The organism is Nereida sp. (genome assembly GCF_965655635.1).
Taxonomy (GTDB): Bacteria; Pseudomonadota; Alphaproteobacteria; order Rhodobacterales; family Rhodobacteraceae; genus Nereida.
The window spans coordinates 1-41,880 of record NZ_CBFHHE010000016.1; the positions used below are offsets into that span (position 1 = coordinate 1).

General features: G+C 54.2%; 42 protein-coding genes and 1 pseudogene. 11 read left to right on the top strand and 32 right to left on the bottom strand.

All coding sequences use genetic code 11. From position 1 onward, the window contains the following. Positions 1 to 434 (top strand): protein-L-isoaspartate O-methyltransferase family protein (locus tag ACTF5M_RS06760; protein ID WP_438960279.1); only part of this gene is annotated, 434 nt, incomplete at its 5' end. Between the two features lie 97 nt (positions 435 to 531). Next, positions 532 to 1,719 (top strand): peptidoglycan DD-metalloendopeptidase family protein, encoded by a 1,188-nt coding sequence (locus tag ACTF5M_RS06765; RefSeq protein WP_438960280.1) that lies wholly within the window; start codon positions 532 to 534, stop codon positions 1,717 to 1,719. A gap of 32 nt (positions 1,720 to 1,751) precedes the next feature. Here the strand turns inward: ACTF5M_RS06765 and ACTF5M_RS06770 are convergent, their stop codons facing one another. Genes ACTF5M_RS06770 through ACTF5M_RS06785 form a run of 4 tightly spaced genes read right to left on the bottom strand, consistent with a single transcriptional unit; the run spans position 1,752 to position 4,246 of the window. Next, the gene (locus ACTF5M_RS06770; protein ID WP_438960281.1) at positions 1,752 to 2,612 is read right to left on the bottom strand and encodes an ATP-binding protein; all 861 of its coding nucleotides are present in this window, start codon (positions 2,610 to 2,612) and stop codon (positions 1,752 to 1,754) included. Continuing rightward, positions 2,612 to 3,508 carry a twin-arginine translocase subunit TatC gene (gene tatC / locus ACTF5M_RS06775; protein WP_438960282.1) on the bottom strand — a complete coding sequence of 299 codons (897 nt, stop codon included), beginning with the start codon at positions 3,506 to 3,508 and terminating at the stop codon, positions 2,612 to 2,614. Before tatC ends, ACTF5M_RS06770 begins: the two co-directional genes overlap by 1 nt. Beyond that, the gene (tatB, locus tag ACTF5M_RS06780) at positions 3,505 to 3,993 is read right to left on the bottom strand and encodes a Sec-independent protein translocase protein TatB (protein WP_438960283.1); all 489 of its coding nucleotides are present in this window, start codon (positions 3,991 to 3,993) and stop codon (positions 3,505 to 3,507) included. The genes tatC and tatB overlap by 4 nt, the downstream gene beginning before the upstream one ends. 37 nt (positions 3,994 to 4,030) lie before the next feature. Continuing rightward, the gene (locus tag ACTF5M_RS06785; protein ID WP_048597959.1) at positions 4,031 to 4,246 is read right to left on the bottom strand and encodes a twin-arginine translocase TatA/TatE family subunit; all 216 of its coding nucleotides are present in this window, start codon (positions 4,244 to 4,246) and stop codon (positions 4,031 to 4,033) included. A 206-nt stretch (positions 4,247 to 4,452) separates the two neighbouring features. Between ACTF5M_RS06785 and ACTF5M_RS06790 the strand changes: the two genes are divergently transcribed. After that, positions 4,453 to 5,118 (top strand): helix-turn-helix transcriptional regulator, encoded by a 666-nt coding sequence (locus ACTF5M_RS06790; RefSeq protein ID WP_438960314.1) that lies wholly within the window; start codon positions 4,453 to 4,455, stop codon positions 5,116 to 5,118. A 15-nt stretch (positions 5,119 to 5,133) separates the two neighbouring features. On the opposite strand, the gene ACTF5M_RS06795 is transcribed toward ACTF5M_RS06790, so the two are convergent. Beyond that, complete coding sequence (locus ACTF5M_RS06795) at positions 5,134 to 6,225, bottom strand: ABC transporter ATP-binding protein (protein WP_438960284.1); 1,092 nt, start codon at positions 6,223 to 6,225, stop codon at positions 5,134 to 5,136. Positions 6,226 to 6,422: 197 nt separating this feature from the next. Further along, positions 6,423 to 7,202, bottom strand: coding sequence for an SDR family oxidoreductase (locus ACTF5M_RS06800; RefSeq protein ID WP_438960285.1), 780 nt, complete (start codon positions 7,200 to 7,202; stop codon positions 6,423 to 6,425). 285 nt (positions 7,203 to 7,487) lie between these two features. Here ACTF5M_RS06800 and ACTF5M_RS06805 point away from each other — a divergent pair, with 285 nt between their 5' ends. From ACTF5M_RS06805 to ACTF5M_RS06820, 4 genes and pseudogenes are all read left to right on the top strand, one after another. Beyond that, positions 7,488 to 7,712 carry a hypothetical protein gene (locus ACTF5M_RS06805; protein ID WP_438960286.1) on the top strand — a complete coding sequence of 75 codons (225 nt, stop codon included), beginning with the start codon at positions 7,488 to 7,490 and terminating at the stop codon, positions 7,710 to 7,712. A 5-nt stretch (positions 7,713 to 7,717) separates the two neighbouring features. Beyond that, positions 7,718 to 8,461, top strand: a pseudogene (locus ACTF5M_RS06810) (Hint domain-containing protein). A 63-nt stretch (positions 8,462 to 8,524) separates the two neighbouring features. Next, complete coding sequence (locus tag ACTF5M_RS06815) at positions 8,525 to 10,135, top strand: peptide chain release factor 3 (protein WP_438960287.1); 1,611 nt, start codon at positions 8,525 to 8,527, stop codon at positions 10,133 to 10,135. A 297-nt stretch (positions 10,136 to 10,432) separates the two neighbouring features. Next, the gene (locus ACTF5M_RS06820) at positions 10,433 to 12,040 is read left to right on the top strand and encodes a DEAD/DEAH box helicase (RefSeq protein WP_438960288.1); all 1,608 of its coding nucleotides are present in this window, start codon (positions 10,433 to 10,435) and stop codon (positions 12,038 to 12,040) included. A 99-nt stretch (positions 12,041 to 12,139) separates the two neighbouring features. Here the strand turns inward: ACTF5M_RS06820 and ACTF5M_RS06825 are convergent, their stop codons facing one another. From ACTF5M_RS06825 to ACTF5M_RS06940, 24 genes are all read right to left on the bottom strand, one after another. Then, positions 12,140 to 13,801 (bottom strand): ribonuclease J, encoded by a 1,662-nt coding sequence (locus ACTF5M_RS06825; protein WP_438960289.1) that lies wholly within the window; start codon positions 13,799 to 13,801, stop codon positions 12,140 to 12,142. Further along, positions 13,798 to 14,577, bottom strand: a complete 780-nt coding sequence (locus ACTF5M_RS06830; protein ID WP_438960290.1) for a type III pantothenate kinase — start codon at positions 14,575 to 14,577, stop codon at positions 13,798 to 13,800. Before ACTF5M_RS06830 ends, ACTF5M_RS06825 begins: the two co-directional genes overlap by 4 nt. A gap of 12 nt (positions 14,578 to 14,589) precedes the next feature. Next, positions 14,590 to 15,336, bottom strand: a complete 747-nt coding sequence (locus ACTF5M_RS06835; protein ID WP_438960291.1) for a biotin--[acetyl-CoA-carboxylase] ligase — start codon at positions 15,334 to 15,336, stop codon at positions 14,590 to 14,592. Next, on the bottom strand, positions 15,326 to 16,762 hold the full coding sequence (gene nuoN, locus ACTF5M_RS06840) for an NADH-quinone oxidoreductase subunit NuoN (protein ID WP_438960292.1): 1,437 nt from the start codon (positions 16,760 to 16,762) through the stop codon (positions 15,326 to 15,328). The genes ACTF5M_RS06835 and nuoN overlap by 11 nt, the downstream gene beginning before the upstream one ends. A gap of 12 nt (positions 16,763 to 16,774) precedes the next feature. Beyond that, positions 16,775 to 18,325 (bottom strand): NADH-quinone oxidoreductase subunit M, encoded by a 1,551-nt coding sequence (locus ACTF5M_RS06845; protein ID WP_438960293.1) that lies wholly within the window; start codon positions 18,323 to 18,325, stop codon positions 16,775 to 16,777. A 6-nt stretch (positions 18,326 to 18,331) separates the two neighbouring features. Beyond that, positions 18,332 to 20,428, bottom strand: a complete 2,097-nt coding sequence (gene nuoL, locus ACTF5M_RS06850) for an NADH-quinone oxidoreductase subunit L (protein ID WP_438960294.1) — start codon at positions 20,426 to 20,428, stop codon at positions 18,332 to 18,334. 4 nt (positions 20,429 to 20,432) lie between these two features. Continuing rightward, positions 20,433 to 20,738, bottom strand: coding sequence for an NADH-quinone oxidoreductase subunit NuoK (gene nuoK, locus ACTF5M_RS06855; RefSeq protein ID WP_048597936.1), 306 nt, complete (start codon positions 20,736 to 20,738; stop codon positions 20,433 to 20,435). Between the two features lie 3 nt (positions 20,739 to 20,741). Further along, positions 20,742 to 21,347, bottom strand: coding sequence for an NADH-quinone oxidoreductase subunit J (locus tag ACTF5M_RS06860; RefSeq protein WP_048597934.1), 606 nt, complete (start codon positions 21,345 to 21,347; stop codon positions 20,742 to 20,744). Continuing rightward, positions 21,344 to 21,778, bottom strand: coding sequence for a carboxymuconolactone decarboxylase family protein (locus ACTF5M_RS06865; RefSeq protein ID WP_438960295.1), 435 nt, complete (start codon positions 21,776 to 21,778; stop codon positions 21,344 to 21,346). The genes ACTF5M_RS06860 and ACTF5M_RS06865 overlap by 4 nt, the downstream gene beginning before the upstream one ends. Next, positions 21,775 to 22,269 carry an NADH-quinone oxidoreductase subunit NuoI gene (nuoI, locus tag ACTF5M_RS06870; RefSeq protein WP_048597932.1) on the bottom strand — a complete coding sequence of 165 codons (495 nt, stop codon included), beginning with the start codon at positions 22,267 to 22,269 and terminating at the stop codon, positions 21,775 to 21,777. The genes ACTF5M_RS06865 and nuoI overlap by 4 nt, the downstream gene beginning before the upstream one ends. Positions 22,270 to 22,279: 10 nt before the next feature. Continuing rightward, entirely contained in the window at positions 22,280 to 23,317 is a 1,038-nt protein-coding gene (nuoH, locus tag ACTF5M_RS06875) for an NADH-quinone oxidoreductase subunit NuoH (RefSeq protein ID WP_438960296.1), read from the bottom strand. Positions 23,318 to 23,323: 6 nt separating this feature from the next. Beyond that, on the bottom strand, positions 23,324 to 23,707 hold the full coding sequence (locus ACTF5M_RS06880) for a hypothetical protein (RefSeq protein ID WP_438960297.1): 384 nt from the start codon (positions 23,705 to 23,707) through the stop codon (positions 23,324 to 23,326). Between the two features lie 7 nt (positions 23,708 to 23,714). Beyond that, positions 23,715 to 25,733, bottom strand: a complete 2,019-nt coding sequence (gene nuoG / locus ACTF5M_RS06885) for an NADH-quinone oxidoreductase subunit NuoG (RefSeq protein WP_438960315.1) — start codon at positions 25,731 to 25,733, stop codon at positions 23,715 to 23,717. Between the two features lie 135 nt (positions 25,734 to 25,868). Further along, a complete protein-coding gene (locus ACTF5M_RS06890) occupies positions 25,869 to 26,270 on the bottom strand; it encodes a DUF5333 domain-containing protein (RefSeq protein WP_438960298.1) in 402 nt (133 codons plus the stop codon). 159 nt (positions 26,271 to 26,429) lie between these two features. Continuing rightward, positions 26,430 to 27,725, bottom strand: a complete 1,296-nt coding sequence (nuoF, locus tag ACTF5M_RS06895; RefSeq protein WP_341246527.1) for an NADH-quinone oxidoreductase subunit NuoF — start codon at positions 27,723 to 27,725, stop codon at positions 26,430 to 26,432. A 44-nt stretch (positions 27,726 to 27,769) separates the two neighbouring features. Further along, positions 27,770 to 27,979, bottom strand: a complete 210-nt coding sequence (locus ACTF5M_RS06900) for a DUF5337 family protein (RefSeq protein WP_438960299.1) — start codon at positions 27,977 to 27,979, stop codon at positions 27,770 to 27,772. A 90-nt stretch (positions 27,980 to 28,069) separates the two neighbouring features. Continuing rightward, entirely contained in the window at positions 28,070 to 28,840 is a 771-nt protein-coding gene (locus ACTF5M_RS06905) for an NADH:quinone oxidoreductase (protein WP_438960300.1), read from the bottom strand. Between the two features lie 77 nt (positions 28,841 to 28,917). After that, complete coding sequence (gene nuoE, locus ACTF5M_RS06910; RefSeq protein WP_438960301.1) at positions 28,918 to 29,997, bottom strand: NADH-quinone oxidoreductase subunit NuoE; 1,080 nt, start codon at positions 29,995 to 29,997, stop codon at positions 28,918 to 28,920. 75 nt (positions 29,998 to 30,072) lie between these two features. Then, on the bottom strand, positions 30,073 to 31,284 hold the full coding sequence (locus ACTF5M_RS06915; protein WP_438960302.1) for an NADH-quinone oxidoreductase subunit D: 1,212 nt from the start codon (positions 31,282 to 31,284) through the stop codon (positions 30,073 to 30,075). After that, a complete protein-coding gene (locus ACTF5M_RS06920) occupies positions 31,284 to 31,913 on the bottom strand; it encodes an NADH-quinone oxidoreductase subunit C (RefSeq protein WP_438960303.1) in 630 nt (209 codons plus the stop codon). Before ACTF5M_RS06920 ends, ACTF5M_RS06915 begins: the two co-directional genes overlap by 1 nt. 44 nt (positions 31,914 to 31,957) lie before the next feature. Beyond that, positions 31,958 to 32,491, bottom strand: coding sequence for a NuoB/complex I 20 kDa subunit family protein (locus ACTF5M_RS06925; RefSeq protein ID WP_438960304.1), 534 nt, complete (start codon positions 32,489 to 32,491; stop codon positions 31,958 to 31,960). After that, a complete protein-coding gene (locus ACTF5M_RS06930) occupies positions 32,482 to 32,871 on the bottom strand; it encodes an NADH-quinone oxidoreductase subunit A (protein ID WP_438960305.1) in 390 nt (129 codons plus the stop codon). Before ACTF5M_RS06930 ends, ACTF5M_RS06925 begins: the two co-directional genes overlap by 10 nt. A 219-nt stretch (positions 32,872 to 33,090) precedes the next feature. Then, positions 33,091 to 34,302 carry a DegT/DnrJ/EryC1/StrS family aminotransferase gene (locus tag ACTF5M_RS06935; RefSeq protein ID WP_438960306.1) on the bottom strand — a complete coding sequence of 404 codons (1,212 nt, stop codon included), beginning with the start codon at positions 34,300 to 34,302 and terminating at the stop codon, positions 33,091 to 33,093. 53 nt (positions 34,303 to 34,355) lie between these two features. Further along, positions 34,356 to 35,027, bottom strand: coding sequence for an HAD-IA family hydrolase (locus ACTF5M_RS06940; protein ID WP_438960307.1), 672 nt, complete (start codon positions 35,025 to 35,027; stop codon positions 34,356 to 34,358). Positions 35,028 to 35,159: 132 nt separating this feature from the next. Here ACTF5M_RS06940 and glmU point away from each other — a divergent pair, with 132 nt between their 5' ends. From glmU to ACTF5M_RS06955, 3 genes are read left to right on the top strand one after another with little or no spacing between them, the layout of a single operon-like run. Continuing rightward, positions 35,160 to 36,512, top strand: a complete 1,353-nt coding sequence (gene glmU / locus ACTF5M_RS06945) for a bifunctional UDP-N-acetylglucosamine diphosphorylase/glucosamine-1-phosphate N-acetyltransferase GlmU (RefSeq protein WP_438960308.1) — start codon at positions 35,160 to 35,162, stop codon at positions 36,510 to 36,512. 2 nt (positions 36,513 to 36,514) lie between these two features. Then, complete coding sequence (gene glmS / locus ACTF5M_RS06950) at positions 36,515 to 38,329, top strand: glutamine--fructose-6-phosphate transaminase (isomerizing) (protein WP_438960309.1); 1,815 nt, start codon at positions 36,515 to 36,517, stop codon at positions 38,327 to 38,329. A gap of 2 nt (positions 38,330 to 38,331) precedes the next feature. Then, the gene (locus ACTF5M_RS06955) at positions 38,332 to 39,042 is read left to right on the top strand and encodes a DNA alkylation repair protein (protein ID WP_438960310.1); all 711 of its coding nucleotides are present in this window, start codon (positions 38,332 to 38,334) and stop codon (positions 39,040 to 39,042) included. A 7-nt stretch (positions 39,043 to 39,049) separates the two neighbouring features. Here ACTF5M_RS06955 and ACTF5M_RS06960 read toward each other — a convergent pair whose 3' ends face one another. Next, the gene (locus ACTF5M_RS06960; protein ID WP_438960311.1) at positions 39,050 to 39,523 is read right to left on the bottom strand and encodes a hypothetical protein; all 474 of its coding nucleotides are present in this window, start codon (positions 39,521 to 39,523) and stop codon (positions 39,050 to 39,052) included. A 105-nt stretch (positions 39,524 to 39,628) separates the two neighbouring features. On the opposite strand from ACTF5M_RS06960, the gene moaA reads away from it, so the two are divergent. After that, positions 39,629 to 40,633, top strand: a complete 1,005-nt coding sequence (moaA, locus tag ACTF5M_RS06965) for a GTP 3',8-cyclase MoaA (RefSeq protein ID WP_438960312.1) — start codon at positions 39,629 to 39,631, stop codon at positions 40,631 to 40,633. Positions 40,634 to 40,636: 3 nt separating this feature from the next. Here moaA and ACTF5M_RS06970 read toward each other — a convergent pair whose 3' ends face one another. Beyond that, entirely contained in the window at positions 40,637 to 41,800 is a 1,164-nt protein-coding gene (locus ACTF5M_RS06970; protein ID WP_438960313.1) for a M20 aminoacylase family protein, read from the bottom strand. Between the last annotated feature and the right edge of the window lie 80 nt (positions 41,801 to 41,880).

Below are 41,880 nucleotides of genomic sequence, written 5' to 3' on the forward strand. Positions count from 1 at the left end.
CCCAAGCACTTGACGTAGGTCCACGCCATCACGTTCTCGAAATTGGTACTGGCTCTGGCTATCAAGGCGCAATTCTATCTCATCTGGCGCGCCGGGTGTTCACCGTTGATCGTCACAAGCGCCTTGTCGATGATGCACGCGCCACTTTTGAGGCGCTGGACCTTCGCAACATTACCGCTGTCACCGCGGACGGCAGCCGTGGTTTGCCCGACCAAGCGCCCTTTGATCGCATCATTGTCACCGCCGCCGCCGAAGACCCCCCAGGCCCCCTCTTGGCGCAATTGAAAATCGGGGGTATCATGGTTGTACCCTGCGGACAGGCCGAGACGGTTCAGACCCTCGTGAAGGTTATTCGCGGCGAAGACGGATTTGACTATACCGAACTGCGCGACGTGCGGTTCGTACCTCTACTTGAAGGGGTCAGTCGCGACTAAATTAGCGCGGCACACCAAAACAGAGGCCAAAAGGCCCGTAAATTGAGCAGTTACGCTATGGGAAACGACCATAGCACAGCATATTGAGGAACAGGCCATGTACGCCACGAAATTTTCAATGCCAGCAAAAGCAGTTGTCTTATGTTCGGCCCTTGCCCTTGTTGCAGGTTGCGAGCAGGTCAAACAGTTGGATTTTGACTTGCGCGGCCTTACTGGCAACGGCGCTGACACATCATCCGCCGCGCGCGGTGCCTCAGCATCCCGTCCCGAGCCTGATAACCGTGGCATCATCAGTTATCCCAACTATCAAGTTGCTGTCGCACGTGATGGCGACACACTTCAGGCCGTCGCGGACCGAATTGGCGTTAATGCTAATGAGCTGGCGCGCTTTAACGGCATTCGCCCTAGCGACCCCTTGCGCAGTGGTGAGGTTGTGGCCCTGTCCAATCGCGTGGCAGAGCCTTCAGCCGCCACAGGTGCATCAGCCACCGGGCCAATACGTGCACCATCATCGGTTGACGTAACAACACTTGCCAGCAGCGCAATCGACAAAGCAGAGGCCCAAGCAGGCGCTGCACCAACGGCATCTGCATTGCCTCAAACGGGCGTGGAGCCTATCCGCCACCGTGTTGAGCGTGGCGAAACTGCGTTTTCGGTCGCGCGCCTTTACGGCGTCAACGTCCGCTCACTTGCAGATTGGAACAGCCTTGGATCGGACTTGGCCGTGCGTGAGGGGCAGTTTTTGTTGATCCCCGTAGCACCCCCTGCCCCAGTAGCCGCAAATGCCACCAAACCAGGTGCGGGTTCAAACGCCCCGACGCCGCCATCGGCGGCGACCCCCCTGCCAAGTGATGTGCCCAGCGCCGCTAACGCACAAGACGCAACAACCCAAGCGCCAGATTTGGGCACCAGCACAACACCGGCTGCCGCAACGGCGCGCTTTTTGTACCCCGTGCGCGGCTCAATCATTCGCGAGTACAAAAAGAACGTAAACGAAGGCATCGACATCGGTGCGCCAGCGGGCACAAATGTTACGGCAGCCGACGCAGGTCAGGTGATCTTGATCAGCAAAGACACAGACCAAATCCCGATTATCATCATGCGCCACAGCGATGGTCTAATCACTGTTTACGCAAATGTGGACGGTTTGCGGGTCAAAAAAGGTGACAAGGTAAAGCGCGGCGAGACCATCGCAAAAGTGCGTGCAACAAGTCCAAGCTTTTTGCACTTTGAAGTCCGCAAAGGCTTCGGTAGCGTTAATCCCGCGCCGTATCTGCCAAAGTAAATCGGCCTAATCAGGTGCGCTGTTAACCACCTTTAGCCTGCAAGCGAGACGCCTTTGCGTCCTGCGAGATCGGTAAAATACTGCCAAGCAACGCGTCCAGATCTACTGCCACGCGTTGCTTGCCATTCAATAGCTTCAGCACGTAACTCTGCATCACCCATCTCAACACCGAAGGCATCACAGTATCCGCGGATCATCGCGAGAAACTGATCTTGGCCGCAAGCGTGAAAGCCCAACCACAGTCCAAAACGGTCCGACAGGCTGACTTTTTCTTCCACGGCCTCAGCTGGATTAATCGCACCGCCACGCTCGTTCTCGATCATGTCACGCGGCATCAGATGGCGACGGTTTGACGTCGCATACAGCACCACATTATCAGGGCGGCCTTGCACCCCGCCGTCCAACACCGCCTTGAGCGATTTGTAATGGGCATCATCGTGGCCAAAGCTGAGATCATCGCAAAACAGAATAAACCTACACTCGGGAGCATCGCGCAGCAGCTCAAGCAACCGCCCGATTGTCGGAAGGTCTTCGCGCTGAATCTCGACTAGCTTACACAAAGTATTTTCAGCATGAACAGCGCCGTGTACGGCTTTGACAAGGCTGGATTTCCCCATGCCCCGCGCGCCCCACAACAACGCATTATTTGCTGGCATGTCGTCCGCGAACTGCTTTGTGTTGGCCAACAAAGTGTCCCGCGCCCGATCCACCCCAAGCAGGAGTTCTAACGGCACCCGCGCGACATCTGCGACGGGGACCAAGCAATCAGGCTCGGTCGACCAGACAAAGGCGCTTGCAGCATCTAAATCAGGTTTTGCAACAGGCGGGGGCGACATACGCTCAAGCGCCTGCGCAATCCGTTCAAGCGCATCGGTGGGTAAAGTCGTCGTCATCACCGGTTCTCTTTTTCGTCCGTCCCGCCTTCACCGTGCAGCTCTTCGTCCCAGAGACCTTCGTCTTTCATCTTCTGAATACGGCGCTTTTCTACACCTTGGACCAGCCAGATAGAAATCTCGTAAAGACCATAGACCACCACGAACAGGATAACTTGCGTCACAACATCAGGGGGCGTGACCAAAGCCGCCAGCACCAGAATGCCCACAACAGCGTATTTGCGCACAGCCCGCAGACCGGCGGCGCTGACCAAGCCTGCCTTGCCCATTAAGGTTAATAAAACAGGCAACTGGAAACACAGACCGAATGCGAAAATAAATTTCAGAGATACATCCAAGCTTTCACGCACAGAGCCCAGAAAGACTGTGCTTAACTCATTGTTAGCCTGTGGCGCCTCACCAGTGACTAATCCTGCGAGGGACGGGATGACATCAGAAAAGCCGATAAAGAAGTTCATCGCCAGCGGCGTCACAACGTAGTGCGCAAACGAAGCCCCCAACATGAAAAGCGCAGGGCTTGCGATGATGAATGGCAAAAACGCGTTTTGCTCGGTCTTGTACAAACCCGGCGCAACAAAGCGCCAAAGTTGGAATGCAATGACTGGGAAGCTAAAGGCAAAGCCCGCGATGACCGAAATCCGGATCAAGACAAAGAACTTCTCCTGCGGTGCTGTGAAAATCAACCGCGGGTCTTCACCGCGCGAACGTAGAATGTCCGCAATCGGTTCAGCGAGGAATTCCAAGATCGGCTCGGCGATCGTAAAACATGCGACCATCGCCACCAAAAAAGCCACCACACTACGAATGAGCCGTGTTCGCAGCTCAGTCAGGTGTTCAATCAAAGGTGCCGCACTGTCATCAATTTCGGCTTCGGTGGCTTGGGATGTATCGCTCATGCGTCACCTTCGGATTTACTTTGTGCGCTTGGCGTCACAGTGGTCGCAGGTTTTGCTGCAGCCACTTCTGCCTCGGCCTCAGCTAGCGCAGCCCGCGCGGCCTCTGCACGTTTTTCGGCTTCTTTAATTTTAGTAGCGGCGTGAATTTTTGCAGCCGCATCACTGCGCTCGGGCGACAGTGACGGCTCGCCCTCGTCTCCGTCTTTCAGCGGGTCCCATGCCTCAAACGCGCGAGAGGCTTGATCAAGCTTGTCCAGACCAAGCGCCTTCTTACTTGTCATGTCCTGAAAGTCGCGGGCCACATCCCCAACGCCTGTTGAATTTGCCGCTTGGTTCATCGCTGATGTGAACTCGCGCGCCATGCCTTTGGCCTTGCCGGAGAACCGCCCCAATGTACGGAACATCTGCGGCAGATCCTTAGGCCCTACAACGATCAACGCCACCACACCCACGACGATCATTTCGCCCCAGCCAAGTCCAAACATCTACAAATCCTTTACAAGCATTACCCGCACGCGCGGATCAGGCTTTGTCTTTTTCAGTCTCAGGTGTGACGTCTTTTGCTGCGTCCGCCTGCTCTTGCTCAAGCTCTTCGGTGCCGTCTTTGACGCCTTTTTTGAACGCGGTGATGCCTTTGCCTACTTCGCCCATCAATGACGATACTTTGCCGCGGCCAAACAAAACCAACACGACGACTGCAATCAGCAAGAAACCCATGGGGCCAATGTTGTTCAACATGTCTAAACTCCTTCGCGCTTGGTTGCGCATCTATCTATGTCCGGCCTCAAGAAGTACGCGCATTTACGCGCCCTCGCCAGCGATAAACTAGCCATTAAATTGCCTTTTTGGTGTTTCTCATGACAAAAACCTGTCAACTGTCAGATAAATGGCAGGAATGCAGATTTCATTCCTAAAATTACGAACCACTGAGGAAGAAAGTACGAATCATGCGTAAGGACCGTCTCTACCGATTGATTACCCATTTGCGTGATGGGAAATTACACCGTGCCGCTGATTTGGCCCGCGCGATGGATGTCTCCGAGCGCACTATCTACCGCGATATGGAAACGCTTGCCGCCAGTGGTGTGCCCGTTCAGGGGGAGCGCGGTGTAGGGTATTGGGTGACGGCGGCCATTACGCTTCCCCCGCTGAACCTGTCTTTGACCGAGCTTGAGGCGCTGCACGTCGGCCTTCAGGTTGTGGGTGAGGCTGCGGACGATGATCTGTCCGAAGCAGCACGAACGTTGTCCGCCAAGATCGACGCAGTGTTGCCCGAAGAACGTACCAGCGCGCCGGCCTCTTGGGGCTTTGCCATTTATCCGTTCGCAGATGCCGCCCGTGGATTTCAGCATTTACCGCAGCTACGCCAGGCAATTCGTGCCCGTCAAAAACTGAAGCTACATTACGACGGCACAGACATTGTGGTCCGCCCGCTACAGCTAGATTATTGGGGGCGCGTTTGGACGTGCGTCGTGTGGAACGAAACTTCCCATGAATTCAACGAGTTGCGCGCCGACCTTATTACAGAATGTTCAATTCTTCCTGGGCTTTTCGTGGAAGAACAAGGCAAAACCCTTGCGGATTACGCAGAACGCAAAATTACCCTTTAGAGGCAAAACACGTCGTTACTTAGGAAATACAAAGCACCGGTCACGGCGCAGCATCAGCCACAAAGGCACACCCTTTTTGGGCAAAAACACCGAAGGCACGGACGCCTTTAGGATTGAACCGTCAAAATCCATCCGGAATTCGACGAGTGAATCCTTGCCCATAAATCGTGCCCGCTCAACCACGCCGCGCGCAGGGACACCAGTTTGGGGTGTCGGGTTCGGCCCAGCACCTTGCCGGTCAAAATCAATTTTGATGTGCTGTGGGCGAATAACAATCTCGACCTCACCACCCTCAGGCACTGCAGGGGCCAGAAACTGCCCAAAGGCAGTCTCGACCAATCCGCCATGAACGCGCCCTGGCACGATGTTAAGATCACTGAAAAAAGCAGCTGCGTCTTTGTCCACGGGACGCATGTGCACGTTATAAGGCGCACCGCGCTGCACGATCACGCCATCGCGCATGAGAGCAATTTCATCGGCCATGCGCATCGCCTCATCAGGTTCGTGTGTGACCAACAAAACGGCGGTGCCTTCTTCCTTAAGTACCTCAAGGGTTTCATCGCGGATGTCATCACGCAGGCGGTTATCAAGGCCGGAGAACGGCTCATCCATCAGCATAATTTTCGGCTGTGGTGCCAACGCACGGGCCAAAGCGATGCGCTGTTGCTCGCCGCCAGACAGTTGATGCGGATAGGCATCCGCATAGTGGGGCAAGCCAATGCGTTTAAGCAAATGATTAACCCGCTCGGCCTTTTGCGCGCGCGATCCCCGCAGGCCAAAGGCGATGTTGCCAGCAACCGTGAGGTGCGGAAATAAAGCAAAGTCCTGAAACATCAGCCCGATAGAGCGGGCCTCGGCCGGAACACGCGTGACGGTGTCGCACACAAGCTCACCATCGACCATAATTTTGCCACTGTCTTGCATCTCAACGCCGGCAATCATGCGCAGGGTCGTGGATTTCCCGCAGCCAGACGGCCCCAAAAGGCACGTCACCTGCCCTGCCGCGACACTAAGGGATACGTCGTCCACAACCTTACGACCGCCAAAGCTGCGGTTCAGGTTTGTCACTTCGAGACGCGGCGCATCTGTGGCTGCGGATGTGGGCATGAATGCGATGTATCCTATTTCCGAGCAAAACAATCAGGCTCGGCTTCGCACATAGCAACCGCACCGCACCTTGCCAAGACATTGCGGCTTTTCAACATGTCGCACGCAGTCGAATGAAAACCTGTGCAATAAATGCAAAAGGCGGGATGCCTTGTTTGACACCCCGCCCTTCTCAAAATTCGTACCAGATCAAATGATCAGAGGGTCGCGTTCACCGCGCCACCATCAAGCAAGATGTTTTGCCCCACCATGAAGCCCGCGTGTTGCGAACACATAAATGCACAAGCAGCGCCAAACTCCTGTCGCGTGCCGTAGCGGCCAGCTGGAATAGTCGCCGCGCGTTGCGCTTTAGCCTCATCCATGGATATGCCCTGCGCGTTCATCACGCCAGTATCAAGGGCGATCGCACGATCTGTGGCATGGATACCAGGCATAAGGTTATTGATGGTCACACCGTGGCCAGCCACCTGACGTGCCGTACCGGCCACATACCCCGTCAAACCCGCGCGTGCAGAGTTGGACAGACCCAAGACGGCGATCGGTGCTTTGACAGATACGGATGTAATGTTGACCACGCGGCCCCAGCCTTTTTCCATCATGGAGGGTAGCAGTGCTTTCATCAACGCAATCGGCGCCAGCATATTTGCATCAAGTGCTGCAATGAAGTCATCGCGCTCCCAATCGGTCCACATACCAGGAGGGGGACCACCGGCGTTCGTGACCAAAATATCGACACCTTCAGAGGCCGCCAAAACATCAGCCTGGCCGTTTTGCGTAGTCACATCGGCCACGACTGTTGTCACACTCACACAAAAACGCGCACGAATATCGGCGGCAGCGGCTTCCAAAGCCTCTTCACCCCGTGCGTTCATTACCAAATCGACACCAGCCTCAGCCAAACTCTCGGCGCATCCAAGCCCCAGCCCTTTGGAGGAGGCACATACGAGCGCGCGCTTTCCGCGTAGTCCTAAATCCATGTCATCTCTGCCTTTAGATTTGTGTTGCCGTGGCCAGCAACTTCTCACTTGAGCGCGCTGCGCACCAGTGGGTTTTGCACCGAATTGAACATTATTTCCCTGCACGCGTTCAATTTATAACTGCGCGTCACAAAATATGCCTTTGCATTGTCCTAAAGCTGACAAAATCTTAACCAAGACACTGTAGTTAGTAATACGGCGCGTCGGTGAACCATCATCCGCGCCCAACAGTCTAATGAGTGAGAGCCCACCCAAATGCCTTCCCGCGTTCAATCTTTTTCGGTCATGAAAGCAGCTGCGTTGCGCGTGACTTCCGGCGTTAACCACGGCGAAGAAATGGGCTTGGCCGAAGATGTGCTGCTGAAAGATGTCTATGAACTTAGCGGCATTGCAGCACTGCACAAACTTACGGTGAACAACACACACGCGGTCGGACAAAGCACCTTTAGCATCCATGCAATGTCAAAACTGGGACATGCGGGTCAACCCTTGCCGTCGACAGCGCCATGACGCTGATGGCACCTGACGGTCACACCCTTGAGTTGATTGTTCTGGTCGAGGTCATCGGCGGCGGGCTTGAACAAATACTGCTGCTGCCGCTCGGCATAATTGAACGTAAAATCCCCTACACGTTAGTAGGCACCACCCGTACAGATCTAGATCAACGCCTTAACCGCGTGATAGCAGCTGCTTTTTTCAGCGGCACACGTATCACAATGGCCTCAGGCGAACAGCGCGCGGTTGAAAAGCTGGCGGTTGGCGACCGTGTTTTAACGCGAGATGGCGGTGCGCAAGAAATCCGCTAGACCGGCCAGCGTACGGAACGCGCAAACAGCACAATGGCGCCCGTATTAATAAAAAAGGGTGTGCTGAATAACTCAGCCGATCTGCGGATCAGCCCCCATCACCGCCTATTCATCTATCAACGCCATGACGAAATTGGCACAGGGCGCGCCGAAGTGATGGTCCAAGCACGCCACCTCATCAACGGTACATCCGTTGTTCAAGAGGCGGGGGGCTTTGCAGATTATTATCAACTACTCTTGGATCAGCACCACATCATCTATGCAGAAGGTATCGCGGCGGAATCCATGCAAATGGATGCCAGCGCCTGCAGTATGATCCCGAAACCTTTGGCCAAAACACTGATGCAGCGGCATATAACCGATGGGCCTGCAACAGACCTAAGCTTTGAAATTCCAGAAGGGATGCTCACGGGAAATGCTGTTGAGTTACTGCGCCGCGCTTCGGGCAGCTAGCGGCCAAACGCGCGCCGCAATATCCCACTTTCCCAAGCCCCCCAGGGGCGCTATAGCGGGCCTATGTTAGATACACCGCTTGTCCTTGCGCCCGAAATTGCGCGCCGCCGCACCTTCGCGATCATCAGCCACCCCGATGCAGGTAAGACCACACTTACCGAGAAGTTTTTGCTTTATGGTGGTGCGATCCAGATGGCGGGACAAGTACGGGCAAAAGGTGAAGCGCGCCGCACCCGCTCGGACTTTATGCAGATGGAAAAAGATCGCGGCATTTCGGTTTCCGCATCGGCCATGTCGTTCGATTTCACCACAGGCGAGGACAGCTACCGGTTCAACCTTGTCGACACGCCCGGTCACTCGGACTTTTCCGAGGACACCTACCGCACCCTAACCGCTGTCGACGCGGCCGTGATGGTGATCGACGGGGCAAAAGGCGTTGAAAGCCAAACCCAAAAGCTGTTTGAAGTATGCCGCCTTCGTGATCTGCCCATTTTGACATTTTGTAACAAAATGGATCGCGAAAGCCGCGATACTTTCGAGATTATTGACGAAATTCAAGAAAACCTCGCGATTGATGTCACCCCTGCATCGTGGCCCATTGGGCGCGGTCGGGACTTTATCGGATGTTATGACATTTTGCGCGACGAGCTACAGTTGATGGACCGCGCAGACCGAAACACAGTCGCCTCAGCCGTAAAGATCAAAGGCCTCGACGATCCAAAACTGGCCGAACTGGTCCCCGCTGACCTGTTGGAAACGTTCTTGGAAGAGATCGAAATGGCGCGCGAATTGATGCCCCCGCTTGACGCGCAAGCACTTCTTGAAGGGACGATGACACCCATTTGGTTTGGCTCTGCCATCAACTCATTTGGCGTACAAGAACTGATGGACGGCATCGCCACATACGGCCCAGAGCCACAGCCCCAAAGGGCCGACCCGCGCGCCATTTCGCCGGACGAAAAGAAAGTGGCAGGTTTTGTGTTTAAGGTGCAGGCCAACATGGATCCAAAACACCGTGACCGCGTGGCCTTCGTTCGGCTAGCCTCGGGGCACTTTAAGCGGGGCATGAAACTGACCCATGTGCGGTCCAAAAAACCGATGGCAATTTCAAGCCCCGTGCTGTTCCTCGCGTCCGACCGTGAATTGGCGGAAGAGGCATGGGCCGGCGACATCATCGGCATTCCAAACCACGGCCAGTTGCGGATTGGTGACACGTTGACCGAAGGCGAGGCCTTGCGCGTCGCGGGCATTCCATCTTTTGCGCCAGAACTGCTGCAAACCTGCCGCGCAGGTGATCCGATGAAAGCAAAGCACCTTGAAAAGGCGTTGATGCAATTCGCCGAAGAAGGCGCTGCAAAAGTGTTCAAACCCACATTCGGCTCTGGCTTTATTGTCGGCGTGGTTGGCGCGTTGCAGTTTGAAGTTTTGGCCAGCCGCATTGAGATGGAATACGGCCTACCTGTGCGTTTTGAGGCATCGCAATTCACCTCGGCGCGATGGGTGCAGGGCCAAAAGCCTGCGGTTGACGCATTCGTTGCCGCCAACAAACAGCACATCGCAACGGACAATGACGGCGACACCGTGTTTTTGACCCGCCTGCAGTGGGATATTGACCGCGTTGGCCGCGACTACCCAGATGTCAGCCTGACCGGCACCAAAGAAATGATGGTTTAGCGCGCCAATCTCTATCCAAGACGGCAGTGCGATTCTTGCCCTGCCGTCTGTTGGTCTAAGTGGCGCACTGCAAGCATATTTACCCCACATTGTTCGGTCAAATGGTGCATTTATCACCCATTCGTGGTGGATTGCCCCCTGCCATCAGTCATCTTGGCTTAGGCGTTTGACCCACACGGACTTATCCCCTAGACCTTGGCCTGCGCATCTTAGGGGCTGTTGATCCCATGGCCAAACCGGGCCACGCGCAGACCAATCGGCGGGCCAAGATCGTGTCCGCACTAAACGCGGATTTACATGACAACTTTTGCTGATCTGAACCTTGATAAAAAGGTCCTCAAAGCCGTCGAAGAGACCGGCTATACGTCCCCCACCCCCATTCAAGCCGGCGCGATCCCACCTGCGCTCGAAGGCCGTGACGTTCTAGGCATCGCCCAAACAGGTACCGGTAAAACAGCCAGTTTTACCCTGCCGATGATTTCGATGCTCAAACGTGGCCGCGCCCGCGCACGGATGCCCCGCAGTCTTGTCTTGGCCCCGACCCGCGAGTTGGCGGCCCAAGTAGCAGAAAATTTCGACGCCTACGCCAAGCACACCAAGCTGACCAAAGCTCTTCTTATCGGCGGAGTCTCATTCAAAGAACAAGACATCCTAATCGACAAAGGTGTCGATGTTCTCATCGCCACGCCGGGTCGTTTGCTTGATCACTTTGAGCGCGGCAAGCTAATCTTGTCAGACGTGAAAATCATGGTCATCGACGAAGCGGACCGGATGCTCGACATGGGCTTCATTCCCGACATCGAGCGTATCTTTGGCCTGACGCCGTTCACCCGCCAGACGTTGTTTTTCAGCGCAACAATGGCGCCCGAGATTGAGCGGATCACAAACACTTTCCTGTCGAACCCGGCCAAAGTTGAAGTTGCCCGGGCGGCAACCACGAACGACAATATCACCCAGTCCGTTTATATGTTCAAAGGCTCGCGCCGTGACCGTCAGGACAGTGAAAAGCGCAGACTTTTGCGTCAACTGATCGAACGTGAAGCAGATGCGTGCCGTAACGGTATCATCTTTTGCAACCGCAAGATGGACGTAGATATCGTTGCGAAGTCCATGAAGAAATACGGCCTCGATGCAGCCCCTATCCACGGTGATCTGGAGCAAAGCAAGCGTATGGAAACACTCGCGGCGTTCCGCGATGGTACCCTGCGTTTCCTGGTTGCTTCTGATGTTGCCGCACGTGGGTTGGACGTGCCGAACGTTAGCCATGTGTTCAACTATGACGTTCCCTCACATGCCGAAGACTACGTACACCGCATCGGCCGGACAGGCCGCGCGGGAAACACCGGAACAGCAATCATGATCTGCATCCCGCGTGATGAGAAAAACCTCGCGGATATTGAAAGCCTTGTGAAGCAGGAAATCCCCCGCGGTGATCTGCCCGAAGGCTCAAAGACATCAGCACAAGCTGACGCTCCTAAAGACGGTGCCGCAGAAACACCAACGGCAGACGCGGACGCAAAGCCAAAGTCACGGTCGCGCAGCCGATCACGGTCACGCAAAAAGCCCGAGGCAGCTGCGGTAGACGTGGTTGAGACGCAAACGGAAACACCTCAGGATGCGACAGCGCCTACGGGTGACACAGACAAAGACGCCGAGCAGCCAATCACGCCTCAAGACAACCCACGCCAAGCCGACACAAATGAGCGTCAGCGCCGTTCACGCGGCGGACGCGGTCGTGGCCGTAATGGTGGCAATGACAACAACGGTCCGCGTTTTGAGGGCCTTGGAGATCACACTCCTGCGTTCATCGCGCAAAGCTTTGCTGAACGTCGCGCTAATGATGCCAAAACGTCTAAATCTGCACCTGTAAATGAAACTACTGTCGCGGGTGACGAAGAAGAATAACAAAAGCGGCTGGCACAACACTTGGGGCCAACCGAACTAGGAACAAGAAAGGCTGGAAACCGCGAGGTCTCCAGCCTTTTTCGTTGGTCTCCGCAAGGATTAGCTGAGGCGGCTAATCACACAAGTCACCTCTACTTTTTTGCCGATCTCTTGCTGGCAGGTACGACGCGCTTGGCGCTTTAGCTGCTCCTCAAGCTTGTCATCATCTGCCACAGTACGGTCACCGGCCCGCATAATCAGCTGACCAAGTTCCTGCTCTAGAACATCAACAAGCGGCGCATTTGATGTGCCAACTTCGGCGATGCCCTTCACTTCACACCATGGCTCACCAAGCGGTTCACCATCTTCGTCGATGATCACCGTGACAATTACATGCCCGTTCAGCGCCATCTTCACACGATCACGCACAATGCCGTCCAGCATGCCAACTCTGACGGAGCCGTCCAGATATGTACGACCCGTTTCAACATAGCCACCTACTTTGGGGGCGTTGCCGGTCAGGTCGATCATCGTGCCGTTTACAGCAACAACTGCGCTCATACCCTTGGCAGTACACAGCTTGGTATGTTCACGCAGATGGCGGTGCTCGCCGTGCATTGGTATCACCACTTGTGGATTCACAAGCTGGTGCATCTCTTCCAGATCTGGCCGGTTTGCGTGCCCCGACACGTGATAAGCACCAGAATAATCATCGATCACATCCACGCCCAATTCACTGAACTGGTTCATGATTTTAATAACACCGCGCTCGTTGCCGGGAATGGTTTTTGACGAAAACAGGAACGTGTCGCCTGCCTTCATGGTAATGCCGCGGTACTTACCGTTGGCAAGTTGGGCAGAGGCCGCGCGGCGTTCGCCTTGGCTACCTGTCACCAACAGCATCACGTTTTGGCGGGGAATTTGTGTCGCCTCTTCTGCAGAAATCGTACTGGGGAAGTCCGTCAAAATGCCAGTTTCTGTGCCTGCTTGGACCATCTTGCCCATGGCACGGCCCAAGAGGCAGACAGAACGCCCTGCAGCAATGCCCGCGTCCGCCAATGTCTGCAAACGTGCAATATTGCTGGCGAAAGTGGTCGCGACCACCATGCCTTCTTGCTCTGCGATCAGTTCCGTAATGGCAGGTTTCAGCGTTGATTCAGAGCGGCCCGCATGGCGCGAGAATACGTTTGTGCTGTCACAAACCAACGCTTTGACTGTCCCAAACGACGACCACAACTCACGATCAAACGCCTCTCCCACGACGGGGTTCGTATCAATTTTGAAATCACCCGTGTGCACAATGCGCCCTGCAGGAGTGTCGATGACAAGGCCAGAGCTCTCAGGGATCGAATGCGAGATCGGCACGAAGCCCACTTTGAACGGACCTGTCTCAAATGTCTCAGGCCAAGGGCTGACCGTGTGCAGCGCATCAGTATCCGCACCGTGCTCTTCCATCTTACGGCGGGCAATATTCGCTGTGAACGCACGGGCATAGATTGGGGCCTTAAGGCGTTCCCAAAGGTGACCAACTGCGCCCACATGGTCTTCGTGCGCGTGGGTGATGAACACGCCGTCGATACGGTCACGCCGCTCAACAAGCCACGACACGTCAGGCAAAATCAGATCAACACCGGGGGTGCTGTCCATATCAGGGAAGGTCACACCAAGATCGACAACGATCAGACGCTCTTTATGTTCGGGGCCATATCCGTAGACATAGCAATTCATCCCCACTTCGCCGGCACCGCCGAGGGGTAGGTAAATCAGCCGTTCGCTGCTCATAACGTATTATTATCCTTGTTGTATTTATAGATGACGGTCAGGCCGTGCATCGTCAAAAACTCTTCATATTCATCAAATAGCGCATGTCCTTGTTGGAACAACGGGGCCAGCCCGCCAGTGGAGACGACGCGCATCTGCCGCCCCTGTTCCGCTTTGATACAATCACAAATGCCGTTGATTAGGCCGACATAACCCCAAAAGATCCCCGACTGCATACAAGCAACCGTGTTGGTGCCAATCACACGTTCGGGCTTGGTCACATCCACATGAGGCAATGCAGCCGCCGCTTGGTGGAGCGCCTCTAGCGACAAATTCACCCCGGGTGCGATGACCCCGCCGATATAGGCACCGTCCGTATCGACAACATCAAAAGTTGTCGCGGTCCCAAAATCGACGACAATCAAATCACCACCAAAAAGGCTGTGTCCGGCAACAGTGTTTACTAAACGGTCCGGTCCAACTTGGGTGCCGCCATCAACACGCACATCCACGGGCAACAAACAATCAGGTCGTCCCACGACAAGCGGGCGACAATTGAAATAGCGGTCTGCAAACACCCGTAAGTTGAACACAACCCGCGGGACTGTTGAGCTGATGATGACATCCGTGATCTCAACATCGACTTTCTGGAAAGACATCAGGGTCGACAGCCAGACATAGTATTGATCCGCCGTGCGCTGATGCTCGGTCGAGGTCCGCCAATTCGCAATGGAATGCTCACCGTCCCAAATTGAGAAGACAGTGTTGGTGTTGCCGCAATCGATAGCCAGTAACATTCCGCTTGCCTCCTAAAAATATACGTCGGCAGCCGTGACGGTTTCACAGCCCTTGGGGGTCTCTAATACAAGATTGCCCTCCGCGTCCACATCTCGAAAGGTTCCAGTGATTGTGTCGCGGAACGTTCGGGCGGTAATCACCTCGCCCAGACGGGCGGCGCGTGACAGCCATTGTGCCCGAATGTGATCAAAACCTTCGGTCGCAAAAAGCGCTTCTTGCGATTCATATTTCCCCGCAAGTATGTTCAAGAAGTTCATTGGCGTGGGAGGCTCAACCTGCGTATCAAGATGCCGTGCAACCGCTGTCGGACCAAATGCGGCGTCTTCAATTACGGGTGCATGAGCAAGGTTCACACCAATGCCAATCGACAAACAATTCAACCGAGCCCCACCCGACGCCTCAAGCAAAATTCCTGCAACTTTACCGCCCGACAGCAATACGTCGTTGGGCCACTTTAACGCCAACTTGGACGCAGGAACAAACGCGCTTAAGGCATCAAACAATGCATTGGCTGCCAGAAAACTGCGCTGCGCCCCTTGCTGGGCCGAACAATCGGGCTTGAACACAAGAGTGGCCGCAAGATTACCACTGGGCTGCCCCCAAGATCGACCAGACCGGCCACGTCCTGCGGACTGGGCATCGGCCCTTATCCATGTGGGAGATATAAGCGACGGCGCGCGCCGCGCCGCCTCTGCCATTGTGCTGTCGACTTGATCCAGTTCGATCAAATCGACGCCTGTTGGCCAATCAGTTGACAAGTGATGCCGCTGCCCAAGCCGCTGGTGCCTCAATTCCGAACAAGTTGATCACACCCAACAGCATTGCCGCAGCAGAACCGACAAGGAACAACCTCAGCACCGGCGTGGCCTTTACAGAAATGTCGTCCTGCGCCTCACCGAAGTACATGAAGTAGACGATGCGAAGGTAGTAGAAAGCACCAATGACCGATGCAATCACACCTGCAATTGCCAGCCATGACAGTCCGGCATCTACCGCTGCAACAAGCACACCGTATTTGCCAAAGAAACCCAACATCGGCGGCACACCCGCGAGGCTGAACATCAGTACCAACATGGCCAAGGCCTGAACTGGCTCACGGCTTGCCAAACTGTTCAGCGAAGAAATATTTGTCACGGGTTGGCCTTCTTTGTTCATCGTCAAAATAAACGCAAACGTCCCGATGTTCATAGTTACGTAAATAGCCATGTAGATCAGCATGGCCTGCACACCCAAAGCGGTACCCGCTGCAAGGCCCATCAAAGCAAAACCCATGTGCGCGATGGACGAGTACGCCATCAGACGCTTGATATCTGTTTGACCAATCGCAGCAATGGCACCAAGGAACATCGATAGAACCGCAAGGAAGGCCACAATTTGCTGCCAGTCAGCAACTGAAGTCCCAAATGCATCGTGCATCACGCGGGCAAATAGAGCCATCGCCGCAACCTTCGGTGCGGTAGCGAAGAAAGCGGTGACCGGTGTTGGAGCACCTTCGTATACGTCTGGTGTCCACATATGGAACGGTGCTGCGGACACTTTGAATGCAAGACCCACAGACAAGAAAACTAAGCCGAAGATCAGCCCAAGCGACATCGGCCCGTCACCTGCGGCATCGACGATACCAGTGAACAGGGTTGTGCCCGCATAGCCGTATGTCAGCGACGCACCGTAAAGCAACAGACCAGATGACAGCGCACCCAGCACAAAGTACTTAAGGCCCGCTTCAGTAGATTTGACATTGTCGCGGCGCAGCGATGCGACCACGTAAAGCGCGAGGGATTGCAGCTCCAGACCCATGTAAAGGGCCATCAAATCACCAGCAGACACCATGACCATCATGCCAACGGTTGCCAAGGCAACTAACAGCGGATACTCAAAACGCAGCAGATCACGACGCGTCATGTACTCTTCCGACATCAGCAAAACCGCGGCTGCCGACAACAGAATTGTGACTTTTGCAAAGCGCGAGAACGCATCGTCCACAAACATCCCACCGAACGCCACAGATGTGCCCTCGCCCGATGTTGCGATCCACGCAGCCATGCCCACGAATACGATCGAGGTCATCCAAAGCGACAAGCGCGCCATGGCATCCTTGCCTGTGTAGACAATAGCAATCAGCGCAACCATGGCATAAAGTGCCAGCACAATTTCCGGCAGCATAGTGTTGATATCAGCAGTCATAGCTCAGATCCTTTAGTGCGCCGCGATTTCAGCGGTTTGGGCTGTCGCATCAAATGCGTTGACGGCCACGTCATAGTTTTGAACAAGGGCGAAAACCGATGGTCCGATGATGTCTGTTACCAAACTGGGATAGATCCCCAACAACAGCGTCATCACCACGAGTGGGGCAAAGATTGCCCGCTCAAGACGGGTCATATCTGTGATTGTTTTTAGGCTTTCCTTGATCAGGTCACCCATCACCACGCGGCGGTAGAGCCACAACGCGTAGCCAGCAGATAAGATCACACCCGTCGCAGCGACCATTGCCACCCATGTGTTCACTTGGAACACGCCAATGATGGTCAGGAATTCACCTACAAAACCGGACGTCCCAGGCAAGCCAACGTTGGCCATGGTAAAGAACATGAACACCAACGCATATGCAGGCATTCTGTTCACAAGACCGCCGTAAGCATCGATATCGCGTGTGTGCATCCGATCGTAAATAACACCGACACATAAGAACAGTGCGCCAGAGATAAAGCCGTGGCTGATCATCTGGAAAATCGCACCATCAACACCTTGCTGGTTGGCTGCGAAGATACCCATTGTCACAAAGCCCATGTGCGCAACAGATGAGTAGGCAATCAGCTTTTTCATATCCTCTTGGACCAATGCGACAAGCGATGTGTACACAATCGCGATGGCCGACATCCACAACACTAGCGGTGATAGGATCTCGGAGCCGACGGGGAACATAGGCAGTGAGAAGCGCAAGAAGCCGTAGCCGCCCATCTTAAGCAAGATCGCCGCAAGAACTACAGAACCCGCTGTTGGCGCCTGAACGTGTGCATCAGGCAACCATGTGTGCACCGGCCACATGGGCATTTTTACCGCGAAGCTTGCGAAGAATGCCAAAAATAACAACGTCTGAAAACCGCCGAGGATGTGGAAGCCGAACAGGTTCAGAACCGCGCTGTCAAATTCAAAGCTCAGTAGCGTCGGGATGTCGGTCGTGCCTGCCTCGATATACATCGTGACCATCGCAACCAGCATGAGAACCGAGCCAAGGAACGTATAGAGGAAGAACTTGAACGACGCGTAGATACGGTTCGCACCACCCCAAATACCGATGATTAGGAACATCGGGATCAGGCCTGCCTCAAAGAACAGGTAAAACAGCACCATATCCAACGCGCAGAATACACCCAGCATCAGTGTTTCGAGCAACAAGAACGCGATCATGTATTCTTTGACGCGGTGCGTCACACCCCAGCAGGACGCAATCACAAGCGGCATGAGGAACGTGGTCAGCATCACGAACAGAACGCTGATCCCGTCAACGCCCATCTTGTATGTCAGGCCCATCAACCATGTGTGTTCTTCAACAAACTGAAAGCCCGTGTTTGACGCGTCAAAGCCGGTAAGAATGAAGATCGAAAAAACGAACGTTGCTGTGGTGGCCCACAATGCGACCCACTTTGCGTTGCGCTGTGCTGCTTCGTCGTCACCACGCAAAAACAGCGCCAAAATAAGCGCGCCAAGCAGCGGCAGAAAAGTGACAATGGAGAGAAGGTTATCCATGGTTCGTTATCCAGCAGTCAGGGTCATCCACGTGATCAGCACAACGAGGCCGATCACCATGGAGAACGCGTAAGTAAAGATGTAGCCGGACTGCAAGCGCCCTGCCAAACGGGTGAAGAACGGCACAATACCAAGCGCCAAACCGTTGATGCCACCGTCGATGATGCCAACATCACCACGGGTCCACAAAAAGCGGCCCAGTGATTTTGCAGGGCGAACAAAGACCGCGTCGTAAAGCTCGTCAAAGTACCATTTGTTGAGCAAGAAATTATACAGCGGCCATTGGTTTTCGGCCAATTTTGCGGGCAGATCAGGACGACGAATGTACATGTACCACGACAAGATGAAGCCAAAGAGCATCGCAAAAAACGGGCTAAGCTTGACCCATTTCGGCACCAAGTGAGCCTCATGGATCATGTGGTTGTCTGGGCCAATAAAGATGGCACCTTCACCGGGGACTTGGCTGCGGTCGTGATCCGAATGATCCCCGTCTGCCTTAGCGCCAGCTGCGTATGCCGGTGCTACCAACGTTGGGGCGTCGAAATACGCATGCGCTTCGCCCTTTTTCACGCCAATACCAAAGAACTTATCAACGCTTTCTTGGCTACCAAAGTAGGGTTTGTAGAACGCCATGCCGGCGAAAATTGCGCCAAAAGCAAGTACGACGAGCGGCACTAGCATTACACTGGGGCTTTCGTGGGCGTGCTCGTGGGTGTGTTTATCACCCCGCGGCTTGCCGTAGAACGTCAAGAACATCAGGCGCCAGCTGTAGAAGCTTGTCATGAATGCAGCAATGACCAGCATCCAGAACGCAAAAGTTGATCCCACAAACGCACTCTCAATGATTGCATCCTTTGAAACGAAGCCCGCAAAGCCAACTGGGAAGCCAACATACAGCAGCGGAATACCCACACCAGTAATGGCCAAAGTACCAATCATCATCGCCCAAAATGTCACCGGTAGTTTCTTGCGAAGACCGCCGTAGTTACGCATGTCCTGCTCGTGGTGCATTCCGTGGATGACAGAGCCCGCGCCTAAGAAAAGCATCGCTTTGAAAAACGCGTGTGTCAGCAAGTGGAACATCGCAACTGAATAAACACCAAGGCCCGCTGCCACAAACATGTAGCCAAGCTGCGAGCAAGTTGAGTACGCAATCACGCGCTTAATATCGTTTTGAACCAAGCCCACAGTTGCCGCAAAGAATGCTGTGATCGCGCCTACGATAACCACAAAGTTTGTGGCGACCGGTGCGAACTCCATCAGCGGTGACATACGACATACGAGGAACACACCCGCAGTAACCATTGTCGCCGCGTGAATAAGTGCCGACACAGGAGTCGGGCCTTCCATCGCGTCAGGCAACCACGTGTGCAACAACAACTGCGCAGATTTACCCATAGCGCCAACGAACAGCAGGAATGCCAGTAAGTTCGGTGCAGACCAGTCAGTCCAGAGGAAACGGATTGTCTGCTCGGCCAATGTTGGCATGTAGGCGAAGATATCTTCAAACTTCACGCTGTCTGCCAGCAAGTACAGCCCCGCGATACCGAGGATAAAAGCAAAATCACCCACGCGATTGACGATGAATGCTTTCATCGCAGCAGCATTGGCCGAAGGTTTGCGGAAATAGAAGTTGATCAACAAATACGACGCAACGCCCACACCTTCCCACCCAAAGAACATCTGAACAAGGTTGTCGGCTGTGACCAGCGTCAACATCGCGAAAGTAAAGAAAGACAGATATGCAAAGAAGCGCGCTTTGTAGTTTTCGCCCTCTTTGAAGTTTTCGTCATGAGCCATGTAGCCGAACGAGTAGAGGTGAACCAACGCCGAAACCGAATTGATCACGATCAGCATCGTCGCCGTCAAGCGGTCAAGGCATATCGCCCAATCAGTCGCAAAAGTGCCGCTCTCGATCCATGGCAAGATCTGGATCGAATGTGTAACTCCGTCAAACGACAGGAATACGACCCATGAAAGACCCGCAGCCAACATCAACAAACCAGTCGACACGTATTGCGCCGCGGTTTCGCCGATAAACTTCCAGCCGAAGCCCGCGATCAAGGCCCCAATGAGGGGTGCAAACAAGATGATGGTTTCCATTGGATTAGCCTTTCATCACGTTGACGTTTTCAACGTCGATGGTGCCACGGTTGCGGAAGAAACAAACCAAAATTGCAAGACCAATCGCCGCTTCGGCCGCTGCAACAGTCAGCACAAAGAGGGTGAATACCTGGCCAACCAGATCATCCAGAAACGCGCTGAAAGCGACAAAATTGATGTTCACCGCCAAGAGCATCAATTCAATGCTCATAAGCAGGATGATGACGTTCTTACGGTTAAGAAAAAGGCCAAAGATACCGATAACAAACAAGGCCGCTGCAACGGTAAGATAGTGTTCGATGCCAATCATGAGTTACAAGCCCTGCCCTGATTTGATGTCTTTGAGTTCCATCGCCTTCGCTGGATCGCGCATCATCTGCGCTACAACGTCTTGGCGTTTGATGTCCTGGCGGTGACGCAGTGTCAGTACAATTGCGCCAATCATCGCCACAAGCAGGATCAACCCTGAAAGCTGGAACAGCATGATGTATTTGTCATAGATGAGCAGGCCCAAAGCCGCTGTGTTTTGCTGATCACCCTGACGTGCCGCAACGCGTTCAAGTGCACCGTCGCCGTATTCCCACGCGCCAAAGGCCAGCGCCAGTTGCATCAACAACACTGTACCAATCAACAGCGCAATCGGCACGTATTTGGCCATTTCGGCTTTCAGCTCGGCAAAGTCGACGTCTAGCATCATCACAACAAATAGGAACAAAACCGCGACCGCGCCCACGTAGACGATGATCAACAGCATGGCGACGAACTCAGCACCCAACGTGACAAATAAACCTGCGGATGACAGGAACGCCAAGATCAGCCACAAAACTGAGTGAACGGGGTTTCGACCAATAACAGTGAAAAGCCCCCCGGCGATCGTTGAGATCGCAAAGGCGTAAAACGCAATTGTCAGCACACTCATTCGGTGTCGTCCTTCTCTTTCAATGCATCTGCGGCCAGTTGCATCGCTTTGGTCATCGCGGGCATGCCGCCCAACAGAGACATCGTAGCGATGGTCTCCATGATTTCTTGTTCTGTCGCACCGGCTGTGTGCGCGTTGCTGACAGTAATTTTAATCTGCGCATCGGCCGTCGCACCCTGTGCAACGAAACCTGCAAGTGACACCAGCAAACGGGTCTTGGCGTCCAAGCCCCCTGCACTTGCGGTGCCGCCCATAGTTGCATCGAGCATCTCTTCGCTCATGGCACCCATGGCCTTTTCCATGCCCTGCATCCATTCCGCAGACGACCAGTTGCCGCCCATGAAACGTTCCATGTGCGGTGCCATCTCCTTGGTCCAATCTGCGGACTGATCAAGGAAAGCCTGAAATGGATTTTCGGGCGTGTTAGTCATCTGTAGGGCGCATCCATCTCAAGGTTGCGTGCAATTTCAGCTTCCCAGCGGTCGCCGTTCTCAAGCAGCTTTGTCTTGTCGTAATACAGCTCTTCGCGGGTCTCTGTTGAAAACTCGAAATTGGGGCCCTCAACAATTGCGTCCACCGGACAGGCTTCTTGGCAGAAACCACAGTAGATGCACTTGGTCATGTCGATGTCATAGCGCGTGGTACGGCGGCTGCCGTCATCACGGGGCTCGGCGTCAATAGTGATGGCCTGTGCAGGGCACACAGCCTCGCACAATTTACACGCAATGCAACGCTCTTCTCCATTTGGATACCGGCGCAAAGCATGCTCGCCGCGGAAACGCGGGCTCAGCGGACCTTTTTCGTGCGGGTAGTTCAATGTTGCCTTAGGCGCAAAGAAGTAGCGCAAGCCAAGTTTGAAACCCTTAAAGAAGTCTGCCAACAGAAAATATTTAGCAGCGCGCGTATAATCGATATTTGCCATTTTCTGATCCTTACCCAATGAGGTCCCAACGGGCATAGATGCCCCAGAACCAGTCAAACTTTGCTGCGAAGGCTACAAACACGACCCACACCAGCGAGAACGGTAGGAATACTTTCCATCCCAAGCGCATCAGTTGGTCGTATCGGTAGCGTGGCACGATCGCCTTCACCATCGCAAAGAGGAAGAAGAAGAACGCCATCTTACCAACCATCCAGAGCGGACCATCAGGCAAGAACGGGATCGGGGACAACCAGCCGCCAAAGAACAACAACGAGATCAATGCGCACATCAGGAAGATCGCGATGTACTCACCCGCCATGAACAACAAAAACGGTGTAGATGAATATTCAACTTGATAGCCAGCGACCAATTCAGATTCCGCTTCGGGAAGGTCGAACGGTGGACGGTTCGTTTCAGCCAAACAGCTAATGAAGAACAAGAAAACCATCGGGAAGTGCGGCAACCAGTACCAGTTGAAGAACCCAAAGCTGCCTTCCTGCGCCTGTACAATGTCAACAAAGTTAAGCGAGCCAGTAGACAGAATGACGCCAATGATGATGAGGCCGATCGATACCTCATAAGAGATCATCTGCGCCGCAGACCGCAGAGAGCCAAGGAAAGGGTACTTTGAGTTAGACGCCCAACCACCCATAATCACGCCGTAAACTTCAAGTGACGAGATCGCGAAAACGTACAAGATAGCCACGTTGATGTCGGCCAAAACCCACGTGTCGTTGAACGGGATAACCGCCCAAGCGATCAAAGCCAGCACAAAACTTGTGAGCGGCGCAAGCATGAAGACGGTTTTGTCGGCACCAGCTGGAACAACAACTTCTTTGACAACGTACTTGAGCGCATCAGCCACAGTTTGCAAAAGGCCGAACACACCGACAACGTTTGGACCACGGCGCATCTGTACGGCCGCCCAAATCTTACGGTCGCCATAGACCAAGAAAAGAAGCGAAACCATGACAAACGCGACAACTGCCAGCGTTTGGGCCACAATGATCAGCGCCATTCCGGCACCCGTATTTAGAAAATCAGCCATTGGTCCTCACACCGTCGGTATTCCCAGTTCCTTGCAGTTCGCAACAGCCACTTCAGCGTCAATCGTGCTGACACCTCGCGGTAGTGCTGGCGAAATGGTGTAAACAGCATCTGCATGCCACTTTCCACCCTGCATCTTTGTCGTTGTGCGCACGTGGCGCGCAAAACCGTAGCCCCGGATCAACGTATACTGGGCGGCAGCGCATTCAGCGTAGGCTCGCAAATCAGCCTTTGTGCGCGCGCCGCGCATCGTTACGTTAAAGTTGACCAAGTCACCGTCGAGCAAATCGGTTCGTATTCCTTCGTATTTTGGTGAAAACGCCGCATCTTGTGAGGTCTGCACAGGCTGACATGCGGCCAGCCCGATCAGACACGCGACGCTCCACCGCACGGGGATTTTACTCCGCCGCTAGCTTGTTTGATGCGCGTGCTTTTGCATTTGCCGACAGCTCAGCCATCAGCGCAGACGCACGTGCGATTGGGTTGGTGAGATAGAAATCACTCACAGCGTATTTGAAGTTTGCCTTACCAAGCGGCTTGCTCGGCAATGCCATAACGGCGTTTTCCGCAACTTCATCAATTTGGCCAAGGTGCGGGTGTGCGGCGATCATGGCGCTGCGCAGCTGCGCGAGACTGTCGTAGGGCAGCTGCGCGCCCAACTCAGCGGATAGCGCGCGCAAAATCGCCCAGTTCTCTTTCGCCTGCCCGGGCGCAAAACCAGCGCGCATCGCAAGCTGTGGGCGACCTTCGGTGTTCACAAACAAACCGTTTTCTTCGGTATATGCCGCCGCTGGCAGAATAATGTCAGCACGGTGCGCACCGCGGTCGCCATGGCTACCTTGGTAAATGACAGTCGGGCCAGCCGCCACATCAATCTCATCCGCGCCGAGGTTATAAATCACTTCCGCGCCTTCGATCGCAGCAGTCACCCCACCATCAGTAACCGCACCAACATCCATCGCACCGACGCGCGACGCAGCTGTATGAAGCACCATCAGCTTGCCGTTTGACTTCTCGCATATGCCTTGAACCGTGGCCACAACAGCCTCGCCATCAGCCTCGTTCAATGCGCCCTGACCAACGATGCAGATAAAATTCACATCTTGCAGCGCACTCATATCCAAGCCCGCTATATGAGCAAGCGCCGCACGGTCATTACCCATGTGCTCATACTCATAAGTCAGGTCAACCGCTTCACCCACGACAACCACATCTGCGCCGCGGCTCCAAGCCTTGCGAATGCGCGCATTAAGAACGGGGCTTTCAAGTTTAGGGTTAACGCCAACAAGCAGGATCTTATCTGCATGATCTATGTCTTCAACAGTCGCCGTACCTACGTAAGCACCGCGGTTGCCCGCAGGAAGCTTTGCATTATCAGTCCGGCACTCAACGTTGCCCTCTTGTCCTTCGATCAAAGTTTTCAATGCAAACGCGGCCTCAGTCGGCGCAAGATCCCCGACGAGACCCGCAACCTTTTTACCCTTCATTGCTGTTGCAGCAGCAGAAAGCGCTTCGGGCCACGTTGCTGGTCGCAGCTTCCCGTTCTCACGCAAATAAGGTGTATCCAAACGCTGGCGGCGCAGACCATCCCATACAAAACGGGTTTTGTCCGAAATCCACTCTTCGTTCACGCCGTCGTGGTTGCGCGGCAAAAAGCGCATTACTTCACGACCTTTGGTATCAACGCGAATGTTGGAGCCAAGCGCGTCCATCACGTCGATGGACTCTGTTTTGGTCAATTCCCAAGGGCGCGCAGTGAATGCATAGGGCTTTGAAACAAGCGCACCAACGGGGCACAAATCAATGATGTTGCCCTGCATGTTGGAATCGAGCGTTTCACCAAGGTACGAGGTGATTTCAGCATCTTCACCACGGCCCGTCTGGCCCATTTGGTGAATACCCGCGACCTCGGTCGTAAAGCGAACGCACCGCGTACATGAAATGCAGCGGGTCATATGGGTTTCAACAAGCGGTCCAAGATCAAGATCATCCGTCGCGCGCGTCGCTTCGCGGAAGCGCGAGAAGTCTACGCCGTAAGCCATGGCTTGGTCTTGAAGATCACACTCGCCCCCCTGATCACAAATCGGACAATCAAGCGGGTGGTTGATTAGAAGGAATTCCATAACGCCCTCGCGGGCTTTTTTCACCATGGGCGAGTTGGTTTTTACAACTGGCGCTCGGCCTTCGGGGCCAGGACGCAAATCGCGGACCTGCATCGCACAAGACGCCGCGGGCTTGGGTGGGCCGCCAACGACCTCAACCAGACACATACGGCAGTTGCCCGCGATAGAAAGACGTTCGTGGTAACAAAAGCGAGGGATCTCAACGCCAGCTTCTTCGCAGGCTTGGATCAGGGTCATGGCACCGTCTACTTCGATTTCGGTGCCATCAATTACGACTTTGCGCAGGTCTGCCATTGCATCGGTTCCCGTTTTGCTTTCGCGACAAATGCGACCGTAGATTGCCTTGGCGAAAGAGCATGGCCGCCATCTGTTTGTTACGCTCACGCACTATCGCCTAGGCGCTGCGTTGTCCACCACTTGTGACCGATTTTAGCGCGCTTTTAGCAGCGACCCAATTAGCGAGCCGCGCGCGATCTCTGCCCGCCCAAGTGCGCAATAGGCCTCAGCCCCTTGCCCCAAGGCACCTTTGTCCGCCAGATACGCATCTCGGCGTTGCTTCATCTTCGCTTTCTCAGTGTCGTTTTTCACATAGGCGTTAATTTCTGCCTCGGTGTAGCCAAGCTCTACTGCATGGTTTTTCAGCCTGTTCGCGTCTGCAAGCACCCGTAACATCCGCGGAGAAATGCGGTCACAATTGCGCCTGATCTGATCTCCAACCGCGGCCGCAAAAAGCCGGTCGTTGATATAATCAACGTTGCTCAACGGCTCTTTCGCAAAAGAAGCTTGCGCACTGCTCATCACGAAAGCAATAGCAAATAGGATAGATTTCATGAGGGAACGTCCTCCAAATGAACAAACGCACTTATGTCCCCTGATCATGTCTGCCGCCGCCGCGTTATTAATAACGGCCTACCAAAACATAACTACACGGGCCAAACAGAAACGGCGCGCAATGTAATGCGCGCCGCTTGTCTAATTTGTGTGTCCCGCTTACTCAGCGGCAACAGCTGCAGGGCGTACCCGTTTGTGTTTGATGCGGTCTTCGATTTCATCACGGAAATTGCGGATCAAACCTTGGATTGGCCACGCAGCCGCATCACCAAGCGCACAAATTGTGTGGCCCTCAACTTGCTTGGTAACATCCCAAAGCATGTCGATTTCTTCGGGTGTTGCTTCTCCGGTGACCAAACGTTCCATCACGCGCATCATCCAACCGGTACCTTCACGGCACGGCGTACACTGACCGCATGATTCATGCTTATAGAACTTGGAGAGACGCCAAATCGCTTTGATGATGTCGGTGGACTGATCCATCACGATCACCGCCGCTGTGCCCAAACCTGAGCCAAGCTCGCCGCGCAAGTAATCGAAATCCATAATCGCATCGCGCATGTTTTCGCCGCGCACACAAGGAACGGATGACCCGCCTGGGATGACCGCCTTAAGGTTGTCCCACCCGCCACGAATACCTCCGCAGTGCTTTTCGATCAGTTCTTCGAACGTGATCGACATAGCCTCTTCAACTACGCAGGGTTGGTTGACGTGACCGGAAATAGCAAAGAGCTTTGTGCCTTTGTTATTGTCCCGACCAAAACCTGAGAACCAAGACGCACCACGACGCAAGATAGTCGGCACAACAGCAATCGATTCGACGTTATTCACTGTTGTGGGGCAGCCATAAAGCCCAGCACCTGCTGGGAAAGGCGGCTTCATGCGCGGCATACCTTTTTTGCCCTCAAGGCTTTCCAGCAGCGCAGTCTCTTCACCGCAAATATAAGCACCCGCACCGTGGTGAAGGTAGATATCAAAATCCCAACCCGATTTCGCAGCATTCTTACCCACCAGGCCGGCTTCGTAAGCTTCGTCGATGGCTGCTTGCAGGGCTTCTTTTTCACGGATGTATTCACCACGAATGTAGATGTAGCACGCGTTGGCATTCATTGCGAAAGACGCGATCAAGCAGCCCTCAATCAATGTATGGGGATCGTGACGCATGATCTCGCGGTCTTTACACGTGCCCGGCTCAGACTCATCCGCATTCACAACCAAATAGCTGGGGCGTCCGTCGCTTTCTTTAGGCATGAACGACCACTTCAAACCGGTCGGGAAGCCCGCGCCACCGCGCCCACGAAGCCCGGAAGCTTTCATCTCGTCGATGATCCAGTCACGGCCTTTTTTGATCAGCGCGCCGGTTCCATCCCAATGACCACGCTGCTGCGCGCCTTTGAGGGTGCGGTCGTGCATCCCATAAATATTGGTGAAAATGCGGTCTTTGTCCTGCAACATGTGCGCGTTTCCCGTCTGAAGTGTTGGCTGGCTTCTCTATAGACTTATTTGCGCCCCGATTGCCAGACCTGAAGCGCAAGAACGAGGGCGAAGAGAAATCCCGCCAATGAGAAAAGATAAAGCAGAATTTCAAAGCGGATTGTCAGGTTCAAGCTTTGCGCAATCGCCGGCGCAAGGATCGCTAGCAGACCAGAACCCGCGATGACCATAGCCGCTAGGCGGCCCTGTTTTGCATTTTTTTCGTCGCGGTTCACTTGGCAGCCTCACAAAAAATCCCGCCCAAAATATCTTTGGACGGGACCATATCTACGTATCTCTGGACGCTTAGTAAACGCCGCCCTTTTTTACTTTTTCACTTTTTTAGAAAATTCAGTCTGGCCACCTTTGGCGAGTACTTTGGCTTGCTTGACCCACTCATCACGGGAAACACGGCCTTTGAAGCCTTCAAGGTTTTCATCCACCCATTCGACTTCTTTCTTACGCCATGATCCGATCTGGTCGAAGTGGAACACGCCCATTGAGTGCAGCAAACCTTCCAGCTTTGGACCAACACCTTTGATCTGTTTCAGATCGTCCGGACCACCTGCCCGCGCTTTTTTCAGCAACTCAGGCTTGCCCGACGCGGACACTGGCTTTGCGGCCTTCTTTTTTGTATCCGCGGGTGCCTTAGCGGCAGGCGCATATGCCTTTGCAGCAGCCTTCTTAGGGGCTGGCTTCTTAGCTGCAGGTTTCTTTGGTACCGCTTTTGGCTTTGCCGCGGGTTTTGGCGCCGGCATGTCCGCAGCCGGTTCGGACACCGTGGTCGCAGTCGCCGCTACCGCTGCAGTGGCTGTAGGTTTGGCCGCAACAGCAGGCGTAGCAGTTTCAATACCACCAGCTGTGGGCGCTTGGCCCGCGCGGTTGGCATCAATTTCGCCCAACGCAGGAAGTGGCCGACACATAAGCCAGCTTAGTGCTGCACCAGCAATAAAGAAGACAATGCCGCCCATGAATACAGCCTGAATAAAGGTGTATTCCCCGAACAACAGTAACATAACAAAGGCAACCAAGCCCAAAACTGCGCCAACCATCCAACATCCGATCGCGCAGGAGATCCCTCCAGAAGAGTTGCTCATTCCAATACTCCGTCCCTATTTGGGGAGTATCAGTAGCAGCTCCCCTTCATTGTGGGACTAGAAAACTAGGTCTTGGCTTAAGATGCAAGAGATTTGGCTTGATCAATCCAGTTGTCCCGCGATGCACGCCCAATGAAACCTTCCAAGTTCGCGTCAACCCAAGCAAGCTCGGCCGGATCCCATTTGGCGATTTGATCGTAATGATAAAAGCCCATCTCGTTAAGAAGCTTCTCCAGCTTTGGACCGACACCTTTGATCAGTTTCAGGTCATCCGCGCCGGCTTTGCGCGGGGCTTTCATGGTGCGAGGCTTTTTGCCTGCGTCATCTGAGGCTTTGGGTTTGGGTGTGCTTTTGGCTTTGGTAGCCGCTGGCGTAGTAGTAGCTTTCTGCGCATTAGCAGGCTTTGGTCGCGCCGCAGGTTCCGGTGGTTTCGCACCAGAATTTGCGGCTTTGTCGATCCAAGGCGTCAAAAGAGGCACTTCAGTTCCATCAATACGTTTAACACTGTCACCAATGTCATGGGCCAATTGCGCGCTGGCGTTCAGCTTAATCTTAGCGTTCACGAAATCAGTAAGGCTGGTGATGCCACCCGCTGGCTCAGCTGCGAAACGGCCATTCTGCGGCCCAACTTGCGGGGTTTTACCAACCGCAAGTTCGTCCAAAAGTGTGCCGAGCCGTTCTGCAGTGAGGTCTTCGAAGTAGTCTTTACCAATTTGCGCCATCGGAGCGTTTGCGCAGGCACCCAAACATTCAACTTCTTCCCACGAGAAATTCCCGTCAGCAGAAATTTGATGCGCCTTCGGAGCGATCTTTTCTTGGCAAATGGCAACCAAGTCTTCCGCACCACAGATCATGCAGGATGTTGTGCCGCAAATCTGGATATGTGCAATTTTACCAACAGGTTGCAACTGGAACATAAAGTAGAAGGACGCCACCTCAAGCCCGCGAATGAATGCAAGATCAAGCATGTCTGACACATACTCAATCGCCGGACGACTAAGCCAACCTTCTTGCTCTTGGGCGCGCCAAAGAAGTGGGATGATCGCAGATGCTTGGCGACCCTCTGGGTATTTCTTGATCTGCGCTTCAGCCCACGCTTGGTTCTCGGCGGTAAAGGCAAAGCTGTCTGGTTGCTCAGAGTGTAGTCGGCGTAGCATGGGTCGTCTCTTTTCGGGTTATTGACGTTGCCATGCAACGCCAGCCTTCGGCGAGGATATTTTCAAACAAAAGATTTAGCGGTCGATTTCTCCGAAAACGATATCCATCGTTCCGATGATCGCGGCAACATCTGCAAGTTGGTGGCCTGAAGCAAGGTAGTCCATCGCCTGTAGGTGCAAGAAGCCGGGCGCGCGCAACTTGGCACGGTACGGTTTGTTGCTGCCATCAGCGACAAGATACACACCAAACTCACCTTTTGGGGCCTCAACGGCGGTGTAGACTTCACCGGCGGGTACGTGGAAGCCTTCGGTGTAGAGTTTGAAGTGGTGAATTAGCGCTTCCATTGAGGTTTTCATGTCACCACGCTTGGGCGGTGTCATTTTGCCCCGGGCCATCACGTCACCGGTTGCTTCGCGCAATTTGGCAATCGCTTGGCGGATGATCGACACGGACTGACGCATCTCTTCCATCCGAACAAGGTAGCGGTCATAGCAATCGCCATTTTTGCCAACCGGAATTTGAAATTCAAATTCGTCATAGCATTCATAGGGCTGCGCGCGGCGTAAATCCCACGCCAGCCCCGAACCACGAACCATCACACCGGAAAAGCCCCAGTCTTGGATGTCTTGTTCGGTCACAACACCGATATCCGCGTTTCGTTGCTTGAAAATGCGGTTTTCGGTCAAAAGACCATCAATGTCTTCGAGGACTTTGGGAAACTCGATTGTCCACATCTCAATATCATCAATGAGATCATCGGGCAGGTCTTGGTGAACGCCACCCGGCCGGAAATACGCAGCGTGCAAACGTGCGCCGCACGCGCGCTCGTAAAACACCATGAGTTTTTCACGCTCTTCAAATCCCCAAAGCGGCGGCGTAAGCGCGCCTACATCCATAGCTTGTGTGGTCACGTTCAAGATGTGCGAAAGTACCCGGCCAATTTCGGAGTAAAGAACACGGATCAATTGCGCACGGCGAGGCACCTCGGTACCTGTCAGCTTCTCAATCGCCAAGCACCAAGCGTGTTCTTGGTTCATGGGTGCCACATAATCCAGGCGGTCCAGATACGGCAGGTTTTGCAGGTACGTGCGGCTTTCCATCAGCTTTTCGGTACCACGGTGCAAAAGCCCGATGTGTGGGTCACAACGCTCAACGATCTCGCCATCAAGTTCGAGCACAAGACGCAACACGCCGTGCGCCGCAGGGTGCTGCGGACCGAAATTGATGTTGAAGTTACGGATTTTCTGTTCGCCAGTCAGGGCGTCATTGAATTGGGAGCCGTCCATTATTTCGCCTCTCCTTTCGCTTTCTCATCACCAGGAATGACGTATTGCGCGCCCTCCCAGGGAGACATGAAATCAAACTGTCGGTATTCTTGCACAAGCGACACAGGCTCATAGACCACGCGCTTTTGCGCTTCGTCATAGCGCACTTCTGTGTAGCCAGTTGTTGGGAAATCCTTGCGCAGGGGATAGCCGCGGAAACCATAATCCGTCAGCAAGCGGCGCAGATCTGGGTGGCCTGAAAAGAGGATACCAAACATGTCAAAAACTTCACGCTCAAACCAGTTAGCCGATGGGTGCACTTCAACGATGGATGGCACCATATCGTCCTCACGCACCTCAACCTTCAGGCGAATGCGGTGGTTTTGATACATGGACAGTAAGTGATAAACCACGTCAAACCGGCGTGCACGACCAACGTTATCAACTGCTGTGATATCAACCAAAGAGTTGAAGCGGCACGTAGGGTCAGTCTTCAGCCAATCGATTAGGCCGTGGATACTACCCAACGCGACAGACACGTTCAGCTCACCGAAATCAACGGAATATGACAGCACGCAATCAGGACGTTTGGCAGCAATATAAGCGCCCCGTTCATCCATTGCGGCGGGTGTCATGGTTTCTGCGGTCATAGGATCGCTCCTTTGCCTTTCAGGCGTTTTCGGGTCGGAACTTCTTAGCGTACAATCGTACCAGTACGGCGGATTTTGCGTTGCAGCTGCATGATGCCGTAAAGCAGGGCTTCTGCCGTTGGCGGGCAACCCGGTACATACACATCAACAGGAACAATACGGTCACATCCACGCACAACCGAGTAACTGTAGTGATAGTATCCACCGCCATTGGCGCATGACCCCATCGAGACAACATAGCGCGGCTCTGGCATCTGATCGTACACTTTACGCAAAGCAGGGGCCATTTTGTTGGTCAATGTACCCGCAACGATCATCAAGTCGGATTGACGTGGGGAGGCGCGCGGCGCTGTGCCGAACCGTTCCATGTCATAGCGCGGCATCGCGGTGTGCATCATTTCAACAGCGCAGCAAGCAAGGCCAAACGTCATCCAGTGCAGCGAGCCCGTGCGCGCCCAGTTAATGATGTCAGCGGTCGACGTTACGAGGAAGCCCTTGTCGGACAACTCACGGTTCAATTCCTGCGTAGCAACCTCGCGGTCGAAACCTGCAGTATTTGGTCCGGCCATCACTCCCATTCGAGCGCTCCCTTTTTCCATTCGTATGCAAAGCCAGCAGTCAGAACGCCCAAGAATACCATCATGGACCAGAAACCGACCATTGAAATATCTTTAAATGCCACGGCCCAAGGGAACAAAAACGCCACTTCCAGATCGAAAATGATGAACAAAATCGAGACCAAGTAGAAGCGCACGTCAAACTTCATCCGCGCATCGTCAAAGGCGTTAAATCCACACTCATAAGCCGACACTTTCTCTGGGTCAGGGCTGCGCACAGCAACAACAACCGCTGCAAGGATCAAGACAAGACCCAAACCGATTGCGATCGCAAGGAACACAAGAATGGGCAAATACTGACCCGCAAGGGCCTGTGTCGAAAGGGTTTCCACAGTTTGCATCTCCTGAAATGTGTCGCGCAGGCGTGCTACGCACAGGACTTTTGGCTGCGCCTGTCCTACCCCCACCGCCTTGACGCGTCAACGCCTTGGACCAGCTTTTGGCGCAATTTGGCGGCTTTTATCTTAGAACTCGTTTCGGCGAATTGACGCGCTGAGACGTGGCATGACGTATCGGTCTCCGCCTTGCCCTCAGCACCACTAACAGCGCGGATGAAATTCTTAGGCGCTAATGGCGACTTCTTCACGGATAATGCGTGCAATGTGGGCGCAATCCTCAAGCGAGAACGTCAGCGGCAAGCGCATATCCATCACGCCCTTCAACACACGGTCAGTGGCGGGCATCGGCGTCGGATTGGCATATTTCCAGCTGTCGTATTTACTGGTGAAGGCCACAGGATCATCGGCACCAAACCACTTGAGCTCGACCCCACGCGCAGCACAGCGCGCGACAAAATCAACGATCTCTACATCAGCCCAATCCAGCAACAAAAACTGGAATGATGACGCCACATAGTGCTCGTCCGCAGGACGATTAATCAACGTAAGCCTGGTTGCGCCCGCCAGCCCGTCTTCCAGAACCTTGTAGCGGTCGTTCCAACGTTTTGCCTGTGCATCAAGATCACGCAATTGTGGGCGCAGGATAGCCGCACGCAAGTTATCCATTCGGCCAGAAATATTCGGGGTATGCAGACGCACGTGCTCAAAGGCTTCGGGGGGCGGTGCTGCGCGGTGACGCGTATAAAGCATGTAAGAACCCGACAGCATAATCGCACGCGCCATCAGATCAGGATCATCGCTGATCAACAGCCCGCCCTCACCCGAATTGACGTGCTTATAGGTCTGCGTTGAATAGCACCCCATCACCCCGTGGCGACCAGAATGAGTGTCTTTCCACTTGGCCCCCATCGTGTGCGCACAGTCTTCAATCACTTTCACACCAGCGGCATCACAAATCTGCATAAGGCGGTCCATATCGCAAATATGGCCACGCATGTGTGACAACAACAAAACATCAGCCTGATCAATCTTAACCGCAAGGTCATCAAGATCAATTTTCAAGTCCTCGCCAACACCCACAAAAATTGGGGTAGCGCCCAGACTAGCAATCGCTCCGGGCACAGGAGCCAGCGTAAACGCGTTCGTCAGGACTTTGTCGCCCGCCTTCACACCACAGGCCCGCATTGCGGTGGCCATAGCGTAGCCGCCAGAGGCACAAGACAAACAGTATTTTGACCCCATTTGTGCTGCGAACTCTTCTTCGAGCAGCGCAGTTTCGGCGATCTCGTCACCGTGGGTATTATAGCGGTGCAAGCGCCCACCATTCAGCACGGCCAACGCCGCATCAATGCCCTCCTGAGGGATCGGTTCTTGCTGCGTAAACGCACCAGTAAAAACATCAGGCGTGGCGGGTTGTGGGGCGTGCTTTGTCATATTCACAGTTGGACAAACTGTTGCCGCGCCGTCAAGCACCATTCGCCGCAGGTCTAGCCGATAAGTGAGCTGACCACAGATCGCAGGTGACGGTAATCTGACAACAGCGCCTCGGGATCCATGGCGTTAACGTCCTCGGCGCCGGGTCCAAAAGTGACCAATACAGACGGGACGCCCGCATTCAAACTAGTCTGCCTGTCGGTCATTGTGTCCCCGACCAACAATGATCTTTCAACTGAGCCGCCCGCTTGCTCAACCGCCGCCACATAGGGCGCGGTGTCAGGTTTGCGTGTAGACAGCGTGTCTGCACCGATCAGCGAATGAAATTCGCTCAACACACCAAGACGCGTCAGCAACAAACGCGCAAGGCCTTCGGGTTTGTTCGTGCAGATACCCACGCAGTATCCTTCCGCCTTCAGGTTTGCGATAGCTTCCATCGCATAGGGATAAAGCGTGGTATGGGTATCAATATTTGCGCCGTAATGGGTCAACAGCTTTTGATAATATGCGTCCATATCCGCAGCAGCGGCCTGCCCTTCGGCGCCCTTTCGCTCAAACCCCAACGTCAGCATCGCGCGACCGCCACGCAACGCTGTGCCAGCGTCACGGGTAGGGTCCAACAAGTCGCCCCACCCCAGATCCACAAAGCAAGCATTGGCTGCCGCGATCAGATCCCCACTGGTGTCCGCCAATGTTCCATCCAAATCGAAAATTACTGTTTGCATCGCGGGCGCCTTTCAAAGCTGAGCGTGGGGTGTGTTACGGTCTTGAAGCGTCATGTGACGGGCCGCCCCCTTGCGCCTCACCCTTGAACGGATAAAACGAGCCAAAGGCGTTGGCTAGAGTAGAAAAGAAACATGGCAGTAGCATTAATAATTCTTGGCGCCGGAAAAGGCACCCGCATGCAATCGGATTTGCCCAAAGTGATGCATGAAATTGGCGGTGCTCCTATGTTGGTGCACGCGATAAAGGCTGGCGAAGAACTTGAACCATCGCGCATCGTTGTCGTGGCGGGACACGGAGCAGATGTGGTTGAAGCAGGCGCGCTGGACTGGAACCCGATGACCCAAGTGGTGCTACAAGAAGAACAACTGGGCACCGCACACGCCGTGGCGCAAGCCAAGGATATTCTGGGCTCGTTTGAAGGCAATGCAATCGTTTTGTACGGAGATACACCGTTCATTTCAGCGCAAACCCTGGAGGCGATGATTGACGCACGCGCAACCTCGGATGTGGTTGTTTTGAGTTTTGACGCCGAGGACCCTGCCACATACGGCCGCCTTGTCATGGACGGCGACAGCCTTGAGCGTATCGTTGAGTTTAAGGATGCAAGCCCACAAGAGCGTCGGATCAGCCTATGCAATTCCGGTGTGGTCTGCGCTGATGCAAAAGTACTGTTTGAGCTGGTTGAAGCTGTTGGAAACGATAACGCCAGTGGCGAGTATTATCTCACAGACATTGTTAGCATCGCCCGCCAATCGGGGCGCAGCGCAGGTATCGTGATCTGTGATGAAGAAGAAACCATGGGCGTGAATTCGCGCGCCGAATTGGCCCGCGCAGAAGCCATCTTTCAGAATTTCAAACGCCTGGAGGCTTTTGACAACGGCGTCACCCTACAAGCACCTGACACTGTTATTTTTGCGCATGATACCTTCATCGGGCGCGACACAGTAGTTGAGCCGAACGTCATTTTCGGCAATGGCGTGTCGGTGGAAAGCGGTGCGCGTATTCGCGCCTTTTCACACCTTGAGGGCTGCCACGTCAGTTCCGGCGCCGTAGTCGGACCTTACGCGCGCCTAAGACCGGGGGCAGAATTAGGTGAAAACGTCAAAGTAGGCAATTTCGTTGAAATCAAAAACGCAGTCCTCGAGACGGGCGCAAAAGTTAACCATTTATCATACGTGGGCGATGCTTCCATCGGGGCTGCGGCAAACTTGGGGGCAGGCACAATCACTTGTAACTATGACGGCGTATTCAAGCACCACACCGACGTTGGCGCACGGGCTTTCATCGGCTCGAACACGATGCTTGTGGCCCCCGTGCGTGTTGGCGCGGATGCAATGACCGCAAGTGGCTCTGTCATCACCCAAGACGTACCAGACGCTGATCTGGCGATTGCACGGGCAAAACAAGACAACAAAACAGGCCTAGGTAAGCGTTTGATGGACAAGCTCCGCGCCGCCAAAGCCAAACGAAGCGAGGGCAAATAACGATGTGTGGTATTATTGGTATCCTTGGCAATCACGAAGCCGCACCTATCCTCGTCGATGCGTTGCGACGGTTGGAATATCGTGGCTACGACAGTGCAGGCATTGCAACGGTAAATGGCGGTACCCTTGATCGGCGGCGCGAGGTTGGTAAACTGGTTAACCTCGCAGATTTGCTGGTACATGAACCACTGGCCGGTAAATCCGGCATCGGCCACACCCGTTGGGCGACCCACGGTGCCCCATCGGTGAAAAACGCCCACCCGCATATGACCGCACGGGTTGCGGTTGTTCATAACGGTATCGTTGAGAATTTTGCAGAGCTACGCACCGAGCTGGCCCAGAACGGCATCGGCTTTGTGACTGACACCGATACAGAAACCATCGCCTTGCTTGCGCAACTGCACATCGACCAAGGGATTGCGCCCGTTGAGGCCGCGAAAGCAACCATCGACAAACTGCACGGCGCTTTCGCACTTTGTTTTTTGTTTGAAGGTGAGGAAGACCTTATCGTTGTGGCTCGTAAGGGCTCACCCCTCGCGATTGGGCACGGCGACGGCGAGATGTTTGTGGGGTCTGATGCAATTGCGCTGGCGCCCATGACCGATCAGATCACGTATCTTGAAGAAGGTGATTGGGCCGTCTTGACCCGCGCAAGCCTTGAAATTCGCGACGTCAACAACACGCTGGCTAATCGCGAAAAGCGCACCATTAAAATCGATACCGCACAGGTTGAAAAAGGTGGGCATAAACACTTCATGTCCAAAGAAATCGCAGAGCAACCGTCAGTGGTTGGTAATGCGTTGAACCATTACGTCAGCGGCGGCGCGATACAACTGCCGACAGAGCTGGATTTCACCAAAATTGAGCGGCTTACAATGGTGGCCTGTGGTACAGCCTACCTTGCGTGCCTCACTGCGAAGTACTGGTTTGAGCAGATCGCCCGTCTGCCCGTTGAAGTGGATGTTGCGTCTGAGTTCAGATACCGCGAGCCTCCTATGACAAGTGGCACAGTTGCGCTTTTTGTAAGCCAGTCAGGCGAGACCGCCGATACATTGGCCGCGCTGCGCTACGCCAAAGAAAACGCCGAACAAATCGTGTCCGTGGTCAATGTTGCGGAATCCAGCATCAGCCGTGAAGCGGACATCAGCCTGCCCATTCTTGCGGGCACCGAGATCAGCGTTGCCTCAACCAAAGGCTTCACGTGCCAGCTGACGGTTTTGTTGATCATGGCCCTGCATGCAGCCCACCAACGCGGCCACCTGAACGCAGAACAGCTGTCAGAGCGGCTGGATCAGCTACACACCATGCCAGGGCTGATGAATGTCGCCTTGGCTGGCAGTAGCGCGGTAAAAGCCGTCAGCCGTAAACTGGCATCGGCCACGGATATTCTGTTTTTGGGTCGTGGTGCGATGTTCCCATTAGCCCTTGAAGGCGCACTAAAACTCAAGGAAATCAGCTATATACACGCCGAAGGTTATGCATCAGGTGAACTAAAACACGGCCCCATCGCGTTGGTGGACAAAAAGACGCCCGTGATCGTGTTAGCCCCAAGCGATGCGCTGTTCGACAAGACCATCAGCAACATGCAAGAAGTCATGGCCCGAGGCGGCAAAGTGTTGTTGATCACAGATAGTGCAGGCGCACAGCAAGCGGGCGAAGGGGTTTGGGAAACGCTGATCCTGCCCGAAGTCGACGATGCGCTGGCCCCGCTACTCTATGCGATACCAGCCCAACAAATTGCGTATCACACTGCCATCGCCAAAGGGACCGACGTGGACCAACCCCGCAACCTCGCCAAATCTGTGACCGTGGAATAAACATGACACCCCAAGCCGCCATTGAGGCCTTAAGCGCTCATAGTGACGAAGCCGAAGCCCTTAAAATGCGGGACTATCACAAAGTTGCGCGCCCTTATCTGGGGGTTCCAGCACCGGTTATTGAAACGCTGTGCAAAGAATGGCGCGCGGCGTGTTCGTTGGAAGAAAGGCTCGCGGTGTGTGGCGCACTTTGGGACAGTAACTCATTTGAAGGACGCATCGCTGCGGCAAAACTTTTGACCCAAGCGCGTATTCGTCCGGACGACACCGAAGCATGGGCTTTAATCAAGTCATGGGTTCCAGAATTTGACTGCTGGGCAATCACCGACGCCGTTTCAATCGCAGGACAAAAACGTCTGGTATGGACCCCTGATCGCGTAGAAGACCTTGTTCCATGGGTAACATCAGAGCACATTTGGACCCGCCGCGCTGCGTTAGTCATGACGCTACCTTGGACTAAACAAAACACCCCTAAAGAAGCTGAATTGGCGGTGCGTGACCAAGTGTTGGGCTGGGCTGCTGAGTTGGCGTCCGATCATGAGCCGTTTATTCAAAAAGCAATCGCGTGGTGGCTTCGCGAGTTGTCAAAGCATGACAGCCCCCGCGTGCATGATTTCCTGAGCCAACATGGCCAGAAGCTAAAGCCGTTTGCGCAAAAAGAAGCCGCCCGCAAACTTGCGTCTCAAGACTACGCACGGCTATTCAACGGGTAACGGGCTACTAACTCGCAAAAACGTTGACACGAACCAGTTCGGTTAGCGGGGCTTTTAACAGCCGCATCGCGGAAAGGGATAGTTGCGACGCCCCTGTCGGTTCTCCCGTGATCGGACGTAGCTCCAGCACGACAGAGGCATCGCCGTATTGCACCCTACCCGTCTGAGCTGTGTCGACCAGCGGGGTCAAAAGCCAAATGCCGATGTCAGCAGGATTGCCAAGACTTGCGATGGTCTCGCCTAAAAATGTCGACGCCTCAGGATTTTTTTGCACCGCAGCCGCGCGTTCCGCTGGCGTTGTTATATCAAAAGCCTCAGCCGTGCGTGCAGTCTTGGGGACCGTCGGAGCATCGGCTTTGCTACTATCGCTACCTTGCGATGCCTCAACTCCTTGAATGACAGGGCGGGATGAGGCCAGATTAAACACATCACACCCACCAAGCAGGGCCAGCAAACTCAAACCAATAACAAAATATCTCATGGCTCAAGCTTAGGTGGTGACAGAAGACCGAACAACCGGTTTTATCGACTGGAAAACGCCGGTTTTGAACTTGTGGCGCATCAGCGAGCTGCCTACATTCGCCCCATGAATATGCCTCTTATCGACCCTTTTGCGCGCGCAATCACTTATTTACGCCTGTCTGTTACTGACCGCTGCGATTTCCGCTGTGTGTATTGCATGTCTGAAAACATGACGTTTTTACCCAAACGTGATCTGTTGACCCTCGAAGAGCTTGACCGTTTGTGCAGCCGCTTCATCACAATGGGCGTTCGTAAGCTGAGGGTCACAGGTGGTGAGCCGCTTGTGCGCCGCGAAATCATGACATTTTTCAACGCTATGGGCCGGCACCTTGAAAACGGCGCACTGGATGAACTGACCCTCACCACCAACGGTAGCCAGTTAGAGAAATATGCGGATGCGCTTTACGCTGCAGGTGTGCGCCGCATTAACGTAAGCCTCGACACGCTTGATGAAGCAAAGTTTGCCGAAGTAACTCGCTGGGGGCGGCTACCCCAAGTTTTACGTGGATTGGATGCCGCACAAGCAGCAGGCTTGCGGGTCAAGCTGAACGCCGTTGCTCTGAAAGGCTTCAACGAGAATGAATTGTTCACACTGGCTGAGTTCTGTGCGCAACGCGACATGGACCTGACGTGGATCGAAGTCATGCCAATGGGCGACATCGGTAACGAGAACCGGATCGGACAATATTGGTCCTTAAAAGAACTGCGCGAAACACTTGAAACCCAATATACCCTGACGGACCTGAGCGACAGAACAGGTGGTCCAGCGCGCTATGTTCGGGTTGAGGAGACAGGTCAGAAGATTGGGTTCATCACCCCGCTATCCCATAACTTTTGTGAAAGCTGCAATCGTGTGCGGATCACATGTACAGGCGAGATTTACACATGCTTGGGCCAAGACGGAAAATCGGACCTTCGCGCACCGCTGCGCGCTAGTGAAGGCAATGAACAGTTGGACGACGCCATTCGCGCGGCAATTGGCCTAAAGCCAAATGGCCACGACTTTGATTACTCAAGACAGAGCGTAGAAGGCCAAGTGGCGCGGCACATGTCACACACGGGTGGCTAAGGTCTAGCCAAGTGGCATGCGGCTTTGAGCCATTTCCACCCACCATGAACAGCCCGCAGGGATCGCGTCATCGGTAAAGTTGTACTCTGGGTGATGCACTGGCGCGGTGTCACCGTTGCCAACCAAAATATATGCACCGGGACGAGCATTGGACAAAAACGCAAAATCCTCGCCTCCCATAATTAATGGCGCTTCATCACACGCACCGCTTACAGCGCGCGCCGCAGCAGCGGCGTATTCTGTTTCAGCTTCGGCGTTTACCATCACCGGATAATTACGCAGGTAGTCGACCTCGACCCTGGCGCCCATCATCTTGGCCGTGCCATTGGCAATCTCGCTTAGACGGCGCTCAGCTAAATCTCGAACTTCCTCATCAAGCGTACGGACAGTCCCTTTTAAGGTCACGGTTGACGGGATGACATTGTGCGCTTTGCTTTCGGTTTCAAAACTGGTCACCGATACCACTATTTGTTTGGTCGGATCGACATTTCGGCTGGCGATACTTTGAAGCGCTATCACCATATGGCTGGCCGTCACCGTGGGATCGACCGTTTCATGCGGTTTGGCCGCGTGCCCGCCATGCCCCTTGACGGTGATGGTCCAGTTGTCAGCAGCTGCAAAAAACGGCCCAGAACGGATTGCGAATGTACCAACGGGCACACCGGGCCAATTGTGCATTCCGTAGACCTCTTGAATGCCAAACCGTTCCATCAAGCCGTCATTCACCATTTCTCGGCCACCACCGCCACCTTCTTCAGCGGGCTGAAAGATCACAACCACTGTGCCATTGAAGGCTCGTGTTTCGGTCAAATATTTCGCTGCACCAAGCAGCATCGACGTATGGCCATCGTGACCACAAGCGTGCATCTTACCCTCGGCTTTGCTGGCATACGCAAGGCCAGTGGCCTCAAAAATCGGAAGCGCGTCCATATCTGCGCGCAGCCCCACAACGCGACCTTCTGTATCAACCTTACCCTTGATCACACCAACAACACCGGTACGGCCCAAACCTTCGACAACTTCATCACAGCCAAACGCGCGCAGTTTCTCGGCCACAATGCCGCTTGTTCGATGGGTGTCGAACAACAACTCGGGGTGGGCGTGAAAATCATGGCGCCATTCAGTGATCTCGGGCAGCATTTCTGCAAAACGGTTTTTGATGGGCATCGGCTAAGTCTCAATCAATAATGAAAGTGCGCACTGAGACATAATCAGGAGCACGTCAGATAGTCCAGATGGTGGCACCC

Bases quoted from the DNA above. Each gene is read 5' to 3' on its own strand.
- ACTF5M_RS06765 (WP_438960280.1), top strand. From the start codon at position 532: ATGTACGCCACGAAATTTTCAATGCCAGCAAAAGCAGTTGTCTTATGT.
- ACTF5M_RS06770 (WP_438960281.1), bottom strand. From the start codon at position 2,612: ATGACGACGACTTTACCCACCGATGCGCTTGAACGGATTGCGCAGGCG.
- tatC (WP_438960282.1), bottom strand. From the start codon at position 3,508: ATGAGCGATACATCCCAAGCCACCGAAGCCGAAATTGATGACAGTGCG.
- tatB (WP_438960283.1), bottom strand. From the start codon at position 3,993: ATGTTTGGACTTGGCTGGGGCGAAATGATCGTCGTGGGTGTGGTGGCG.
- ACTF5M_RS06785 (WP_048597959.1), bottom strand. From the start codon at position 4,246: ATGTTGAACAACATTGGCCCCATGGGTTTCTTGCTGATTGCAGTCGTC.
- ACTF5M_RS06795 (WP_438960284.1), bottom strand. From the start codon at position 6,225: ATGCCCACATCCGCAGCCACAGATGCGCCGCGTCTCGAAGTGACAAAC.
- ACTF5M_RS06800 (WP_438960285.1), bottom strand. From the start codon at position 7,202: ATGGATTTAGGACTACGCGGAAAGCGCGCGCTCGTATGTGCCTCCTCC.
- ACTF5M_RS06805 (WP_438960286.1), top strand. From the start codon at position 7,488: ATGAAAGCAGCTGCGTTGCGCGTGACTTCCGGCGTTAACCACGGCGAA.
- ACTF5M_RS06815 (WP_438960287.1), top strand. From the start codon at position 8,525: ATGTTAGATACACCGCTTGTCCTTGCGCCCGAAATTGCGCGCCGCCGC.
- ACTF5M_RS06820 (WP_438960288.1), top strand. From the start codon at position 10,433: ATGACAACTTTTGCTGATCTGAACCTTGATAAAAAGGTCCTCAAAGCC.
- ACTF5M_RS06825 (WP_438960289.1), bottom strand. From the start codon at position 13,801: ATGAGCAGCGAACGGCTGATTTACCTACCCCTCGGCGGTGCCGGCGAA.
- ACTF5M_RS06830 (WP_438960290.1), bottom strand. From the start codon at position 14,577: ATGTTACTGGCTATCGATTGCGGCAACACCAACACTGTCTTCTCAATT.
- nuoN (WP_438960292.1), bottom strand. From the start codon at position 16,762: ATGACTGCTGATATCAACACTATGCTGCCGGAAATTGTGCTGGCACTT.
- ACTF5M_RS06845 (WP_438960293.1), bottom strand. From the start codon at position 18,325: ATGGATAACCTTCTCTCCATTGTCACTTTTCTGCCGCTGCTTGGCGCG.
- nuoL (WP_438960294.1), bottom strand. From the start codon at position 20,428: ATGGAAACCATCATCTTGTTTGCACCCCTCATTGGGGCCTTGATCGCG.
- nuoK (WP_048597936.1), bottom strand. From the start codon at position 20,738: ATGATTGGCATCGAACACTATCTTACCGTTGCAGCGGCCTTGTTTGTT.
- ACTF5M_RS06860 (WP_048597934.1), bottom strand. From the start codon at position 21,347: ATGAGTGTGCTGACAATTGCGTTTTACGCCTTTGCGATCTCAACGATC.
- ACTF5M_RS06865 (WP_438960295.1), bottom strand. From the start codon at position 21,778: ATGACTAACACGCCCGAAAATCCATTTCAGGCTTTCCTTGATCAGTCC.
- nuoI (WP_048597932.1), bottom strand. From the start codon at position 22,269: ATGGCAAATATCGATTATACGCGCGCTGCTAAATATTTTCTGTTGGCA.
- nuoH (WP_438960296.1), bottom strand. From the start codon at position 23,317: ATGGCTGATTTTCTAAATACGGGTGCCGGAATGGCGCTGATCATTGTG.
- nuoG (WP_438960315.1), bottom strand. From the start codon at position 25,733: ATGGCAGACCTGCGCAAAGTCGTAATTGATGGCACCGAAATCGAAGTA.
- ACTF5M_RS06890 (WP_438960298.1), bottom strand. From the start codon at position 26,270: ATGAAATCTATCCTATTTGCTATTGCTTTCGTGATGAGCAGTGCGCAA.
- nuoF (WP_341246527.1), bottom strand. From the start codon at position 27,725: ATGTTGCAGGACAAAGACCGCATTTTCACCAATATTTATGGGATGCAC.
- ACTF5M_RS06905 (WP_438960300.1), bottom strand. From the start codon at position 28,840: ATGAGCAACTCTTCTGGAGGGATCTCCTGCGCGATCGGATGTTGGATG.
- nuoE (WP_438960301.1), bottom strand. From the start codon at position 29,997: ATGCTACGCCGACTACACTCTGAGCAACCAGACAGCTTTGCCTTTACC.
- ACTF5M_RS06915 (WP_438960302.1), bottom strand. From the start codon at position 31,284: ATGGACGGCTCCCAATTCAATGACGCCCTGACTGGCGAACAGAAAATC.
- ACTF5M_RS06920 (WP_438960303.1), bottom strand. From the start codon at position 31,913: ATGACCGCAGAAACCATGACACCCGCCGCAATGGATGAACGGGGCGCT.
- ACTF5M_RS06925 (WP_438960304.1), bottom strand. From the start codon at position 32,491: ATGGGAGTGATGGCCGGACCAAATACTGCAGGTTTCGACCGCGAGGTT.
- ACTF5M_RS06930 (WP_438960305.1), bottom strand. From the start codon at position 32,871: ATGCAAACTGTGGAAACCCTTTCGACACAGGCCCTTGCGGGTCAGTAT.
- ACTF5M_RS06935 (WP_438960306.1), bottom strand. From the start codon at position 34,302: ATGACAAAGCACGCCCCACAACCCGCCACGCCTGATGTTTTTACTGGT.
- ACTF5M_RS06940 (WP_438960307.1), bottom strand. From the start codon at position 35,027: ATGCAAACAGTAATTTTCGATTTGGATGGAACATTGGCGGACACCAGT.
- glmU (WP_438960308.1), top strand. From the start codon at position 35,160: ATGGCAGTAGCATTAATAATTCTTGGCGCCGGAAAAGGCACCCGCATG.
- glmS (WP_438960309.1), top strand. From the start codon at position 36,515: ATGTGTGGTATTATTGGTATCCTTGGCAATCACGAAGCCGCACCTATC.
- ACTF5M_RS06955 (WP_438960310.1), top strand. From the start codon at position 38,332: ATGACACCCCAAGCCGCCATTGAGGCCTTAAGCGCTCATAGTGACGAA.
- ACTF5M_RS06960 (WP_438960311.1), bottom strand. From the start codon at position 39,523: ATGAGATATTTTGTTATTGGTTTGAGTTTGCTGGCCCTGCTTGGTGGG.
- moaA (WP_438960312.1), top strand. From the start codon at position 39,629: ATGAATATGCCTCTTATCGACCCTTTTGCGCGCGCAATCACTTATTTA.
- ACTF5M_RS06970 (WP_438960313.1), bottom strand. From the start codon at position 41,800: ATGCCCATCAAAAACCGTTTTGCAGAAATGCTGCCCGAGATCACTGAA.